Source organism: Arthrobacter silviterrae (genome assembly GCF_011045165.1).
Lineage (GTDB): Bacteria > Actinomycetota > Actinomycetes > Actinomycetales > Micrococcaceae > Specibacter > Specibacter silviterrae.
The window spans coordinates 57555-115225 of record NZ_JAAKZI010000009.1 but is presented as its reverse complement, the minus strand read 5'-3'; the positions used below and the strand labels follow the sequence as shown (position 1 = coordinate 115225).

Annotated in this window: 53 protein-coding genes, 1 tRNA gene and 1 riboswitch (2 of these 55 cut by a window edge); of the genes, 14 read left to right on the top strand and 40 right to left on the bottom strand. The window is 67.1% G+C overall.

Going from position 1 to position 57671, the window contains the following annotated elements:
* The 3 genes in view from G6N77_RS07480 to mca are tightly spaced (at most 58 nt apart) and all read right to left on the bottom strand, a layout consistent with a single transcriptional unit that may run on beyond the window.
* A protein-coding gene (locus tag G6N77_RS07480) for a thioredoxin domain-containing protein (protein WP_165181403.1) crosses the window boundary here: on the bottom strand, positions 1-1206 show its 5' portion. The gene continues 1062 nt to the left of window position 1, outside the view; only the first 1206 of its 2268 coding nucleotides appear in the window; it begins with the start codon at positions 1204-1206; its stop codon lies off the left edge, out of view.
* A 9-nt stretch (positions 1207-1215) separates the two neighbouring features.
* Positions 1216-1683, bottom strand: coding sequence for a hypothetical protein (locus G6N77_RS07475; RefSeq protein WP_165181402.1), 468 nt, complete (start codon positions 1681-1683; stop codon positions 1216-1218).
* 58 nt (positions 1684-1741) lie between these two features.
* Positions 1742-2650 carry a mycothiol conjugate amidase Mca gene (mca, locus tag G6N77_RS07470; protein ID WP_165181401.1) on the bottom strand — a complete coding sequence of 303 codons (909 nt, stop codon included), beginning with the start codon at positions 2648-2650 and terminating at the stop codon, positions 1742-1744.
* 69 nt (positions 2651-2719) lie between these two features.
* Here mca and G6N77_RS07465 point away from each other — a divergent pair, with 69 nt between their 5' ends.
* Entirely contained in the window at positions 2720-3259 is a 540-nt protein-coding gene (locus tag G6N77_RS07465) for a DUF4307 domain-containing protein (RefSeq protein WP_165181400.1), read from the top strand.
* Positions 3260-3452: 193 nt separating this feature from the next.
* On the top strand, positions 3453-3944 hold the full coding sequence (gene greA, locus G6N77_RS07460) for a transcription elongation factor GreA (protein WP_165181399.1): 492 nt from the start codon (positions 3453-3455) through the stop codon (positions 3942-3944).
* Positions 3945-4080: 136 nt separating this feature from the next.
* Here the strand turns inward: greA and G6N77_RS07455 are convergent, their stop codons facing one another.
* From G6N77_RS07455 to G6N77_RS07440, 4 genes are all read right to left on the bottom strand, one after another.
* Positions 4081-5499: an Ig-like domain-containing protein gene (locus G6N77_RS07455; protein WP_165181398.1), complete on the bottom strand. Its 1419-nt coding sequence runs from the start codon at positions 5497-5499 to the stop codon at positions 4081-4083.
* A gap of 458 nt (positions 5500-5957) precedes the next feature.
* Positions 5958-7196, bottom strand: coding sequence for a threonine ammonia-lyase (gene ilvA, locus G6N77_RS07450; RefSeq protein WP_165181397.1), 1239 nt, complete (start codon positions 7194-7196; stop codon positions 5958-5960).
* Between the two features lie 57 nt (positions 7197-7253).
* Positions 7254-8576, bottom strand: a complete 1323-nt coding sequence (locus G6N77_RS07445) for an AI-2E family transporter (RefSeq protein ID WP_240901760.1) — start codon at positions 8574-8576, stop codon at positions 7254-7256.
* 120 nt (positions 8577-8696) lie between these two features.
* Entirely contained in the window at positions 8697-9653 is a 957-nt protein-coding gene (locus tag G6N77_RS07440) for an aldose 1-epimerase family protein (RefSeq protein ID WP_165181396.1), read from the bottom strand.
* A gap of 158 nt (positions 9654-9811) precedes the next feature.
* Here G6N77_RS07440 and G6N77_RS07435 point away from each other — a divergent pair, with 158 nt between their 5' ends.
* From G6N77_RS07435 to galK, 3 genes are read left to right on the top strand one after another with little or no spacing between them, the layout of a single operon-like run.
* Positions 9812-10639 carry a DeoR/GlpR family DNA-binding transcription regulator gene (locus G6N77_RS07435; protein ID WP_165181395.1) on the top strand — a complete coding sequence of 276 codons (828 nt, stop codon included), beginning with the start codon at positions 9812-9814 and terminating at the stop codon, positions 10637-10639.
* Positions 10636-11814, top strand: a complete 1179-nt coding sequence (gene galT / locus G6N77_RS07430) for a galactose-1-phosphate uridylyltransferase (RefSeq protein ID WP_165181394.1) — start codon at positions 10636-10638, stop codon at positions 11812-11814. The genes G6N77_RS07435 and galT overlap by 4 nt, the downstream gene beginning before the upstream one ends.
* On the top strand, positions 11811-12971 hold the full coding sequence (gene galK / locus G6N77_RS07425) for a galactokinase (RefSeq protein ID WP_165181393.1): 1161 nt from the start codon (positions 11811-11813) through the stop codon (positions 12969-12971). The genes galT and galK overlap by 4 nt, the downstream gene beginning before the upstream one ends.
* 75 nt (positions 12972-13046) lie before the next feature.
* Here the strand turns inward: galK and G6N77_RS07420 are convergent, their stop codons facing one another.
* The 9 genes from G6N77_RS07420 to eno form a co-directional block, all read right to left on the bottom strand.
* A complete protein-coding gene (locus tag G6N77_RS07420) occupies positions 13047-13892 on the bottom strand; it encodes a Bax inhibitor-1/YccA family protein (RefSeq protein WP_165181392.1) in 846 nt (281 codons plus the stop codon).
* A 99-nt stretch (positions 13893-13991) separates the two neighbouring features.
* Positions 13992-14067 (bottom strand) — tRNA-Leu (locus tag G6N77_RS07415).
* 81 nt (positions 14068-14148) lie between these two features.
* A complete protein-coding gene (locus G6N77_RS07410) occupies positions 14149-14649 on the bottom strand; it encodes a GNAT family N-acetyltransferase (RefSeq protein WP_165181391.1) in 501 nt (166 codons plus the stop codon).
* A 126-nt stretch (positions 14650-14775) separates the two neighbouring features.
* Complete coding sequence (locus G6N77_RS07405) at positions 14776-16275, bottom strand: NAD(P)/FAD-dependent oxidoreductase (RefSeq protein WP_165181390.1); 1500 nt, start codon at positions 16273-16275, stop codon at positions 14776-14778.
* A gap of 76 nt (positions 16276-16351) precedes the next feature.
* On the bottom strand, positions 16352-17683 hold the full coding sequence (locus G6N77_RS07400) for a S8 family serine peptidase (protein ID WP_165181389.1): 1332 nt from the start codon (positions 17681-17683) through the stop codon (positions 16352-16354).
* Between the two features lie 47 nt (positions 17684-17730).
* The gene (locus G6N77_RS07395) at positions 17731-18687 is read right to left on the bottom strand and encodes a Ppx/GppA phosphatase family protein (protein ID WP_165181388.1); all 957 of its coding nucleotides are present in this window, start codon (positions 18685-18687) and stop codon (positions 17731-17733) included.
* Positions 18688-18733: 46 nt separating this feature from the next.
* Positions 18734-19369, bottom strand: a complete 636-nt coding sequence (locus G6N77_RS07390) for a DUF501 domain-containing protein (RefSeq protein ID WP_165181387.1) — start codon at positions 19367-19369, stop codon at positions 18734-18736.
* 241 nt (positions 19370-19610) lie between these two features.
* Positions 19611-20363 (bottom strand): septum formation initiator family protein, encoded by a 753-nt coding sequence (locus tag G6N77_RS07385; protein ID WP_165181386.1) that lies wholly within the window; start codon positions 20361-20363, stop codon positions 19611-19613.
* A 198-nt stretch (positions 20364-20561) separates the two neighbouring features.
* Entirely contained in the window at positions 20562-21842 is a 1281-nt protein-coding gene (eno, locus tag G6N77_RS07380) for a phosphopyruvate hydratase (RefSeq protein WP_165181385.1), read from the bottom strand.
* Positions 21843-22222: 380 nt separating this feature from the next.
* Between eno and G6N77_RS19800 the strand changes: the two genes are divergently transcribed.
* The gene (locus G6N77_RS19800) at positions 22223-23242 is read left to right on the top strand and encodes a PadR family transcriptional regulator (RefSeq protein WP_240901759.1); all 1020 of its coding nucleotides are present in this window, start codon (positions 22223-22225) and stop codon (positions 23240-23242) included.
* Positions 23243-23707: 465 nt separating this feature from the next.
* Here G6N77_RS19800 and G6N77_RS07370 read toward each other — a convergent pair whose 3' ends face one another.
* From G6N77_RS07370 to G6N77_RS07305, 14 genes are all read right to left on the bottom strand, one after another.
* Positions 23708-24412, bottom strand: a complete 705-nt coding sequence (locus G6N77_RS07370; protein ID WP_370875243.1) for a MazG nucleotide pyrophosphohydrolase domain-containing protein — start codon at positions 24410-24412, stop codon at positions 23708-23710.
* Complete coding sequence (locus G6N77_RS07365; RefSeq protein ID WP_165181383.1) at positions 24360-25580, bottom strand: adenosine deaminase; 1221 nt, start codon at positions 25578-25580, stop codon at positions 24360-24362. The genes G6N77_RS07370 and G6N77_RS07365 overlap by 53 nt, the downstream gene beginning before the upstream one ends.
* A gap of 34 nt (positions 25581-25614) precedes the next feature.
* Complete coding sequence (locus G6N77_RS07360) at positions 25615-26505, bottom strand: DedA family protein (protein WP_165181382.1); 891 nt, start codon at positions 26503-26505, stop codon at positions 25615-25617.
* A gap of 331 nt (positions 26506-26836) precedes the next feature.
* Positions 26837-28159, bottom strand: a complete 1323-nt coding sequence (locus tag G6N77_RS07355) for a thymidine phosphorylase (RefSeq protein ID WP_165181381.1) — start codon at positions 28157-28159, stop codon at positions 26837-26839.
* The gene (locus tag G6N77_RS07350) at positions 28159-28584 is read right to left on the bottom strand and encodes a cytidine deaminase (protein ID WP_165181380.1); all 426 of its coding nucleotides are present in this window, start codon (positions 28582-28584) and stop codon (positions 28159-28161) included. The genes G6N77_RS07355 and G6N77_RS07350 overlap by 1 nt, the downstream gene beginning before the upstream one ends.
* A gap of 4 nt (positions 28585-28588) precedes the next feature.
* Entirely contained in the window at positions 28589-29884 is a 1296-nt protein-coding gene (locus G6N77_RS07345; RefSeq protein ID WP_165181379.1) for an ABC transporter permease, read from the bottom strand.
* On the bottom strand, positions 29881-31089 hold the full coding sequence (locus G6N77_RS07340) for an ABC transporter permease (RefSeq protein ID WP_165181378.1): 1209 nt from the start codon (positions 31087-31089) through the stop codon (positions 29881-29883). The genes G6N77_RS07345 and G6N77_RS07340 overlap by 4 nt, the downstream gene beginning before the upstream one ends.
* On the bottom strand, positions 31086-32678 hold the full coding sequence (locus G6N77_RS07335; RefSeq protein ID WP_165181377.1) for an ABC transporter ATP-binding protein: 1593 nt from the start codon (positions 32676-32678) through the stop codon (positions 31086-31088). The genes G6N77_RS07340 and G6N77_RS07335 overlap by 4 nt, the downstream gene beginning before the upstream one ends.
* 116 nt (positions 32679-32794) lie before the next feature.
* Positions 32795-33913, bottom strand: coding sequence for a BMP family lipoprotein (locus G6N77_RS07330; RefSeq protein WP_370875242.1), 1119 nt, complete (start codon positions 33911-33913; stop codon positions 32795-32797).
* A gap of 150 nt (positions 33914-34063) precedes the next feature.
* A complete protein-coding gene (locus G6N77_RS07325) occupies positions 34064-35077 on the bottom strand; it encodes an NADP-dependent oxidoreductase (RefSeq protein ID WP_165181375.1) in 1014 nt (337 codons plus the stop codon).
* On the bottom strand, positions 35074-35508 hold the full coding sequence (locus G6N77_RS07320) for an organic hydroperoxide resistance protein (protein WP_165181374.1): 435 nt from the start codon (positions 35506-35508) through the stop codon (positions 35074-35076). Before G6N77_RS07320 ends, G6N77_RS07325 begins: the two co-directional genes overlap by 4 nt.
* Before the next feature lie 21 nt (positions 35509-35529).
* Complete coding sequence (locus G6N77_RS07315; protein ID WP_165181373.1) at positions 35530-35967, bottom strand: MarR family winged helix-turn-helix transcriptional regulator; 438 nt, start codon at positions 35965-35967, stop codon at positions 35530-35532.
* Between the two features lie 177 nt (positions 35968-36144).
* A complete protein-coding gene (locus G6N77_RS07310) occupies positions 36145-37350 on the bottom strand; it encodes an amidohydrolase (RefSeq protein ID WP_165181372.1) in 1206 nt (401 codons plus the stop codon).
* Between the two features lie 88 nt (positions 37351-37438).
* A complete protein-coding gene (locus G6N77_RS07305) occupies positions 37439-38584 on the bottom strand; it encodes a mannose-1-phosphate guanylyltransferase (RefSeq protein ID WP_165181371.1) in 1146 nt (381 codons plus the stop codon).
* 341 nt (positions 38585-38925) lie between these two features.
* Here G6N77_RS07305 and sdhC point away from each other — a divergent pair, with 341 nt between their 5' ends.
* The 4 genes from sdhC to G6N77_RS07285 all read left to right on the top strand — a co-directional run bounded on the left by sdhC (position 38926) and on the right by G6N77_RS07285 (position 42435).
* On the top strand, positions 38926-39306 hold the full coding sequence (gene sdhC, locus G6N77_RS07300; RefSeq protein ID WP_113728053.1) for a succinate dehydrogenase, cytochrome b556 subunit: 381 nt from the start codon (positions 38926-38928) through the stop codon (positions 39304-39306).
* Between the two features lies 1 nt (position 39307).
* Positions 39308-39775, top strand: coding sequence for a succinate dehydrogenase hydrophobic membrane anchor subunit (locus tag G6N77_RS07295; RefSeq protein WP_165181369.1), 468 nt, complete (start codon positions 39308-39310; stop codon positions 39773-39775).
* Positions 39776-39838: 63 nt separating this feature from the next.
* On the top strand, positions 39839-41638 hold the full coding sequence (gene sdhA / locus G6N77_RS07290) for a succinate dehydrogenase flavoprotein subunit (protein WP_165181368.1): 1800 nt from the start codon (positions 39839-39841) through the stop codon (positions 41636-41638).
* Positions 41638-42435: a succinate dehydrogenase iron-sulfur subunit gene (locus tag G6N77_RS07285; RefSeq protein ID WP_165181367.1), complete on the top strand. Its 798-nt coding sequence runs from the start codon at positions 41638-41640 to the stop codon at positions 42433-42435. Before sdhA ends, G6N77_RS07285 begins: the two co-directional genes overlap by 1 nt.
* A gap of 225 nt (positions 42436-42660) precedes the next feature.
* On the opposite strand, the gene G6N77_RS07280 is transcribed toward G6N77_RS07285, so the two are convergent.
* The 6 genes from G6N77_RS07280 to G6N77_RS07255 form a co-directional block, all read right to left on the bottom strand.
* A complete protein-coding gene (locus tag G6N77_RS07280) occupies positions 42661-44175 on the bottom strand; it encodes a S53 family peptidase (protein ID WP_165181366.1) in 1515 nt (504 codons plus the stop codon).
* Positions 44176-44367: 192 nt separating this feature from the next.
* Positions 44368-44922, bottom strand: a complete 555-nt coding sequence (locus tag G6N77_RS07275) for a 2'-5' RNA ligase family protein (protein ID WP_165181365.1) — start codon at positions 44920-44922, stop codon at positions 44368-44370.
* Positions 44923-44924: 2 nt separating this feature from the next.
* Positions 44925-45953, bottom strand: coding sequence for a tryptophan--tRNA ligase (gene trpS / locus G6N77_RS07270; RefSeq protein WP_165181364.1), 1029 nt, complete (start codon positions 45951-45953; stop codon positions 44925-44927).
* Positions 45954-45969: 16 nt separating this feature from the next.
* Complete coding sequence (locus G6N77_RS07265; RefSeq protein WP_165181363.1) at positions 45970-46812, bottom strand: exodeoxyribonuclease III; 843 nt, start codon at positions 46810-46812, stop codon at positions 45970-45972.
* An 80-nt stretch (positions 46813-46892) separates the two neighbouring features.
* Positions 46893-47504: a hypothetical protein gene (locus G6N77_RS07260; protein WP_165181362.1), complete on the bottom strand. Its 612-nt coding sequence runs from the start codon at positions 47502-47504 to the stop codon at positions 46893-46895.
* A 103-nt stretch (positions 47505-47607) separates the two neighbouring features.
* Positions 47608-47889, bottom strand: coding sequence for an SHOCT domain-containing protein (locus G6N77_RS07255; RefSeq protein ID WP_205678086.1), 282 nt, complete (start codon positions 47887-47889; stop codon positions 47608-47610).
* A 266-nt stretch (positions 47890-48155) separates the two neighbouring features.
* Between G6N77_RS07255 and G6N77_RS07250 the strand changes: the two genes are divergently transcribed.
* Positions 48156-49601, top strand: coding sequence for an APC family permease (locus G6N77_RS07250; RefSeq protein WP_165181361.1), 1446 nt, complete (start codon positions 48156-48158; stop codon positions 49599-49601).
* On the opposite strand, the gene G6N77_RS07245 is transcribed toward G6N77_RS07250, so the two are convergent.
* The 4 genes from G6N77_RS07245 to glyA all read right to left on the bottom strand — a co-directional run bounded on the left by G6N77_RS07245 (position 49598) and on the right by glyA (position 53803).
* Positions 49598-50275 carry a response regulator gene (locus G6N77_RS07245; protein ID WP_165181360.1) on the bottom strand — a complete coding sequence of 226 codons (678 nt, stop codon included), beginning with the start codon at positions 50273-50275 and terminating at the stop codon, positions 49598-49600. The genes G6N77_RS07250 and G6N77_RS07245 overlap by 4 nt on opposite strands.
* A complete protein-coding gene (locus G6N77_RS07240) occupies positions 50272-51474 on the bottom strand; it encodes a sensor histidine kinase (protein ID WP_165181359.1) in 1203 nt (400 codons plus the stop codon). Before G6N77_RS07240 ends, G6N77_RS07245 begins: the two co-directional genes overlap by 4 nt.
* A 153-nt stretch (positions 51475-51627) precedes the next feature.
* Positions 51628-52512 (bottom strand): bifunctional methylenetetrahydrofolate dehydrogenase/methenyltetrahydrofolate cyclohydrolase, encoded by an 885-nt coding sequence (locus G6N77_RS07235; protein WP_165181358.1) that lies wholly within the window; start codon positions 52510-52512, stop codon positions 51628-51630.
* 4 nt (positions 52513-52516) lie between these two features.
* A complete protein-coding gene (gene glyA / locus G6N77_RS07230; protein WP_165181357.1) occupies positions 52517-53803 on the bottom strand; it encodes a serine hydroxymethyltransferase in 1287 nt (428 codons plus the stop codon).
* A gap of 176 nt (positions 53804-53979) precedes the next feature.
* Positions 53980-54068, bottom strand: a riboswitch (ZMP/ZTP riboswitch).
* A gap of 48 nt (positions 54069-54116) precedes the next feature.
* Here glyA and purU point away from each other — a divergent pair.
* The 3 genes from purU to G6N77_RS07215 all read left to right on the top strand — a co-directional run.
* Positions 54117-54983 (top strand): formyltetrahydrofolate deformylase, encoded by an 867-nt coding sequence (gene purU, locus G6N77_RS07225; RefSeq protein ID WP_165181422.1) that lies wholly within the window; start codon positions 54117-54119, stop codon positions 54981-54983.
* Positions 54984-55445: 462 nt separating this feature from the next.
* On the top strand, positions 55446-56204 hold the full coding sequence (locus tag G6N77_RS07220) for a LamB/YcsF family protein (RefSeq protein WP_165181356.1): 759 nt from the start codon (positions 55446-55448) through the stop codon (positions 56202-56204).
* Positions 56201-57671: the 5' portion of a 5-oxoprolinase subunit B/C family protein gene (locus G6N77_RS07215; RefSeq protein ID WP_420867313.1), read on the top strand. Its footprint extends 287 nt past the window's final position; the window shows 1471 of its 1758 coding nt (coding positions 1-1471); the start codon lies at positions 56201-56203; its stop codon lies off the right edge, out of view. The genes G6N77_RS07220 and G6N77_RS07215 overlap by 4 nt, the downstream gene beginning before the upstream one ends.

Sequence of the window (57671 nt, the reverse complement as noted above, 5' to 3'; positions counted from 1 at the left end):
CCACTGGTAGCTGGCGCCCTCGTGGTGCACGCCGTCGATCACGGTGTCGGCATCCAGCGAGGAGGCGAAGGCGCCGCCGGGGAGGCGGAGCTCGGCCAGCAGCCAGCCGACGGTTTTATGGACAGCGCCCCGCGCCTCCGCGGCGGACAGCGGCAGGGGCAGTTCGGTGCTGTGGATGTGCTGAACCCCGGGCCCGGCGTCCGGGGCGGCGTCCGGCCCGGGCACTTCGGCGGGAATTTGTCCGGGCCGTGCCTCCGCCAGTCGGACCCAGTGCACCAGGGCGAGCAAGAGGCCGGCATTGTCGTACAGCATTTTCTCGTAGTGAGGCAAGGACCAGTCGGCCGTGACACTGTAGCGCGCAAAGCCGCCACCCACCTGGTCGAACAGGGCAGAGTTCACCATGGCGCCCAGCGTCCGCCCGGCCAGACCCGCAGCAACGTCCGGCGAACCGGCCGCTTCGCCACGAACCGTCCCGCCACCGCCGGACGCGGCGTGGCGGATCAGGAATTCCAGGGCGGGGGTGGGCGGAAATTTTGGGGCCGTGCCAAAGCCACCGTGCGTGGTGTCCTCGGCCCGCGCCATGGCCGCCACGGCAAGCGAGGCAGCCTCCCTGTGCACCGAAAATCCGTTCCGCGCACCATCCAAGCCCTGCACGGGAACTGGCGGCGCGGGACTGTCTGCAACGTCACTGTCCGTGCGGACCCGCCAGGCCGGATCGGCCAGCGCCGCCGCCAAGGCATCGGCGGTGGCCAGGACCTCGGTGCGGCGATCCGCCCACGCTTCAACCACGGCGGCCAGCACCTGTTTAAAGGACGGCCTCCCAGACACTGGCTGCGGCGGAAAGTAGGTGCCGGCAAAGAATGCCCGTCCGTCCGGGGTCAGGAACACGCTCATGGGCCAGCCGCCCTGGCCGGTCAGCGCCTGCGTTGCGGCCATGTAGGCGTCGTCCACGTCGGGGCGCTCCTCGCGGTCCACCTTGATGGCCACGAAATGCCGGCGCAGGTACTCCCCCACCTCCGGATCCTCGAACGATTCCCCGGCCATGACATGGCACCAGTGGCAGGCGGCGTAGCCCACGGACAGGAACACAGGCACCTGGCGTTCCCGGGCCTCGGCAAAGGCTGCGTCGTCAAACGGCTGCCAGTCCACTGGGTTGCCGGCGTGTTGGCGCAGGTAGGCACTCGGTTCGCCGGCAAGCCGATTCATGTTTGCCCCTTAGTTTTTGTCCACGTTCACGGGGGAAACGCCGCCGTCGAGCCCCTCGGCGCCTTCGGGACCCGGGTTCCCGGCACTCCCGGCACCCTCAGCGCCTCCCGGACCAAAGCCGGCGCCTTCAACACCTTCGGGACCAACGGCGGCACCCTCCGCCCGGGTGAGCGAAGTGTCGGCAAAGGCCGCACCTGCTTTCCTGGCGGCGTCGTCCGTCATGATGGGGATCACCTCATAGCCGGCCTTGGGGCCGTGGTCGCTCGGATCGCCGCCGGCAACCTGGGCGCGGTAGCGGACGCGGCGCACGCGCTTGACCATGTCGCGGATCAGGAAGAACATGATCGCCACGATGAATGCCATGGCCAAAAAGCCCAGAAAGCCGGGCCCCACCTGGTCGTCGGACAGGCCCGGGCGCAGGGTGGGGATTTGCGGGTCCGGGGTGGCGCTGGCGGCAAGGAACATCAGAGTGTGCACAATTTGTCTTTCATTTTATCCCCGGCGGTCTCGGTGCGATGAGGGAATCGTCCTGTTCCTATCGTAGGCCAGTAAACAGGTCGTTCTCCGGCGTGGTGGCGGGAACGCGGGACTCCACGAGCGAATAGTCCTCCCACGGCCACACCTTGCGCTGCATGTCCGGGCTGACGGCGAAAAAGAAGCCGTCCGGGTCCACCTGGGTGGCATGGGCGCGCAGGGCGTCGTCGCGCTTTTCAAAGAACTCGCCGCAGTCCACCTGCGTGGTGGTGGGGTGCTTGCTGACCGGCGGGGTGTGGCCTTCCGTGTCCGCCTCCAGCCAGGCCGCCAGGCGCTCCGCGTACGGGGAGGCCAGGCCGGCGTCCTGCAGCGCAAAGTGCAGTGCGCGGAAGCGCTGTGGGTTGAAGGCCAGGTCGTAATACAGCTTTTGCGGCTCCCAGGGCTCCCCCGCACCCTCATACAAGGCGGGGTCCCCGGCCGCGTGGAACGCCTCCACGGCAACCTTGTGGGCCATGATGTGGTCCGGGTGCGGATAGCCGCCGTTTTCGTCGTAGGACACAATCACGTGCGGGCGGAATCGGCGCACTAGGCGAACCAGCGGCGCGGCGGCGATCTCCAGCGGCTTGAGGGCAAAGCAGTTGGCCGGCAGGGGCGGGAGCGGGTCGCCTTCGGGCAGGCCGGAGTCGGTGAATCCCAGCCACTGGTGCTCGATGCCCAAAATGGCGGCGGCACGCGCCATTTCGAGCCGGCGGGCCCCGCCCATGTCGCGGCCCGAGTGGGCGTCGCCCTCCATGCGCGGGTTCTGGATCCCCCCGCGCTCCCCGCCGGTGCAGGTGGCCACCATGACGCGCACGCCCGACGCCGCGTAGGAGGCCATCATGGCTGCGCCCTTGCTGGCTTCGTCGTCCGGATGTGCGTGGACCGCCAGCAGGCGGAGCGGTTCGGCGGAGTGCCCCTCATTGGTGGTCACGTCGGCTACCTTCGATTCTTGGTCCTGTATGGGGTTCGTAAAAAAACTTGTGAAAAAACGCCTGCCGGAATGAACGCTAAACTTGTCATGTCCTCCCGCCCGGCCGCCGGTGCGGGCCGCCAGCGGAATGCCGCGGATCCAGCGGGGACACCGCGGATCAAGACAACAGTGGATGCAGTGACAAATTCTGATTCTCCAGCAGCTACCAGCGTAGCCAATCGTTACGGCACGCCCAAGCGGGCGATGTCCAAACGGGCCAAAATTATTGCCGTGGCCGTGGCGCTTGCCGTGGGCCTGACCTGGATTCTCTGGTCCGTGGTGGCGGGCAACACCGGCGTGGACCAGAAAGTGATCAGTTTCAAGGTGGTGGACCCCACACTTTCCACGGTGGACCTGACCATCACCAAGGACCCCGCCGCCACCGCCCAATGTGCCGTCCAGGCGCTCAATGAACAGTTCGCCGTGGTGGGCTGGAACATCCTCACGGTGGGCGCGAACGGGGCCGACGCCGGTATCAACAGCGGTCACACCACCTCAGTGACCGCCTCCGTGCGCACCACCTCCCTGGCCGTAACAGTGACGGTGGACAACTGCTGGATTGAGCACTGACGTCGCGATTCTTGGGAATATCCCGCTTATTGACTAAACTTGTAAATACTATCTTCACCCCGCTTGGCCAACCATGGAAAGTTCCGCGCAGGGACTGCGCACCTGATCCCCAGGTGCACACCGGCTCGGAACCGCCTCTGGCAGCGCCTACCGCGGGGTCTTTGCTTTTCTACGTTTATTCGAGGAGAACTACGTGCCTACAACCAACAGTGCGTCCGCTGCCTGGCTGACCCAGGAAGCCTTTGACCGTCTCCAGGCAGAGCTGACGCAACTTTCCGGCCCCGGCCGCGCCGAAATCGTCAGCAAGATTGAGCAGGCCCGCCAGGAAGGCGACCTGAAGGAAAACGGCGGCTACCACGCGGCCAAGGACGAGCAGGGCAAGATCGAGGCCCGCATCCGCCAGCTCAGCGAGCTCCTGCGCTACGCCCACGTGGGCGAGGCCCCGGCCGACGACGGCATTGTGGAACAGGGCATGCTGGTGGTGGCCACCATTGCCGGCGACGAGACCACCTTCCTGCTGGGCAGCCGCGAAGTGGGGACCGCCCAGGTTGAGGTGTTCAGCGAGCGCTCCCCCCTGGGTGCGGCCATCATGGGCCACAAGGTCGGCGACAAGATGAGCTACCTGGCCCCCAACGGCAAGACGATCGACGTGGAAATCCTCTCCGCCAAGCCGTACCAGAGCTAAGTTCCCCTTCCCCGGAACCAGGCCGCACGCAGTCCCCCCAACGGGCATTTAACGTGGATGTTTCAGCTGAACATCCACGTTAAGTGCCCGTTGGCGTGTGTGGAGGAGGTGACTGGCGTCGAGCGCCCAGGCTGGCTTAGTGCATTGAAGAACGACGGCGGCGCGCCAGTAGGAGGGAGGCGGTACCTCCCAGCAGCAACAGTCCGCCAACGGCAATGGCGGGGACAGCACCCTTGGCCCCGGTTGCGGCCAGCTGTTCCTGGTCCGCACCTTGGGGTGCCGCCCCGGGATCGGACACGGCATGGACAGCTGTCGGGGATGCCGCTGCCACGGTGGTTGGGGATGGTGCTGCGCCGTTGGCCGTGACGGTGACGGCCACGGCGGCGCCTGTGACCAGACTGCCATCCATATTGGTCTGAACGGGCGTCAGGTGGTGCAGCCCCAGGCCAAGGGCGGGACTCGCAGTGCAGGAAAACTGTCCGTCAGCGTTGGACTTGGCGGTGCACACGGGCGTGGTGCCGCCGTCGAGGATGGCAACTGTGGAGAAAATGCCGGCGGTGCCTTCGATCACGGCGCCACCGACACTGTAGCCGCCGTCGGCCGGCCTGGAAATGGCGGGCGTGACGGCCACGGTGATAGTGACGAAATCACCCGGCACTCCGTTCAAACCGCTACCGGTGGCGTACATGGCCGGAAAATAGTCCATTGTCCCGACCAGGAAGCGGTGCTGGGGCGTGCAGGTGTAGTTGCCGTCGGCCGCGACGGTGGTTGAACAGACGGCGTATCCGCTTCTCCCGTGAATAATGTCAAGGCTGGCGCCCGGCAGGCCGGTGCCGGTAAATACGGGGAGGTCGCCCACCACAGCGCCCGATCGCGGGCTGGTTATTGTTGGCGGACCGGAAATCACAGTGAAGCTGTAGGGGCCCGTCGCCTCAACTCCGCCGGATGCCTTGGTGAGCTCGGCGGTGACCGTGATGGGTCCGAGGGGCAGGGGTGCCGTTGGCACGCAGGAGAACGAGCCCGAAGAGTCGATAATGACTGAACAAATTGGCTGGTGGGCGGAGTCCAGTATGCGAAGCGTGTCGCCGGTAAATCCGCCGCCTTCAAAGGCCTGGGTCGGGGTAATCAATTCCCCGTTCATGGGAGACATGAACGGTGGCGCCGGCGCGTCAATCGTGACGGCGACTGTCCCACCCACCGTGGTGGAGGTGTCGGGGTTGGTGGCCGTGAGGCGCAAGACGTTGGGGCCCACGGGCAGGCTGGCCGACCCTGTGCAGGCAAACAGGCCCGCACCGTCAACGCTGGCGGTACACACCTGCTGGCCCGACTGCTCAGTCACTTCCACCAGCGAGCCCGGCTCGCCCGTGCCGCTGACCATGGGCGGCCCGGAAATGATGTCGCCTGCAGCTGGGGCGATGAACGCGGGCACTGCTGGCGCCACCGGTGCCATTGGCGCGGCCTGGGCCGGCAGGGCGGCAAATCCCATCATCGCAACGGCAAGCGCCGCCGTGGAAACAACCACCCCAAAGTGTTTCGGGCGCCAAAGAGTGCGCATTGAATACCCCATCCCTCATTCAATTGTGACAAAAATATGCGAGTGAAAAAGATTATCCACCTTAAGTGAACTAAGTCGCAGTTATTGCCGATTTTGCCACGACCTTCGCTGAACCCCGGCAACGCTCCCACGTTCCGACACCCACCCCGCACCCGCGCCCAACAAACCGACCGAGCGGGCACTTAACGTGGATGTTTCGGCGCAACATGCCCCTTAAGTGTCCGTTCGAGTGGATGGTCCAGGCCGTGGCTCAGGCTGCGGACATGGTACGGATCGGCGGTGCAGCTCCTGTCGCCTGAAGCCAGGCGAGCTCGCAGGTGCTGCACCATCGAATTTCAGAACTGGCACTCCACCCGGCAGCGCCACAACACCCCCACGAACCGGCACTTAACGGGCATGTTTCGGCGCAACACCCCCGTTAAATGCCCGTTCGCGCGGATTGGGGGTGGAACCGGAGGCTAGTGGACCACGATCGGCTGGAAGCCTTCTGCACGCAGGGCCGTCAGCACCAGTTCGCAGTGTTCGTGGCCCTTGGTTTCCAGGTTCACGGTGATGGAGACGTCGCCCATGGAGATGGAGCCGCCCACGCGGGTGTGGTCCACGCCGGTGACATTGGCGTCGTTCTCGGCAATGATGCGCGAGATGGTGGCCAGGGAGCCGGGGCGGTCGTTGAGCATCATACGCACCGTGAGGAAGCGCCCGGCCGCCGCAAGGCCGCGCTGAATGACCTTGAGCATCAGCATCGGATCGATGTTGCCGCCGGAAAGCACCACCACCGTGGTGCCCGGATTTTCAATCTTGCCCTCCATGAGCGCGGCCACGCCCACGGCACCGGCGGGCTCCACCACCATCTTGGAGCGCTCCAGCAGGAAGATCAGGGCCCGCGCCAGGGAGTCCTCGCTGACCGTGACGACGTCATCCACCAGTTCGCGGATGATCGAGAACGGCAGCTGGCCCGGCCGGCCCACGGCAATGCCGTCCGCCATGGTGGAGACCTTTTTCAGCGGCACCAGCGCGTCCGCGGCAAGGGAGGGAGGGTACGCCGCGGCGTTTTCCGCCTGGACGCCGATCACGCGGATCTCCCGGCCCAGCTCCTTTGCCCGCGCCTTGATCGCCACGGACACGCCGGCCAGCAGCCCGCCGCCGCCAACACCCATGATCACGGTGTCGACGTCCGGCACCTGCTCCAGGATTTCCAGCCCGATGGTGCCCTGCCCGGACACCACGTCCACGTTGTCGAACGGGTGGACAAACACGGCGCCGGTTTCCCGGGCGTAGCGTTCGGCCTCGGCGAGGGACTCGTCCACGTTGAAGCCGTGCAGCACCACCTCGGCACCGTGCCCGCGCGTGGCCGCCAGTTTCGGCAGGGCCACGCCCACAGGCATGTAGATGCGCGCCTTGATGCCCAGCGACTTCGCGGCCACTGCCACGCCCTGGGCATGGTTTCCGGCGGACGCCGCCACCACGCCGCGGGCCCGGTCCTCGGCCGACAGCCGCGCCATGCGGGTGTACGCGCCGCGCACCTTGAACGAGCCCGCGCGCTGCAGGTTCTCACACTTCAAAAACACCGGCGCGCCCGTAATCCGCCCCAGGGCCCGCGAACTCTCCACGGGAGTCTGGGCAATAATCTCCTGCAGCAGTTCCCGTGCGGCTTCAACATCGGCAAGGGTGACGGGGAGATCGCTGGTTGCGTTCACTGGGCTGTTCTCTTTCTGGTTATTTTTGGGGCGTTTGGGGGGCCGGGCACTGAGGCCTTACCCCGGGATGGGTGGTTCGGAGGGAATGGTCGACGCCGGTGCGCCCGTTTCGCCGCCGGGCGCGGCTGGCGCGGTGGCCGGGTCGGGCGCGGTGGCCGGGTCGGGCGAGGGGGCGGGTTCCGCCGGAACCAACGGTTCCGCCGGGGCGCCCGTTGAGGGGCCTTCCGGAGGTGCGGTGCTTGCGGGGGCGCCGCCGTCGGGCATTCCCCAAAGCCCGGCCAGGGCGGGATCGGCGGTCCAGCCGCGTTGGGCAATGTAGCGGATGAAGGAATTGGCGAAGGCCAGCACGGGCACGGCGAACAGGGCGCCGAGGATGCCCGCCACGCTGGAGCCGGCGGCCACGGCCAGGATCACGGCCACGGGGTGGAGGTTGACCGCCCGGCCCATGATGAACGGCTGCAGAAGGTGGCTTTCGGCCTGTTGGACCAGCAGCACAATGCCGAGCATGATCAGCGCGTTGACCCAGCCGTTGGCCACAAGGGCCAGCAGCACGGCCACGGCGCCCGTCACGAGCGCACCGACCACGGGGATGAACGACCCCACGAAGACCAGCACGCCCAGCGGCAGTGCCAGCGGGACCTGGATGATGGCGGCGCCGGCGCCAATGCCCACGGCGTCCACGGCGGCCACCAGGATCTGCACGCGCACGTAGTTGCCCAGTGACAGCCAGCCGCGCCGGCCGGCACCGTCCACGGCGGGGCGGGCACGGTGCGGGAAGAACCCGACAACAAAGGACCAGATCCGGTCGCCTTCGAGGAGGAAGAAGATGAGGATGAACAGGGTCAGCAGCAGGCCCGCGGCGAAGTGGCCGAAGCCGGTGCCGATGCCCAGTGCCTTGGAGAGGATGGCCGAGCTGTTGTTTTGGAGGGCGTCGAGCGCGTCCTTCAGGTACGTGTCAATTTGGTTGTCGCTCAGGCCCAGTGGGCCGGAGGTCAGCCAGGCCTGGATTTGGATCAGCCCGGTCACTGCCTGCTTGCTGAGGTCGGCGATGCCGGAAACCATTTGCCGGCCGGCCACGTACAGCCCGCCCAGCACCAGGGCCAGCAGCCCCAGTTCCGTGACGGCCACGGCCAGCCCGTTGGGCAGGCCGATCCTCCGCAGCCAGCGCACCACGGGACGCAGCAGCGCGGCAATGAGGGCGGCCACCATGAGCGGGATGACCAGGATGGTCACGTAGGACAGCAGCCACACGAGCATGCCCGCAACCACCAGGACCAGCCCCACGCGCCAGGCCCAGGCGCCTGCCGCGACCATGCCGAACGGGACAACGGGGGGCCTGGCGGGGAGCCGGCCCTCGGGTTCCTGCTGCAAAGGCATCATGGACCAATAATTCCCCATGTGGCAGCAATACTTAAACTCGCGTCCATTTCCCGGCGCGCGGCCGCTGGTGCACGGGCCGCGCAGCCCGGGCCCGCGGGCCCCGCAGCTCAGAGTCGGCTCCTAAAGCTCGGAGTCGATCCCCCACCGCATGGTGAACGATTCCCCGGGTTCAAGCCACCTGAGCCCGTTGCCGGAATTGAACGCGTTGGCCGGGCCGGTCATGGGTTCCATGGCCACGGCCAGCGAACGGCCCGGGAAGTCCGGGGTGATGAACACGTGGACGTAGGCCACGGAGGAATCGTGCCACAAACTTACGCTGCGCCCGTCCGGGGCCGACAGCGTGTGCCGGGCAACGCCGTCGTGCGGGGAAATTTGCGGGGAAACAGCTGTGAACGCGAGGTCCGTGAACGCAGTGTCCATGCGCAGTTCGCCCACGGGGCGGCCGCGGCGGAGGTCATGGGCATCGTCAACGGGAAGCGCCTGCGTGGGGATCATGCGGTGGTTGGCGGCGAGCCAGGTGGCGGCGTCGACGGTGATGGACAGCTGTTCCGTGGGGACATCCCCGAGCCGAAAATACGGGTGCGCTCCGAGCACAAAGGGCGCCCGCCCCGGGGAATCGTTGACCAGGGTCTGGGACACGCGCAGCGCCCCGGAGGGGGTGAGTTCATGGCGGACCTGGTGGCGGGCCAGGAACGGGTACCCGTGCTGGGGGTGGATGGCGGCCTCCTGCAGCACGTGGCCTTCGGACTGCTCCAGCACTGCATACCCCGTGTTGCGCAGGAGCCCGTGGATGGCGTTGTTGCGCGCCACCTCGGTGATGTCCAGCTGCTGCGCCTTGCCGCCGAGGTGCCACAGGCCCCCGTCCACGCGGTTGGCAAACGGCGCCAGGGTGATGCCGGCGGCGCCCGGTGCAATCACGGATTCGCCGTATGACTCCACCAGTTCCACGCCGCCGCGGTCATAGTGCCGCAGCCCGGCCGCCAGGGAAACGACGACGGCGGTGGCACCGGCACGGCGCAAGGTGTACTGGGGGCCCGTGGCAGCCCGCGGGCCGCTTTCCGCAAGGGGTGTGCTCATGGTGCAACGCTACCGCGCGGTGTGCGGAAACTTCGCCTATTTTTGCCCATGTTACTGCCGAAAAGTTGTAGTTAATGTAAGATTTTGTTTGAAAGTATGTGTTTTGAACATTTCAAGCACCATCCACTCCAACGGCATTCAACAAGACAGGGGCTAACATGCTGGCACCCGAACGCCAGGCACGCATCCTCAAGCAGCTTCAGGTCCACGAAGCCGTGCGCGTGGCAGACATCGCGGCAGCGCTGAACGTCAGCGAAATGACCATCCGCCGGGACATTGAATCCCTGGACGCGAACGGCCTGGCCCGCAAGATCCACGGCGGCGCCACGCGGCTGGCCCGGCTCAGTGCGCTGGAACCGGGCTTCCTGCTGAACGTGGACAAGGAGCTGGACGCCAAGCTCGCCATTGCCCGCGAGGCCCTGGAACTGGTCCGCCCCGGCATGACCCTGGCACTGACCGGCGGCACCACCACCTACCAGCTGGCCGTGCACCTGGCCGCGGCGCTGGAGGGCCTGGGCCACCTGACCGTGGTCACGAACTCGCTCAAGGTGGCCGAGCTCCTCTACCACCAGCAGGGACGCGCCGACTGCAAGGTCATTGTCACCGGCGGCGAGCGGACCCCCTCGGAAGCCCTGGTGGGACCCGTGGCCCGCGCGGCGCTGCACACCCTGAACACTGACATCTGCTTCATGGGCGTGCACGGGCTGGACGCGGACCGCGGCCTGACCACGCCCAACCTGCTGGAGTCGGAGACCAACGCCGCCTTCATCGAATCCACCCGCCGCCTGGTGGTCCTGGCGGACAGCTCCAAGTTCCACGTCCGCTCCCTGGCCACGATCGCCCCGCTTTCCGCCGTGGACACCATCATTACGGACGACGGCGCCGCCCCGGCCACGCGCGAGCTGTTTGCTTCCCGGGTCCCCACCTTCACAGCGGTGGCCGTTCCGGCCGATACCACCAAGAACCAAACCAGGAAGTCCTCATGACGATTGCCACCAGCACCCGCTTGGCCGACGGGCGCGAGCTCATCTACTTTGACGAGGGCTCCGCAGCGCACTCCCACACGGCCGTGGACACCCGTCCGCTGGACCCGCGCTCGGAGGAAAACACCGGCGAGCTGCGCTTTGACGCCCTGACCGGCGACTGGGTGGCCGTTGCGGCGCACCGCCAAACACGCACCTACCTGCCCCCGGCCGACCAGTGCCCGCTGTGCCCCACCACGGGCGCCAACCTTTCCGAGATCCCGGACTCCGCGTACGACGTGGCCGTGTTTGAAAACCGCTTCCCGTCACTGGGCCCGGCCGTGGGCACCATCCCGGAGCACCCTGGCTGGGGCACGCTGGGGCGCGCCTATGGCCGCTGCGAGGTGGTGGCCTTCACCTCCGAACACACCGGATCCTTCGGCGGGCTGTCCACAGAGCGCGCCCGCACCGTGATTGATGCCTGGGCCCACCGCACCGAGGCCCTGAGCGCACTACCCGGCGTCAAGCAGGTATTTCCGTTTGAAAACCGGGGCCAGGAAATCGGCGTCACGCTGCACCACCCGCACGGGCAGATCTATGCATATTCGTACGTGCCGCCGCGCAGCGCCGTCATGGCGGCGGCGGCCCTGGCGCACTTCCAGGCCTCGGACGGGCGTGAGACGCTGCTGGGCTCGATTGTGGAGCAGGAATCCGCCTCCGGGGAGCGGATGATCGCCCAGGGCCGGCACTTCAGCGCCTATGTGCCGTTTGCCGCCCACATGCCCCTGGAAATCCACCTCACCCCGCACCGCCACGTGCCGGACTTTGCCGCCCTGAACGATGCCGAGCGGGACGAGCTGGCCGTCATGTACCTGGACGTGCTGCGCCGCCTCGACAACCTCTACGACACGCCGACCCCGTACATCGCGGCCTGGCACCAGGCCCCCCTGGATTCCCTGCTGCGCCCGGCCGGCCGCTTCCACCTGGAGCTGACGTCCCCGCGCCGCGCGGCGGACAAGTTGAAGTTCCTGGCCGGCTCCGAGGCCGCCATGGGTGCATTCATCAACGACACCACCCCGGAGGACACCGCCGCCGTGCTGCGCCAGGTCTCCACCGCACCCGCCATTTCACCTGCCCCCTCCCAGGCTGCCGCCTTCGCGCCCGCGGCCGGCACCGAGCCGAAAGTCACCGTCAAATGAACCAGCCCCTGACCCCGGAAGCCATTTCCGAGGCCTTCACCACCGCGTTTGGACACGCCCCCGACGGCCTGTGGTCCGCGCCCGGCCGCGTCAACCTGATCGGCGAACACACGGACTACAACGAGGGCTTTGTGCTGCCGTTCGCGATCGACCGGGCCGCCTGCGTGGCTGTCCGCCTCCGCGGCGACAACACGGCACGGCTGCTCTCCAGCTACGGCGACGCCGGCATGGAAACGGTGGACCTGTCCACGCTTTCCCACGACACCATGGACGGCTGGACTGCCTATCCGCTGGGGGTGGTCTGGGTGCTGCGCCAGATGGGCGTGGGGATTGGCGGCTTTGACCTGTTCCTGCATTCCACGGTGCCGTCCGGGGCCGGGCTGTCCTCCTCCGCCGCGATCGAGTGCGCGGTGGCCTCCGCCTTCAACGAGCTGGCCGGGGCCGGGCTCTCCGCGAACGAACTGGTGCTGGTGGGCCAGCGGGCCGAGAACGAGGTGGTCGGGGCGCCCACGGGCATCCTGGACCAGTCGGCCTCGCTCCTGTCCACCGAGGGGCACGCCGTGTTCCTGGACTGCCGCACGCAGGAATCCCGGCTGGTCCCGCTGGACCTCGCCGCCAACGGCCTGCTCATCCTGGTGGTGGACACGAAGGTCACGCACGCCCACGCCACCGGCGGCTATGCGGCCCGCCGCGCCTCCTGCGAGCTGGGCGCGGAGGTGCTGGGCGTAAAGGCCCTGCGCGACGTCACCGCGGCGGAGCTGCCCGAGGCCGCCGGCCTGCTGGACCCGGAAACCTACCGCCGGGTGCGCCACATTGTCACCGAGGACCAGCGCGTGCTGGACACGGTTGCCGTGCTGGACGACGCCGGCCCGCGCGCCATTGGTGCCCTGCTCACCGCCAGCCACGCCTCCATGCGGGACGACTTCGAGATTTCCTGCGAGGAGCTTGACCTGGCCGTGGACACGGCGCTGGCCCACGGCGCGCTCGGGGCACGAATGACGGGCGGCGGCTTCGGCGGTTCGGCCATCGCGCTCATCCCGGCGGCCGAAGAGCCCGCGGTGCGCGCCGCCGTCGTCGGCGCCTTTGCTGCAGCCGGCTTCACGGCCCCGGACATCTTCGCCGTCTCCCCCGCCCAAGGCGCCCTCCGGGTGCTGTAGCTTAAGCGAAAAGACGGGCCTCGACAGGCTCGACCACCGGTGGTCGAGCCTGTCGAGGCCCGTTTTTTCTTGGAGTTAGTCGTTCCCTCGAAGGATGGCCAGCAGGCGCAGGATCTCCACGTACAGCCACACCAGGGTCACCGTCAGGCCAAAGGCGGCCGTCCAGGAGTACTTGGCGGGCAGGCCGTTCTGGACGCCGCGCTCAATGGAGGTGAAGTCCACGATCAGCGAGAACGCGGCCAGGCCGATGGCGAGCAGGCCCAGGACAAAGCCGAAGGGAATGGTGGTGCCGGGAATGTCCATGCCGCGCATGCCCCACGGGTTGCTGGTGGCGCCGAACATCATCATGCCCAGGTTGATCAGCGAGAACAGCGCGTAGCCGCCCAGCGCAATCATGAAGAAGCGGGTCATTTTCGGGGTGGCGCGGACCTTGGCGTTGCGGAACAGCACCAGCGTCACGGCGAACACGCTCAGCGTGCCGATCACGGCCTGGAGCACAATGCCGGGGTACATGTTCTCGAGGAAGCCTGACAGGCCGCCCAGGAACATGCCCTCAAAGGCGGCGTAGCACAGGATCAGTGCTGGCGAGGGCTGCTTCTTGAAGGAGTTGACCAGGCCCAGGACCAGGCCCACAATCATGCCCGGGAGCATGAGGATTGGCACGATCCAGCCCAGTGCGGCGCCCACGAGGACCAGGGCGAGGGTGCCCACGGTCTTCATGATGACGTCGTCGTAGGTCATGCGGCCGGTCTGCTGCGCATTCGCGGACGGCTGGTTGTACATGTCCTGCAGCTGCTGGGCGGAGAACTGGCCCTGGGCACCCATGGTGTCCGTGCCGCCGCTCAGGAAGCCGCGCCGTACGGCCGGCGAGTCCTTGAAATTCTTGTTGTTGGCAAAGACCGGGTTTCCACCAAGTGCCATGGTGCTGATTCCTCCGAAATAGGGGGTAAATAGTCTTTTCAGTCTACCCAGTACCACGTGTGGCCACTAATTTTGGTTCCCTGTACGGGATTAGTTGTCTGGTACCCCAGGTCGGACTCGAACCGACACTGAATGGATTTTAAGTCCACTGCCTCTGCCATTGGGCTACTGGGGCGCAGGGACGCACGCGTGCGGGCTGCTTGTTTAACATTACTGGATTCGGTGCGGGCGCCGGAACCGGTGCGGCTGCGCGCCGTCAGAGCCTGTTGAAGGGTTCGGCGTAGCGAAAACGCCCGCGGATGCCAGGGTGGAAGGCGGCCAGGGGGAGCGCCATGAAGTGGGAGCCCCAGGACGGGTCGGGCGAGGCGATGCCCACTGAATCCGCCGGGACGAAGCCAAAACGCGGGTAATATTCGGTGCTGCCCAGCAACACGATGGCCGGCTCCCCCAGCCCGTTCGCAGCCCCGATGGAGGCCTTGACCAGGGCCGAACCCACGCCCCGGCCCTGCCGCGCGGGAAGCACGCCGAGCGGACCCAGGCCCAGCGCGGGGTTGTCCCCAATCCAGGCGCGGGTGCTGATGACGTGCCCCAGGACGGCCCCGTCCGGGGATTCCGCCACGAGGGACAGCTCGGGGATGTATTCGCGGGCGGCAAACAATTCCCGGAGCAGGTGGGCCTCGACACCCTCCGGGAAGGCGGCCTCGATGAGTGCCAGGATTTCCGGCCGGTCGGGGGCCCGCTCTCGACGAATCATCATCGGGCCAGTCTATTCCGCCGCGCTGCGGCAGCTGCGCCAGGGAACCCGGCCACGTTCTGCCTTTTAACGGCCGACGGCGGCACTCCCGCAGGTGGGGAGGGCCGCCGTCGGGCGTGGAGACGGGGACTACTTGGAGGCAGTGGCCTCTTCCTTGGCCTCAGCCTCGGCCGGTGCAGCCTCGGCCGGAGCGGCCGGAGCTTCGGCCACCGGGGCAGCAGCCGGAGCGGCCTCAACAGCCGGGGCCGGGGCAGCGGCCGCAGGCTTGGGCTTCGGGGTGGCAGCGGCGGCAAAGGAGCCGCGCGGGTCGGCCAGGTTTTCCAGCTGGGTGAGGTCGCGGCCGGCGAACATGGCGACGAACCAGTCGGTCAGCACGCGGTACTTGCGTTCCACGGTGGGCATGGCCAGGCCGTGGTAGCCGCGGTGTGCCACCCAGGCCAGCGGGCCCTGGAGCTGAATGCCCATGATCTTGGCGACACCCTTCCACTGGCCGAAGCCGGCAACAGCACCAAGGTTCTTGTGCTTGTAGCCCTTGAGCGGCTTGTTGAAGCGGCTGGCCCACAGGTTGGCGGCGAGGCGCTTGGCCTGGCGCAGGGCGTGCTGCGCATTCGGCACGCAGGTGCCGTCCGGCAGGCCGCCGGTGACATCCGGGACGGCTGCAACGTCGCCGGCTGCCCAGGCGTTTTCAATGACGCCGAACTCGCCGGAAACCTGCAGGTTCACGTTCACGGAGACGCGGCCGCGCGGCTCGATCGGGAAGTCGGTGGAGCGGACCATGGGGTTGGCCATGACGCCGGCGCACCAGATGAGGGTGTCGACGTCGAACTCGCCGGCAGGGGACTTGTCAGCCATGTTGATGAGCTGGAGGTGGTTGTTCTCGGCATTGGCCAGTGAGGTGTTCAGCAGCACCTCCACGCCGCGGCTGCGCAGGTGCTCCACAACCCAGATGGCCTGGGCTTCGGTGACCTCGGGCATGATGCGGCCCATGGCCTCAACCAGCACGAAGCGCAGTTCGGACTGCTCCACGCGGTCGTTGAGCTTGACGGCGTCGCGGGCCATGTCCTCGAGCTCGGCGATGGTCTCGATGCCGGCAAAGCCGCCACCCACCACAACAAAGGTCAAGGCGCGCTGGCGCTTGGCCGGATCGGTCTCGGTGGAGGCCTTCTCAATGAGGGACAGGACCTGGTTGCGCAGGGCAACAGCTTCCTCGATGGACTTCAGGCCGATGCCGGACTCGGCCAGGCCCTTGATCGGGAAGGTGCGGGTGATGGCACCGGCAGCCACGACCACGTCGTGGTAGCCCAGCTCGAACGGTGCGCCGCCGTCGGCCGGGGCCACAACAGCCTTGCGGTTCTCATGGTCAATGGCGGTGACGGAACCCTGGATGAGCTCGGTCTGCTTGAGGTGCTTGCGGTGGGAAACCACGGCGTGGCGGGCCTCGATGTTGCCGCCGGCCACCTCGGGCAGGAACGGCTGGTACGTCATGTAGGGCAGGGGGTCGACCAGGGTGACGATGCCACCGGACTTTGCGATTTTCTTCTGCAGCTTGAATGCAGTGTAGAGGCCTACGTAGCCGCCGCCGACTACAAGGACGCGCGGGCGGTCTGAAAATGTGGGAGTGTGTGCCATGACTCCATCATACAACCTTTGTGAAAACATTCACTTATGAGTTACACGGGGACGTCATCGACGGCGTTCCGCGGTGTCAGTGCTTGCGCCGGGCCAGGAAAAGGTGGGTGGCCCCGCCTGCCAGGATGAGCACCAGCAGGCCGGAAAAACCCAGCACGATTGCCTGCGGCGCGGCACTGGTCAGCTTGGCCGCATCGAGGGCCTTGGGCACCGGCCTGTCGCTCAGGGTGGGCTCCGTGGCGGGGGCGGTGCTGACCGTGGCGCCCTTGGCCGGCGGCGCAACCTGGCCGCGGCGGTGGACGCGGATCCAGTCCGCAATGCTGCCCAGCGGATTGGCCTGCACCAGCGGCACGTTGGCCGTCAGGGCGGCTTCGGCGTCGAGGATGCCGTAGCCGTAAATCGCGTTGGGCGTGCCGCCTCCCTTGGGCTTGGCCGTGGAAATGATGCGGTTGATCACCTGGGCGGCGGACATCTGCGGATACTTGGAACGGATCAGGGCCGCCACCCCGGACACTATGGGTGCCGCGCCGCTGGTGCCGCTCCACCGGGCGTAGCCGCCACCGGGCAGCCCGCCGGCCAGGTCCTCGGCGGGGGCGCTGACGCCGATGCTGATGCCCTGCGAGGACGAATCGACACTGGCCGTGCCGTCCTTGTCCAGCCCGCCCACAGCCAGCACGCCGGGGATGGTGGCCGGTGCGCCCACCTGTTCGCTGCCCGACTTGCGGTTGCCGGCGGCCGCCACAATCACCACGTCCTTCGCCTCGGCATAGGCAAACGCCGAGTCCCAGCTCTCCGGCCAGGCGGTGGACGTGCTGCCCAGGGACATGTTGATGACCTTTGCGCCGTGATCCACGGCCCACCGCACCGCCGCCGGGATTTGGTCGTCAATGTTCTTCCCGGCAGGGTTCTCGCTGCCCAGCCACACGGAAATGCTCAGCAGCTCCGCCTTGGGCGCCACGCCGATGACGCCGTCGGGCCCGGCCCCCACCTGGCCCGAGGCGCCCGCGGCACCCGTGGCACCGCCGGTGGCCGACGGGCTGGGGTGGCCGCGGCCCGCCAGCATGGTGGCCACCAGGGTCCCGTGCTCGGGTTCGGCCCCCACGCCCTTGGTGCCCCCGGCCGCGCCGGAACCGGACATGTCGATGCCGCCGGCCACGGCACCTTTCAGGTCGGGGTGGCTGGAGTCAATGCCGCTGTCGATGACGGCCACCTTGACGCCTTCGCCCTGCGACACATTCCAGGCCTGCGTGATGCCGTACTGCCCCAGCCAGTATTCACGGCTGCGGATGTCGTCCGCGGACGCGGCGGCGGCCCCGGCGAAGACCATTGCGGCCGCGAGGGCCAGGGACAGCGACGCCGCCCTGAACCTGCGGGCGCGTCCGTGCGGCGGGCATGTCACTTCAGGCATGGACGCTCGTTTCCGTTGCTGGTTCCCGTGCGGGGATGTGCGGCCCGTCAGGGGAGGTCCCCGGCCGCTCCCAGGGCGATTCCGTCCAGAATATCGTGCTCGCTGGTGGTGGCGGACGCAATCCGCCCCGCGGTGAGGATGGCAAGCCTGCGCAGCACGGTGCGCCAAATGAGCGAGCCGGCGCCAATCACGTCCACCCGGCCGGGGTGCATGAACCCCAGCGCCGCCCGTTCTGCCCGCGTCATTCCCAGCAGCTCACTGGCCGCGAGGTCCACCCTGTCCAGAGGCACGACGGCGGCATGAATCGCCTCACGGTCATAGCTCGCCAACCCGAGGGCCTGGGCCGTGATGGTGGTGACCGTGCCGGCCACGCCGACCACCCTTGTCACGTCGGCCAGGGGCACCCCGGCCAGCACGTCCAGCAGTTTGGCTTCGACGGCGGCCTCCGCTGCCGCAACTTCCGTTTCCGTGGGCGGGTCGCTGCGCAGGTAGCGTTCGGTGAAGCGCACACAGCCCATGTCGGTGCTGGTTGCGGCCTGGACACCGCGCGAATTGCCCACCACAAACTCGGTGCTGCCGCCGCCCAGGTCAACCACCAGGACCAGCTCGTCATCCAGCGCAGGCAGCACGCTCACGGCCCCGGCGAAGGACAGCGCAGCTTCCTCCGCGCCGGAGACCACTTCCGGTTCCACGCCAACACGGGCCTTGATGCCGTCAACGAACACGTCCCGGTTGCCGGCGTCGCGCGTGGCACTCGTGGCCACAAACCGCACCCGCTCCACGTTGTTGGCCCGGATCAGTGCCGCGTAATCCTCCGCGGCGGCGAAGGTGCGCTCCAGTGCCTCGGGCGCCAGCATGCCGGTGGCGTCCACACCCTGGCCCAGCCGCACCACCCGCATTTCCCGGTGCACGTCAGTGAGCGTGGTGGCGCCGCTGGCCGTGGTGACATCGGCAATGAGGAGGCGGATGGAATTCGTTCCGCAGTCGATCGCGGCTACGCGCATGTCTGCAACCTTTGAGTTGGGGTGGATTTTCGGGACGGGCGGGCAGTCAGCCGGCCTGGGCGCCGCCGTCGTTCTTGGCATTGAGGTTCTTCACGTGGCGGCTGAGGTCCCTGCTGGGGACTGCGGCGGAATCGTCCCAGGCGCCGGCGCAGCGGCACTGGTCAGGGGTCCACCAGGGGGCCAGCGCGGCCACCGCCTCGTCGCCGAGGGGGTTGACGCCGGGACCGGCCGCCAGCGCGTGGCCCACCAGCACATGCAGGCACTTGACGCGGGTGGGCATGCCGCCGGCGGAAATGCCGTCGATTTCCGGAACGGGGCCGGTGCCTGCGCGTTCGCCGATTTCCTGGCGGGCGGCAATGTAGGCGTGGTGGGCGGCCAGGTAGGCGGCTGCCAGCTCGGGGTCGCTGTCCAGCCGTTCCGTCATCTCATTCATCAGCCCTGCCGCCTCCAGGCGCGACGCCGCCGCCGTCAGCACCGGATGCGTCAGGTAAAACGTGGTGGGAAACGGGATGCCGTTGCCGAGCCGGGGCGCCGTGGCGGCCACCAGCGGGTTGCCGCACACGCAGCGGGCCGGGATTTCCACCACGTCCCGGACCGGCCGGTTGAGCTGGCGGCTGAGGGTGTCGAGATCGTGTTGCGTGGGCGTGCGCCCGCTTGCGGCGGGGCTGGGCGTTGCGGGCACGGCGGCCTTTCCTTGGGGCTGTTCTGCTGCGGGGTCTCGGTTGGCTGTCCGGGGCCCCTGTGATGTCCGACGGCGGCCCCTTGGCGTCTGGGACTTTCGGGGCTTCCTTGGTTCCTTGGCTTCCGGGGTCACCCCGGGCAACCGGGGTTCACCCCGGGCAACCGGGGTTCACCCCGGGCAACCGGGGTCAAGCTGCCATTTTACCGTGGACGGCGGGCGTCGTGGTGCTATCCCGCGGGCGCTATCCCGTGGGCGCCGTTGCCGGCGCGGTGGCCTTGGGCGCCGGCGTTGCAGCCTTGGGCGTTGCAGCCTTGGGCGATGCAGCCGGGGTGGACACCTTGACCTCCGCCGACTTTTGGACCGAGGCCCACAGCCCGTCCACCCATGGCTGGGTGGTGACAACGGTGGCGTTTTTCGCGGAGGTGGCCGTCCCCGTCGTGGCCGCTGTCCCGTCCGCGCCGGCCAGGCCGTTGGCGCCGTAGACCCAGTAGCCCGTCTCCCCCGGCATCAGCATGCTGACCCTGTCGCGGGCCTGCTGCCGGACGTATTCGGGGTCGTCCCACCGGGCAAGCTCCTGCTGGAAGGCACCCTGCTGCGCCGTCTTGGTGGCGATGTCCTGCTTGAGGGCGGAGATTTCCGATCGCTGCTGCATGAAGGTGTGGATGTTCGGCGCCAGCAGCACTGTCAGGACGGCCATGACCAGACCCACCACCAGCAGCCGCCCGTTGAAGGACCTGGCCGGGACGGGCGTGGCAGCTGCCGCACGGGCGCCGTCGTCGTTCTTGGGGTTGGCGGTCCCGGAACCGGCGGGCACGTGCCCGGCCTTGGGGGCTGTGGGACCGTGGGCTGTGGGGCCGTGACCCGCATGGCCGGGGGCTGTGTGGCCCCTGTCCTTGGCGGCCCCGCCCTTGGCCGGCTTGCCCGCCTGCCCCGGCGCGCCGTTCACCCCGGCATGGAACTGTGCGCTGGGCACTTTGGGACGACGCGTGGCCATGGTTCTCCTGAAACTATCGCGGTTGCCCCGGGCGGGAGGGGCCGACCGGGCCGTTAAACCCGGACGGGCCGGCAACGTGGCTTAGGTGTGTATTCCACCTTAGCCAGTTGCCGGCCCGCCAGCCGCCATTGGCGCGGCCATGGCGCCCGGTGTGCCGGGATTTTGCGCCGTCGGCTGCTGTTTTGGGGCCTGGTGGGGCTATGCCTTGAAGCGCGGGAAGGCGCTGCAGCCGGCGTAGCGGGCAGCGTCCTCGAGGTCCTCTTCGATGCGAAGCAGCTGGTTGTACTTGGCCACGCGCTCGGAGCGGGCCGGCGCGCCGGTCTTGATCTGTCCGGCGTTCGTGGCGACGGCGATGTCCGCAATGGTGGTGTCCTCGGTTTCGCCGGAGCGGTGCGAGGTGATGGTGGTGTAGCCGGCGCGCTGGGCCATGGAAACGGCGTCGAGCGTCTCGGTCAGGGAGCCGATCTGGTTCACCTTCACCAGCAGCGAGTTGGCCGTCTTGGACTCGATGCCGCGGGCCAGGCGCTCCGGGTTGGTGACGAAGAGGTCATCGCCCACGATCTGGACCTTGTCGCCGATGGCGTCGGTCAGGGTCTTCCAGCCCTCCCAGTCGTCCTCATCCAGGGGATCCTCGATGGAGACCAGCGGGTAGTCGCGGACCAGCTCTTCATAGTAGGCGCTCATTTCGGCGGCCGTGAGGGACTTGCCCTCGAACTGGTAGGTGCCGTCCTTGAAGAACTCGGAGGAGGCAACGTCCAGGGCCAGGGCAACGTCCTTGCCTGCCTCGTAGCCGGCGCGCTTGATGGCTTCCAGGATCAGGTCCAGGGCAGCGCGGTTGGAGGGCAGGTTCGGGGCGAAGCCGCCCTCGTCGCCCAGGCCGGTGGAGAGGCCCTTTTCCTGCAGCACGGACTTGAGGTTGTGGTAGACCTCAACGCCCCAGCGCAGGCCTTCGCTGAAGGTGGCCGCGCCCAGCGGGACAACCATGAATTCCTGGATGTCGACGTCGGAATCGGCGTGGGAGCCGCCGTTGAGGATGTTCATCAGCGGCACGGGCAGGACGTGGGCGTTGGGGCCGCCCAGGTAGCGGTACAGCGGCAGGTCCGCGGAGACGGCGGCGGCGCTGGCCACGGCCAGGGAAACGCCCAGGATGGCGTTGGCGCCGAGCTTGCCCTTGTTGGGGGTGCCATCCAGTTCCAGCATCATGGAGTCGATGAGGCGCTGCTCGGTGGCGTCGATGCCCACCAGTTCCGGGGCGATTGCCTCCAGCACGGCCTCGACTGCCTGCAAAACACCCTTGCCCTGGTAGCGGGCCTTGTCGCCGTCGCGGCGCTCCACTGCCTCGAAGGCACCCGTGGATGCGCCGGAGGGGACGCCTGCGCGCCCCACTGAACCGTCAGCCAGGAGCACCTCGACCTCAACGGTCGGGTTTCCCCGGGAATCCAAAATTTCGCGTGCGTGAATGGCTTCAATGAGTGCCACGTATTGCTCCTTTTTTGAGCTTCGAGCGGATATAGGTCGACCTCGCTGTCGGGACAATCCTAACTGCTCGGCGTGATCCGGCCCTCTTTAATACGCCGGCGGCGTCCCTTCACGGGCAATGTTGCGGGGAACCTGCGGGAAGTTGCGGGGAACTTGCACCGATGCTGCAGGTGGAGGCCGCAATCCCTTGCCGGGCGCGTGACTGAATCCCTGTCAATTTGCTGGGAATTACGCTCCAACTCTTGTTCTTTATGAGAATAGCGATATATCGTTAACTATCGGTGAACGGGTTGCCATCACGACACCCGGGCAACCGACGGCCGAACCCCCTGAACGGCCCCATCCCCAAACCATTCCCAAAAAATCAAGGACTTTCCACCATGAATGACATCAACAACCAACAAGACAATGATCCCGCTGGCGGACTGCCGGAGGACGTCGGCGGGCCCGGCTTTGGCGGGCCCGGCTTTGGCGGGCCCGGCTTCGGCGGGCCCGGCTTTGGCGGGCCCGTCTTTGGCGGGCCCGACGCCGGCCACCACGGTCCGCACCACGGCCACCACGGCGATTTCGAGCACCACAGCGCCGAGCACCACGACGACTTCGAGCACCACAGTGCCGAGCACCACAGCGCGCACGATGACGACTGCCCAGACGACGATTCCGGCCACCACCATGGCCCGCATGGCGATTTCCGCCCAGGATTCGGACGGGGCTTCGGCCCGCGCGGCGGAGGTTTCGGCCCCGGCTTCCGGCCTGGTTTCGGCCCGGGCTTCGGCCCGCGCGGAGGCGGCTCCGCTCCCCAGGACGACGACGGCGACTTTGGCCCGCATGGCGACTTTGGCCCGCGCCGCGGTTTTGGCCCCGGTCCGGGCCGCGGATTCGGCCCTGGATTTGGTCCTGGATTCGGTCCCGGACTGGGCGGCTTCGGCCCGGGCTTCAAGGGCGGTTTCGGCCGTGGCGGGCGTGTCCGCAAGGGCAACGTGCGCAGCGCCATCCTTTCGCTGCTTAGCCAGCACAGCTACAACGGCTACAGCATGATCGGCGCCATCGCCACCCACACCGACGGCGCATGGCGTCCCAGCCCCGGATCCATCTATCCAGCCCTGGCCTCATTGCAGGCCGAAGGGCTCATCGAGTCCACCGGCAAGGGCAAGCGGACCGAATTTGAATTGACGGAGGCCGGGCGCACGTACGTGTCCGAGCACCCCGAGGAAATGGCCGCGGTCTGGGCCGACGTCAGCGAGGAAGCCGGTGCGGGCACCGAGTTGCGCCAAAGCATCAGCAAGCTGATGGGTGCAGTGCAGCAGATCGGCTTGGCCGGCACGGAGGAACAGGTGAAGGCCACCACCGAGGCCCTCGACGCCGCCCGCCGCACCATTTACAAGCTGCTCGCAGACTAACCCCGCCGCACGGGCTCCCTACCCCGTCACGTCCCACCGCCACACGGGCACCCCACCCCACCGCCGAACGGACACCCCACCCCACCGCCGAACGGACACTTAACGTGGATGTTTCCCGCAAACATCCACGTTAAGTGCCGGTTGGCGAAGAAATTCCGGGTTCCAAATCCGATTCGAATCGGCAGAGCAGCTCCTGCGAGCTGGACGACGGTTTGCCCGCAGGAGGTGCACCATCGATCCCCGACACCTCTCCATGCCCGCAGGAGCTGCACCATCGATCCCCGACACGGGCCCCTCGTCCGGCATTACCCCCTACGCCCCACGCCGAACGGACACTTAACGTGGATGTTTGCTGCAAACATCCACGTTAGGTGTCCGTTCGACAATGTGGCTTGCTTGGTCCGCCTCGCCGCAGCCTCGCCGCCGCCTCGCCGCCGTCGTGCTTCCCCCCGCTGACCGAGCGGGCTAGGGCTGCTGGAACCTGCGGACAGCCGTCCGCAGTGCCCGCTCCGCATCCAGGCCCTGCGCCCGGGCGGCCCTCACCACGTCGAACAGCAGCTCGCCGAGCTCATCTTCCGTTTGCGGCGGGTCCCCCTGGGCTCGACTGGCCCGGCCATCGGCGCGGCCCTCCACGCGGTCCAGGGTTTCGGCCGCGAGGGAAAGAGCCGGCAGGGACGCCGGGAGCGAGTCAAAAACCGTATGTCCCCGCGGCTTCTCAACCGCCTTGGCCGCCTCGTAGCTTCGTTCAATCTCCGCGATGCTTTCCGGAAAGTGGTCCTGCAGCGACCCGTCCGGGCGGAAAACGTGGCTGTTGCGCCGGACCAGCTTTGCCCGCAGGGTCTCCGCCACGTCGGCCAGGGTGAATCCGCCGGTCTCGGACTGCAGCAGGGAATGGAGCATGACCTGGTACAGCACGTCGCCGAGCTCGCCCTTCAGCGCGTCGGCGTCGAGGGGGCCCGGCGCCTCAACCACGTCCGCCAGCTCATAAGCTTCCTCGATGAGGTAGGCCATGAGAGATTCGTGTGTCAGCGCCGCCGTCCACCTGCAGTGCCGTCGCAGTTGCGCGATGACCTCCGCCAGGCGTTCGACGGCGGCGCCGCCTGCCCCAGTGTCCGTCTTAACCCTCGTCGCCGTCGGACCCGTCGGACCCGTTGCCCTCGGACTCGTCACCGTCGGACCCGGAGCCCTCGGAGCCCTCGTCATCAAACAGATCGTCGTAGCACTCGATGATGTAGTCGGCCAGCTGCTCGCGCGCCTCGATCGGCAGGAACGCGGCGTGCACGGCGTTCAGCGTCAGCTCCAGCATGGTGTCCAGGTCGTAGCCGAAGGTGTCGCGCAGCAGCTCAAACTCGCCCGTCAGCGTCACCCCGCTCATGAGGCGGTTGTCGGTGTTGACCGTGACGTTGAAGCCCAGTTGGTGCAGCAGGTCGATGGGGTGTTCGGAAATCGTGGTGCCAAAGGCGGCAATGGCCCCGGTCTGCAGGTTCGACGACGGGCACAGCTCCAGCGGGATCTGCCGGTCGCGCACCCACTGGGCCAAATCGCCCAAGGTGACCGTGCCGACGTCGTGCCCGTCTTCCTGAACCACGTCCAGGTGGATGTCCTCGGCAATGCGGACGCCGTGGCCCAGGCGCAGCGCGCGGCCGTGGACCAGCGCGTCCTGGATGCTGTCCAGCCCGGCGGCCTCGCCGGCGTGGACGGTGGCGGGGAAGTTGTTCTCGGCCAGGTAGGTGAACGCCTCGGTGAAGCGGGAGGGCAGGAAGCCGTCCTCGGCGCCGGCAATGTCAAAACCAACCACGCCGTTGTCGCGGTGGCGCACGGCCAGCTGCGCGATCTCGGAGCCGCGGTCCGCATGGCGCATGGCGGTGACCAGCTGGCCCACCTCGATGTAGCCGCCGGCCTCGTCGACGTTGTCCATGCCTTCCTCGAGGCCTTGCTGGACGGCCTCAACCACTTCGTCAAGCGTCAGCCCCTTGGTGAGGTGCTGCTCGGGTGCCCAACGCACTTCGCCGTACACCACGCCGTCGTCCGCCAGGTCCTCAACGAACTCGCGGGCCACGCGCACCAGGGCGTCATGGGTCTGCATGACGGCGATGGTGTGGTCAAAGGTCTCGAGGTAGCGCACCAGGGAGCCGGAATCGGCCGACTCCAGGAACCACTTGCGCAGCGCCTCGGGATCGGTTTCCGGCAAAGTGTGGCCCACCTCGGCGGCAAGTTCGATGATCGTGGCGGGCCGCAAGCCGCCGTCCAGGTGGTCATGGAGGGACACCTTGGGCAGGGATTTGATGTCCGCGGCGGGGGCGGAAACAGGGTGCTGGTGCTCAGTTAGGTTAGTCACAGTCACCACTTTAGGGAGGCGGGGCGCTGCGGCGCTACTTCTGGCTGGTTCCGTGCGCTAACGGCGTATCCGCCGCTCCGCCGCCGGGCACCGGTTCCGGCATTGCGCCGGGTATTTCTTCAGGTATTTCTTCAGGCTCTCCGCCATGCACGACGCCGGTCCCTCCCGTTGCGCCGCCGGCCGCCACCGCGCCGTCCCCGGCTTGGGCGGAGACATCGGCGGGTTGCCCCGCGCGTGGCCCGGTTTGGCCCGCGGCGGGTCCAGTTTGGGCGGCGGCGGGCCGGGTTTGGGCGGCGGGTGCCGCACGGCCCGCGGCCTGCACCTGAGCCACCATCTGAGCGGCCACGAGGCCGGGTTCCGCACGGGGGGCCAGCTTGCCGCGCTTTTCCAGCTGGTGGTGCAGGATTTTCATGGCGTGGTCCACGATGAACCCGATCACAATGGCAAAGGCGATGGCGATGCCCACACCCAGGAGCGGATTGTGGTGCACCCAGCGGCCGGCGAACGTCCCAACGGCCACGGAATATCCTGCCCACGTCACCACGGCAATGCCGTCAAGGACCACAAAGCGGCGCCACGGGAAGTGCGTGGCCCCGGCGGTAAAGTTCACGGCTATGCGTCCCACGGGAATGTAGCGGGCCGTGAAGATCAGGATGGCCCCGCGTTTTTCCAGTTCCCGGCCCGCCCACGAAAACGCCTGGGCCCCGCGGGGCCGGCGCATCCACTTGAACCGGGTGGTGCCGAGCTTGTTGCCCATGAAATAGGCAATGTTGTCGCCAATCATGGCGCCTATGGTGGCGCCAAGAATCAGCAGCCAAATGTTGGGGGAACCGGTTCGCAGCGAAATGGAAGCCAATGCCACAATGGCGGTCTCGCTGGGCAGGAAAAGGAAGAAGCCGTCGATCAGGCAAAACAGGCTAACCATGGGGATGACCCACCATTGCGCGGAAGAATGCGCAATGACAAAGTTAATCTGGTTGATGATGTGCAAAAAATCCACCGGGGATGGTTCCTCTCCTCTGGCGGGGTGTCACTCACTAGTTTCCCACGTCCGCACGGTTCCGGGCATCCATCTTCCGGCCTACCTTTTGCCCGCCCCCTCACACCACGGGATGACCCCTCCCCCTCGACGCTCGGTTGCAATCGGGGCACTTTCAGCCAACGCTCCCTCATCGGCTGAGGGAGGGTCGGGGTCAAACGCCCGAAAAGTGAGGGAGGGTCGGCGAAAACACCCCCGATTGCAACCGAGGGTCGGATTAGGCGATGCGGTCGAGGATGAGCTTCGACGCCGGGCGGGAACCCTCCGGGGCGATCGTCACCGCGCCCTCCAGCGCTTCCCGGGCCCGTGCGAACTTCTCCGGGGTGTCCGTCAACAGGGTCATGAGCGGCTCGCCGGCGCGGACCAGCGCACCGAGTTTGGCGTGCATGCGCACACCTGCCCCGGCCTGGACCACGTCCTCCTTGCGGGCGCGCCCGGCACCGAGGCGCCAGGCCGCCACGCCCACCGCCATGGCATCCAGGCCCACCAGGACGCCGTCGGCCGGGGCGTAGACCGTCTCCGACTCGCGGGCCACGGGCAGCGCTGCGTCAGGATCCCCGCCCTGGGCGGAGATCATGCGGCGCCACACATCCATGGCCCGCCCGTCCTTCAGCGCGGCGGCCGGGTCGGCCCCGTGCACGCCGGCGGCCTCCAGCATCGCCTCCGCCAGCTTCACCGTCAGCTCGACCACGTCCTGCGGTCCCCCGCCGGCCAGCACCTCCACGGATTCCTCCACCTCAATGGCGTTCCCGGCCGTCAGGCCCAGGGGCGTGGACATGTCCGTCAGCAGGGCCACCGTGTTCACGCCGGCATCCTTGCCCAGCGCCACCATGGTCCGGGCCAGTTCGCGGGCCATTTCAAGGTCCTTCATGAACGCCCCGGACCCCACCTTCACATCCAGCACCAGCGCACCGGTGCCTTCGGCGATCTTCTTGCTCATGATGGAGGAGGCGATCAGCGGGATGGCCTCCACCGTGCCGGTGACATCCCGGAGCGCATACAGCTTCTTGTCGGCGGGGGCCAGCCCGGCTCCGGCGGCACAGATCACGGCGCCGACCTCGGAGAGCTGGCGCATCATCTCCTCATTGCTGAGGTTGGCACGCCAGCCCGGAATGGATTCCAGCTTGTCCAGCGTGCCGCCCGTGTGGCCCAGCCCGCGGCCCGAGAGCTGCGGGACGGCCACGCCAAACACGGCCACCAGAGGGGCCAGGGGCAGGGTGATCTTGTCCCCCACCCCTCCCGTGGAGTGCTTGTCCGTGGTGGCCATGGCCGCACCGGCCGGGGTGCGCAGGCCGGAGAATTCCATCCGCTCCCCCGAGGCGATCATGGCAGCCGTCCACTGCGAAATCTCGGCCCGGTCCATGCCGTTGAGCAGGATGGCCATGTTCAGGGCCGCCATCTGTTCGTCGGCGATGGTGCCGCGCGTGTAGGCGTCGATGGTCCAGGCGATCTGGTCGGCGCTGAGCGTCCCGCGGTCCCGCTTGGTGCGGATGATGTCGACGGCGTCAAAGGACGGTCCGGCGTATGGTGTGGCACCCATCAGTGGTTCTCCAAGTTCTCCGGGCCGAAGGCGTCCGGCAAGATTTCGTCCATGGTCTTGATCCCGCGGCCTGTCATCAGGACCATGCCGGGGGAACGGAATTCATACAGGAGCTGGCGGCAGCGCCCGCAGGGCATGAGCACGGCGCCGGCCGCATCCACGCAATAAAATGCGCGGATCCGCCCGCCCCCGCCCATCTGCAGGGCGCCAACCATGGTGCATTCGGCGCACAGGGTCAGCCCGTAGCTGGCGTTCTCCACATTGCAGCCGGAGACAATCCGGCCGTCGTCGAGCAGTGCCGCCGCACCGACGGGATATTTTGAATACGGCGAGTAGGACCTGCCCATGGCGGCCGCAGCCGCCTGGCGCAGGGCCTCCCAATCAATGGTTTCCGGGGCGCCGGATGCCCGGCCAGTGGTGTCCATGCCGCTAGCCCTTGACGTACGGTTCGCCGTCGGCCGCGGGTGCGCGGGACTTGCCCACAAACCCGGACACGGCCAGGATGGTCAGCGCGTACGGCAGCATCGCCAGGAACTGTCCGTCAATGGGGGTGCCGGCCAGCGACAGGATGCTTTGCAGGTTGCCTGCCACGCCGAACAGCAGGGCTGCCAGCGCCGCGCCAATGGGGTTCCAGCGGCCGAAGATCAGCGCCGCCAGGGCAATGAAGCCGAGGCCGCCTGTCATGTCCTTGCTGAAGCTGCTCACGGCGACAAGGGTGAAGTAGGCCCCGCCAATGCCGGCCACGGCGCCGCCGGCCAGCACGTTCAGGAAGCGGGTGCGGTTGACGTTGATGCCCACCGTGTCCGCTGCCATGGGGTGTTCGCCCACGGCCCGGATGCGCAGGCCCCAGCGGGTGCGGAACAGCCCGAACCACAGGGCCGCCACCAGGATCAGCATGAAGTAGCCGATGATGGACTGGCGGAACAGGGTGGGCCCAATCACCGGAATCTCGGACAGGAACGGGATGGGCAGGTCGGGCAGCTGCGCGGGCTGGTTGTAGATGGTCACGCCATCCACCTTGATCTTCATGATCTTTTCAAACAGGAAGCCCGTCAGCCCGGACACCAGCACATTGAGCACCACGCCCACAATGATCTGGTTGACCACGTACTTGATGCTGAAGGCGGCCAGCAGGAAGGAGACAAACACGCCCGCCACGGCCGCGGCAAACAGCCCCGCGAACGCGTTGTGGGTGATGGATGAAACCAGCGACGCCGTGAATGCCCCGGCCAGCAGCTGGCCTTCAATGGCGATGTTGATGACCCCGGACCGCTCGCACAGCACGCCGGACAGCGAGCCGAACACCAGCGGGGTGGTGATGAGCATGGCACCGGTGAACAGGCCCACCAGGGTGATGTTCTGGGTCTTGGTGCCGCCGATGATCCACACCATCAGGCCGATGACAAACGCCACGGTGAACGTCATGGTCACCCACTTGGCAATGCGGCCGTCATTCTTCATCTGCCGGTAGGACTGGGCTGCCAGGAGCACGCAGACCACGGCCACGATGATGCCGAAAACCTTGGCCGGCAGCACCAGGTTGGGCACCTGCCAGGCGTCCCCTTCCTGCGAGAGGCGGAAGGTTGCGTGCCCTGACGGGCCCAAAAGGACAAAGACGACGACGGCGAACAGCGCCAGCGCGCCAAACAGGATGGGGGTCTTCCAGCTGCGCACGGCAACGCGATCCACCACCTTCGAGGGCAAGATGTTGGCGGTGACGCTCATGCGCTGGCTCCTTCACGGCGGGCGGCCTTGATCCGGAAGATGGACCGGATCAAGGGCGGGGCGGCGATGAACAGCACGATCAGTGACTGCACCACCGCAACAATGTCAATGGAAACGTCGGCGTTGACGGCCATGCTGGTGCCGCCGGCCTTGAACGCGCCAAACAGCAGGGCGGCGAAGAAGGTGCCCCACGGCTTGGAGCGGCCCAGCAGGGCCACGGTGATGGCGTCAAAGCCGATGCTGCCGGCAATTTCGGAGTCGAGGGACTTCTCCGTGCCGGCAATTTGGGCCACGCCGGCCAGTCCCGCGAGGGCCCCGGAGATCAGCATGACGGTGATGTAGCCGCGGGAGACCAGCATGCCGGCGGTCCGGGCGGCCTTAGGGTTGGCGCCGATGGCCCGGTATTCAAAGCCCAGCGTGGAGCGGTTCAGCAGCCAGCCCACACCAATGACGGCCAGGATGGCCACGATCAGCCCCGCATGGACGCGGAAGTTGGGGCCCAGCAGCAACGGGAACATGGCGTTCGCGTCCATCTGCGGGCTGATCGGGTTGGTGCTGGTGGGGTCCTTGAGCTGGTTTTTCAGCAGGTAGAGGACCAGGGAAATGGCAATGTAGTTGAGCATGATCGTCACGATCACCTCGTGTGCACCGGTCTTCGCCTTCAGGAACCCGGCAATGCCGCCCCAGATGGCGCCTCCAATGGCACCGGCCAGGATGACCGCCAGCAGGTGGATGACGGGGGGCAGGTGCATGCCGAAGCCCACGGCGCCGGCAAATGCGGCTCCGAGGATGATCTGGCCCTGCGCACCAATGTTGAACAGCCCGGCCCGGAATGCCAAAGTGACGGCGAGGCCGGAGAGGATGAGCGGGGTGGCGAAGGTCAGCGTCTCAAAAATGCCCAGCTGGCCCTGCCAGGTGCGGGCCGTGGGGTCGTAGGTGGCCCCGCGCCACAGGGCGCCGTAGGCCTCGGAGACCGAGGACCAGATGGCGGAGAACGTGGCGCCCGGGTCGGCAAAGAAATAGCCCGACGCCGTGCTGACGCGCGGATCCGTGACGGCGATCAGGATGCCGCCAATCACCAGTGCGACGACGACGGCCAGCACGGAGATGACGGCGTTGCCGCTCATGATTTCCCGCACCACCTGGGAGCCCTGGCTTTCCTTGACCGGGGGCGTGGGGTCCTTGACTTTCTGCGTCTCACTCATGAGCGCTCTCCTTCAGTGGTTCCGGCGGTGCCGGCGGGCGTGGTTCCGGCGGTGCCGGCGACGGTGCCGTCCAGCTGGGCCCGGGCCTCGTCGGCGGGCAGCCCGGCCATCATCAGGCCCAGCAGCTCGCGGCTGGATTTTCCGGGGACAATGCCCATGAGCTTGCCGGCAAACAGCACGGCAATGCGGTCCCCGAGTTCCAGGACCTCGTCCAGTTCGGTCGAGACGATGATCACCGGCGTGCCGGCGTCGCGCTCGGCAACGATCCGCTTGTGCAGGAACTCAATGGAGCCCACATCCACGCCGCGGGTGGGCTGGGAGGCGATGAACAGCTTCAGCGGCCTGGCCAGTTCGCGGGCCAGCACCACCTTTTGCTGGTTTCCGCCGGAAAGGGTGTCGGCGGCGTCCTGGGAGGACTGGGTGCGGACGTCGAATTCGGCCACCTTGGCCTCGGCGTTTTTGGCGATGACGGCACGGTTCATGGAGCCGAACTTCGAGTACGGCTCCTTCTTGTACAGGTCAAGGACCAGGTTTTCGGCAATGGAGAACTCCCCCACCAGGCCGTCGTCCTGCCTGTCCTCGGGGACGAATCCCACGCCGGCGTCAAGCACCTGCCGGACGCTGCGGCCCACCAGTTCATTCCCGTCCAGCACAATGGAGCCCTGGACGTGCTTGTGCAGGCCCAGCACGGCCTCGGTCAGTTCGGTCTGGCCGTTGCCCTGGACACCGGCGACGGCGAGAATCTCGCCGTCGGCGACGGAGAAGGTGACGTCGTCGAGAAGCCGCTGGCCGGCGTCGTTCATGACAGTGAGGTTGGTGACCTTGAAGGTGACCGGGCCCGGTTCGGCGTCGGCCTTGTCCAGGGTCAGGCTGACGGAGCGGCCCACCATCATGGAGGCCAGCTCGGTGGTGGCGGCGGAGGGGTCGGCGCTGCCCACCACCTTGCCGCGGCGGATCACCGTGATGGTGTCGGAGACGGCCTTGACCTCGCGCAGCTTGTGGGAGATGAACACGATGGACGTGCCGCCGGCCTTGAGCTGGCGCATGATGTCCATGAGTTCGTCGGTTTCCTGCGGGGTGAGCACGGCCGTGGGCTCGTCGAGGATGAGGATTTTGGCGTTGCGGACCAGCGCCTTGATGATTTCCACGCGCTGCTGGACGCCCACGGGGAGTTCCTCCACGAGCGCGTCGGGGTCCACATCGAAGCCGAAGCGGGCGGAGATCTCGCGGATCTTCCGGCGGGTCTCCTCCAGGTTGAGGATGCCGCCCGGGCCGGTGGATTCGGCACCCAGGGCCACATTTTCCGCCACCGTGAACACGGGGACCAGCATGAAGTGCTGGTGGACCATGCCGATGCCGGCGGCCATGGCGTCCGCCGGGCCGGAGAACTTCACTGTTTTGTCATCGACAAGGATTTCCCCTGCCGTGGGTTCATACAGGCCATACAGGACGTTCATGAGGGTGGATTTGCCGGCGCCGTTTTCGCCCAGGAGGCTGTGAATCTCACCCGATTCGACCACCAGGTCAATGTGGTCGTTCGCTATCAAGGCACCAAAGCTTTTGGTGATGCCCTTGAGTTCAAGTTTCAAGGTTGTTGCCTTATCTTGTGTGAAAGTTGTGCAGAAGTTTGCGCCCAAGTGACTGTGCGCCGCACCGACAGCCAAAGCTGTCGGTACGGCGCAACAGTGCAGGGAGTGTGCGTGTCCTACTTGGGGCTGGACTTCGACTCCACCTTGATGGAGCCGTCGATGATGCCCTTCTTGATGGTGTCGAGCTGGGTCTTGGTGGCCGCGCTGACGGCCGAATCCAGGTCGTGGAACGGGGCCATGGCCACGCCGCCGTTGTCCAGGGTGCCGATGTACGGGGTGGCCGAGTACTTGCCGGCGAGGTCGTCCTTGACGATGGTCTCCACGGCGTCGCCCATGGTCTTAATGACGGAGGTCAGCAGGATGGACTTGTACGTGGGGGCGGTCAGGTAGCCGTCGGAGTCAACCCAGACCAGCTTGACGTCCTTGCCGGTCTTGTTGGCGGCCAGGATGGCATCGCCGGCACCCTTGCCGAGCGGGCCGGCAACAGGCATGACCACGTCGGCGCCGTCGCCGATCAGGTTGTTGGTGGCCTTGGTGCCTTCCTGGATGATGTCGAAGGTGTTGGCGAACAGGCCCTGCTGGGTGGCCACGTTCCAGCCCAGCACCTGGACGTTCTTGGACTGCTGCTTGTTGTAGTACGCCACGCCTTCGGCGAAGCCGTCCATGAAGATGGTGACCGTGGGGATGTTGATGCCGCCGAAGGTGCCAACCTTGCCGGTCTTGGAGACCGAGGCGGCCGTGTAGCCGGCCAGGAAGGCGGCCTGCGCCGTGTCGTAGACGACCGGCTTGACGTTGGGCAGCTTGATGGAGTTGTCATCGATGATGGCAAAGTGCAGCTTGGGGTCGGCCGTGGCCACCTTCTTGGTGGCATCCGCGAGCAGGAAGCCGACGGTGAACGTCAGGTTGCAGCCTGCGTTGGCCATCTGGTTCAGGTTCGGCTCGAAGTCCGCCTTGGTGGTGGACTGGGCTTCCTTCATCTTGATGCCCGTGTCCGTGACGGTCTTCTTCAGGCCCTCGTAGGAGGACTGGTTGAAGGACTGGTCGTCGAATCCGCCGGAGTCGGAAACGATGCAGCCCAGGTAGTTGGCTGCTGCGGCGTTGCCGCTGGTGCTTCCACCGCCGCCGGCGGGTGCCGGGGCCTGTCCGCAACCGGTGAGCAGGAGCGCCATTGCTCCCAGGGCCACAGTCCCGACGGTGGCCCCGCGCTTAAACGTGCCCGTAATAATTGTTTTCAAAATTCCTCCATAAGGTGTTAAATTGCGCGCGGACACCCCCGTTCCGAATGCGCAGTGTTAGACAACACACTAATGGCAGTTGCTACCAGCCGGTAGCCCCGGTGCGGATGCACCGGGGCATCGTTGGGGAACCGTTATCAAGCTGTGCCCTTAGGGCAGCGTCACGACCATCTTTCCGGTGTTTGCCCCGCGCATCAGTTCGATGAATGCCTGCGGTGCATTTTCCAGCCCTTCGACCACGGTTTCATCCGCCTGGACGGTTCCGTCGGCCAGCCAGCCGGCCATTTTTTGGGCGAATTCCCCGGCCAGGTCCTGGTGGGCGCCCACCAGGAAGCCGCGCAGTGTGAGCTGTTTGCCAATGGCCGTGGCCAGGTTCCGCGGCGCGGAAGGGGCCTCCGTGCTGTTGTAGACGGAGATGGCCCCGCACATGGCGATCCGGCCGAAGGGGTTCATCACGGCGATCGCCGCCTCCAGCTGCTCGCCGCCCACGTTGTCGAAGTAGACGTCAATCCCAGAGCCTTCCCCCAGGATCCCGCGGAGCTTCTGCTTGGCCGGGCCGTCGTGGTAGTTGAATGCCGCGTCAAAGCCGAGCTCCAGCAGGTGCGCCACCTTCTCCGCCGAGCCGGCGCTGCCGATCACGCGGGCAGCGCCCAGCGCCTTCGCCACCTGGCCCACCATGGACCCCACGGCCCCCGCCGCGCCGGACACAAACACCGTGTCCCCGGGTTTGAAGGCGGCCACCCGCGTCAGGCCGGCGTAAGCCGTCAGCCCCGTCATGCCCAGCGCGCCCAGGTAGGCCGAGGGCGCGGCCAGCGAAGGATCCACCTTCTTGCTGGACGTGGCAGGCAGCACGGCATAGTCCCTCCAGCCCAGGCCATGGACGACGACGTCGCCCTCCTTGCGCTCAGCGCTCCTGGACGCGACCACCTCACCCACGGCGCCGCCGTCGAGCGCGGCATCAAGGGCGAAGGGGGCGCGGTAGGACTTGACGTCATTCATGCGCCCGCGCATGTACGGATCCACGCTCATGGCCAGGTTGCGGACCAGAATTTCCCCGTCGGCCAGTTCGGGCAGCTGCACCTCGGTGAGGCGGAAATTTTCGGGGACGGGCCAGCCCACGGGCCGTGATGCGAGCTGGATTTCGCGGGAGGTCAGGGCGCTCATGCGGCGGCTTCTTCCGTGGCCAGGGACAGCTGGACGTCAACGTTGCCGCGCGTGGCGTTGGAGTAGGGGCACACCTGGTGGGCCTTCTCAATCAGTTCTTCAGCCTCCGCGGCACCGAGTTCGGGCAGCGAAACCTCCAGGCGCACGGCGATGCCGAAGGCACCGTTGCCGATGGCACCGAGGTCCACCTCGGCACGGACGGAGGAGCCGGTCACGTCGGCCTTGGTGCGGCGGGCCACCAGGCGCAGGGCGGAGTGGAAGCAGGCGGCGTAGCCGGCCGCAAAGAGCTGCTCGGGGTTGGTGCCGTTGCCTGCGCCGCCCATTTCGGCGGGCGAGGCGAGATCCACGGCGAGCTTGCCGTCGTCGGTGCGGGCCTGGCCGTCGCGGCCGTCCCCGGTGGCAAGTGCGCGGGCTGTGTAAAGGGTTTTCATGAAGGGTCCTTTGGGGTTGGCTTATTGGGCGTTTGCGTGCAGGGCACCGGTGACCTTGGCCAGGGTGAGGTTCAGCTGCTCGAGCTCGTCGGGGCTCAGGCCTGCCGCTGCGGCGATCCGGGCGGGGACGGCTGCGGCCTGCTCCCTCAGCCCGGCACCGCGGGGGGTGAGGTGGACGGCCACCTTCCGTTCGTCGTCGGGCTGGCGGCGGCGCTCCACGAACCCGGAGGCCTCCATCCGTTTCAGCAGCGGGGACAGGGTGCCTGAATCCAGGTCCAGCTCCTCCCCCAGCTCGCGGACGGAGGCGCCGTCGCGTTCCCAGAGCAACAGCATGACCAGGTACTGCGGGTAGGTCAGGCCCATCGATTCGAGCATGGGCCGGTACACGGCAGTGGCGGCGCGGGAGGCTGCATAGAGCGAAAAGCAGACCTGGTGCTTAAGAGTGGATCGTTCGGGCATGAAACGAGCGTAACTCAATTTTAGGTTGTGCACAACTTAATTGCCCACACCTTATCTGCTTCCACCTCCGTTGAGGTTGGAGATAACCACCGACCGGGGTTGGTGGTTATCTCCAACCTCAACGAATTGACCCGTGGTTATCTCCAACCTCAACGAGGGGGTGGGTGGGGGCGGGCTTCAGGTGTTGGCGGTGCGGAGAGTGCGCAGGGCCGCCGCGCACAGGACCCGGATGCCTACCGACAGGGCCCTCTCGTCCACGATGTAGTCGCCGCGGTGGAGGTCGAACTCCTCGCCGCCGGGAACGTGGGTGCCCAGGCGCATGAGGGAGCCGGGCACGCCCTGCAGGAACCAGGCAAAGTCCTCCCCGCCCATGGACTGCGGCGCCAGGACCACGGAATCCTCGCCCAATTCGGCCCGGGCGGACGCTTCAATGAGTGCCGTTTCGTGCTCCGAGTTCACCACGGGCGGCACCCCGCGGGTGTGCTCCAGGTGAACCTCGACGCCGTACGGGGCCGCCACCTGCTGCACCACCTCATCCAGCAGTTCGCCCGCGGCGTGCCAGGCTTCGCGGTCGAGGCAGCGCATGGTCCCGCTCATGACGCCGTGGCCCGGGATGGCGTTGGGCGCCGAGCCGGCGTTGATCTGGCCCCACACCATGGACACGCCGCTGCGCACGTCCACGCGGCGGGAGAGCACGGCCGGGACGTTGATGGCGATCTGCGCCAGGGCAAACACCAGGTCCTCGGTCAGGTGCGGGCGGGAGCTGTGTCCCCCGCGCCCGGTCAGCTCAATCTTGATGGTGTCCGAGGCGCTTGTGATGGGGCCGATGCGGGTGCCGATCTTGCCCACCTCGATGCGGGGGTCGCAGTGCAGCGCCATGATGCGTGGGACGCCGTCGAGCGCGCCCTGGTCGATGCAGGCCAGCGCGCCGCCGGGCAGGGTCTCCTCGGCAGGCTGGAAAATGATGCGGACGGTGCCGCCCAGCGGGCTGGACTGGTGCATCTTGGCCAGGACCAGGGCAATGCCCAACATGGTGGCGGTGTGAAAGTCGTGGCCGCAGCCGTGGGTCACGCCGTGGTTGCGGGAGGCGTACGGGAGCCCGGTCTCCTCCACAATGGCGAGGGCGTCAATGTCCCCGCGCAACGCCGTCGTAATGGGGCCCTCCCCCACATCGACGATGACGCCGGTGCCGTCCAGCCTGCGCGGGGAAAGCCCGGCGGCCAGGAGGCGGTCGTAAATCCTGGCGGTGGTCCGGTGCTCCTGGAAGGACAATTCCGGGTGGGCGTGCAGGTCGCGCCGAAACTCGATGACCTCATCGATCAGGGGCTCCACCCAAGGGCCCACCAGCTCAGTTGGTTCTGTTTCCAGCGAGTAATTGCGCACAGTCAAACTCTAACCACCCCGCCGCGCAGGGGCGGCATTGCGCACGCCGCATTACCGCGGGTTGCGTGCCCGGGTCCGGCGGGGAGGGCTAGAGGACGTCGGTGTCGCCGTTGAGCTTGAGCCCGTCCACGGCCTTTTTCACCAGCTGGGCGTGGGCGCGGGTGGTGACCAGCAGGGCGTCGGGGGTGTCCACCACCACCACGTCCTGGATGCCGATGAGGGCAATGACGCGCTTGGTGTCGGTGACCACGATGCCGGTGCTGTCCTCCGTGAAGACGCGAGGGGATTCGCCAATTACCTTCACGTCCTTGACTTCCTTGGCGCTGCTCAGGCGCGCGATAGCGGCAAAGTCGCCGACGTCGTCCCAGCTGAAGTCGGCAGGTATGACGGCGACGTCCCCGGCATCCGCTGCGGGCTCGGCCACGGCGTAGTCGATGGCGATCTTGGGAAGGGTGGGCCAGATGCGGTTTTTCACCGCGATCCGCTCGGGGGTGTCCCAGGCCAGGGCAATTTCCATCAGCCCGTCATACAGCTTGGGCTCGTTGGCCTTGAGGTGGCGCAGCATCAGTTCCACGGGGGCCACGAACATGCCGGCGTTCCAGCTGTAGTCGCCGCTGGCCAGGTACTGCTCGGCCACTTCCTCGCTGGGCTTCTCCACAAACTTGGCCACCTGATGGGCGTGGGGCGCGCCGGCAATCTCCAGTGCCTTGCCCATCTGGATGTAGCCAAAACCGGTGGAGGGGTGGGTGGGGTTGATCCCGATGGTGACAATCTTGCCGGTGGCCGCCGTGTAAATGGCCTCCCGGACGGTGTCCTGAAACTCGCTGTCCGGGCTGATGACGTGGTCCGCGGCAAAGGAACCCATGATGGTTTCCGGGTCGCGGGTGAACAGGATGGCCGCGGCCAGGCCGATGGCGGCGGCGGAATCCTTGGGCTCGGTCTCCAGGACCAGGTCGTCGTCGGCCAGTTCGGGCAGCTGGCGGCAGACGGCCTCCCGGTGCGCGTCGCCGGTGACCAACAGGATCCTGTTGCCGCTGATCGGCTGCAGCCTGTCGTACGTGGCGCGGATCAGCGTGCTGCCGGTGCCCGTCAGGTCATGGAGGAACTTCGGGGCCGCAGCACGTGAGAGTGGCCACAACCGGGTGCCGACACCCCCGGCGGGGATAACGGCAAAGAACTTGTCCAAGGGGTCGGGGCCGGTGCGCACGGACGGGGCCGAATTATCAGTATTCATCACGGCAAGCCTAAACGATGGCGGCGTCCATGCCGGGATTCTGCGGCGGAAGGCGCCAAAGATCACCCGCAAGGATGAGGGGGCAACGGCGTCGTGCTTGGAAATGTGTTTGGAAAAGTGCAGGGAAAAGGGTGGGCAATACAGCGGCAAAGCTGCCCCGGACGCCACCAATTCACCGCTTTGTGACTCGGCCGTGATTTGTCGCATGGGGCAAGGAGCGCCTAAGTTGAATATGCTGTGAGCGAAGCCTAAATTTAGGCAAAGTTATGAGTGCTCACGCCGTGTGCGTTTCCCCGCGTGGAACCACGCCAGCGTCACGGTGTTGCAGGAAGGTTTATTCAGTGCCGACAAAACCAGCTGGCACTCTGTACCGCGGCCGAGAAGGCATGTGGTCCTGGGTGGGACACCGCATTACCGGTGTAGTTATTTTCGTATTCCTGTTGGTGCACGTCCTGGACACCTCCTTGGTGCGGGTGTCCCCGGAAGCGTACACAGCAGTCATTGGGGCATACAAGAACCCCATCATGGGCCTGGGCGAGGCAGCCCTGGTCGCCGCAATCGTGTTCCACGCCTTCAACGGCCTGCGCATCATTGCCATTGATTTCTGGAAAAAAGGCCCCAAGTACCAGCGCCAGATGCTCTGGACTGTGCTGATCGCCTGGGTTGTGGTCATGGTTCCGTTCCTGATCCGCCACCTCTCCATCGTCTTCGGGGGGCACTAAAATGAGTTCCAACGTTATTGCATCGCCGCGCTCCAACAGTGCACAGTCGCCCTGGTACAAGCGCAACAAGGCATCGCACTCCAGCTTTGAAATGTTCGCCTGGCTGTTCATGCGCCTTTCCGGCGTGGTGCTGATCGTGCTGATCTTCGGCCACCTTTTCGTGAACCTCATGCTGGGACAGGGCATCCACGCCATCGACTTCGGCTTTGTGGCCGGCAAGTGGTCCAGCCCGTTCTGGCAGGTCTGGGACCTCGCCATGCTGTGGCTCGCCATGCTGCACGGCACCAACGGCGTGCGCACCATCATCAACGACTATGCTGACCGCAATGGCACCCGCATGACGTTGAAGACGATCCTCTACATTGCCGCGGGCGTCATCATCGTCCTGGGCACCCTGGTGATCTTCACCTTTGACCCGTGCCCGGCCGGCGCCGTTACCGACCTACCGTCCTTCTGCCCCGTACCGTAACCGGTCCGCGCTAGAAGTGAACACCAGCATTTTGTAGCAGCAAAGAGAGAAAGAGCATCCAGTATGCAGGTCCACAAATACGACGTCATCATCGTCGGGGCCGGTGGAGCAGGCATGCGTGCCGCCATCGAATCCGGTCAGCGCGCCCGCACGGCCGTACTGACCAAGCTCTACCCCACCCGCTCCCACACGGGTGCCGCCCAGGGCGGCATGTGCGCCGCCCTGGCGAACGTGGAGGAAGACAACTGGGAATGGCACACCTTTGACACCGTCAAGGGCGGCGACTACCTGGTGGACCAGGACGCCGCCGAGGTCATGGCCAAGGAGGCCATCGACGCCGTCATCGACCTGGAAAAGATGGGCCTGCCGTTCAACCGCACGCCCGAGGGCCGCATCGACCAGCGCCGCTTCGGCGGGCACACCCGCGACCACGGCAAGGCACCCGTGCGCCGTTCCTGTTACGCCGCCGACCGCACCGGCCACATGATCCTGCAGACGCTGTACCAAAACTGCGTCAAGCACAACGTTGAGTTCTACAACGAGTACTACGTCCTGGACCTGCTGACGGTTGAAGAGGATGCCACCCGCGAGGACGGCACGCCCTACAAGCAGAAGCGGATTGCCGGCGTGGTCTCCTATGACCTGGCCACCGGCGAACTGCACGTCTTCCAGGCCAAGTCCGTGATCCTGGCCACCGGCGGCGCGGGCAAGGTCTTCAAGACCACCTCCAACGCCCACACCCTCACCGGCGACGGCATGGGCATCGCTTTCCGCAAGGGCATCCCGCTGGAGGACATGGAGTTCTTCCAGTTCCACCCGACAGGCCTTGCCGGGCTGGGCATCCTGCTTTCCGAGGCCGCCCGCGGCGAAGGCGCGATCCTGCGCAACTCGGAAGGTGAGCGCTTCATGGAGCGCTACGCCCCCACCATCAAGGACCTGGCCCCGCGCGACATCGTGGCCCGCTCCATGGCCAACGAAGTCCGGGAAGGCCGCGGCTGTGGCCCCAACAAGGACTACGTGCTGCTGGACCTGACGCACCTGGAGCCGGCGCACATTGACGCCAAGCTCCCGGACATCACCGAGTTCGCCCGCACCTACCTCGGCGTGGAACCGTACACGGAACCCGTCCCGGTGTTTCCCACGGCCCACTACGCCATGGGCGGCGTTCCCACGAACATTGCCACCGAAGTCCTGCAGGACAACGACACCATCATCCCCGGCCTGTACGCTGCCGGTGAAGTGGCCTGCGTGTCCGTGCACGGCTCCAACCGCCTGGGCACCAACTCGCTGCTGGACATCAACGTCTTCGGCAAGCGTGCCGGCGTGGCTGCCGCCGAATACGCCAAGGGCGCCGAGTTCATCGATCTTCCGGCCAACCCGGAGGCCGACACGCAGGCCCTGCTGGACCACGTCCGCACGTCCGACGGCGGCGAAAAGGTGGCTGCCATCCGCAAGGACCTGCAGAACACCATGGACGCCAACATGCAGGTGTTCCGCACGGCCGAGTCCATTGACCGCGTGCTGGCGGACATCGCCACGTTCGAGGAGCGGTACTCCCGCATCACCGTCCAGGACAAGGGCAAGCGCTTCAACCTTGACCTGCTCGAGGCCGTGGAACTGGGCTTCCTGCTGGAACTGGCCAAGGTCATGACAGTTGCCGCCCTCCACCGCCAGGAATCCCGTGGCGGACACTACCGTGAAGACTTCCCGGACCGTGATGACGAGAAGTTCATGAAGCACTCAATGGCGTACAAGGATGCGGCCGTGACGTCGGAGAGCTCCGAGGAGCACATTGCCGGCATCCGGTTGGGCACCAAGCCAGTTGTCGTCACGCGTTACCAGCCGATGGTGAGGAAGTACTAATGAGCCCCGTGGAAACTGCAGAAACTGCTCCCGAGCCGCTGTCCAAGATCGAACTGCCCGCACACCTCGGTGGCGGCGGGGAAATCCCCACCTTCGACATCACCCTGCGCGTGCGCCGTTACGACCCCGAGTTCTCGGAGGAGTCGAAGTGGGAAGACTTCACCATGACGATGTACGGCACCGACCGCGTGCTGGACGCACTGCACAAGGTCAAGTGGGAGCAGGACGGCTCGCTGTCGTTCCGCCGCTCCTGCGCGCACGGTGTGTGCGGCTCCGATGCCATGCGCATCAACGGCCGCAACCGCCTGGCCTGCAAGACGCTCCTGAAGGACTTGGACACCACCAAGCCCATCACCGTCGAGGCACTCAAGGGCCTGCCGGTTGAGAAGGACCTCATTGTGGACATGGAGCCCTTCTTCCAGTCCTACCGCGAGATCATGCCCTTCCTGATCAACCGCAGCCATGAGCCGTCCAAGGAGCGCCTGCAGTCCGCCGAGGAGCGCGCCCGCTTCGACGACACCACCAAGTGCATCCTGTGCGCTGCGTGCACGTCCTCCTGCCCCGTGTTCTGGACGGACGGCCAGTACTTCGGCCCGGCCGCCATTGTCAACGCGCACCGCTTTATCTTTGATTCGCGCGACGACGCCGGCGACATGCGCCTGGAAATCCTCAACGACAAGGAAGGCGTGTGGCGCTGCCGCACCACCTTCAACTGCACCGAGGCATGCCCGCGCGGCATCCAGGTCACGCAGGCCATCGCCGAGGTCAAGCAGGCCATCCTGGCCCGCCAGGTCTAGTTCCACCGCTTGCAAAAAGGCGCCGCTCCCGTGTGGGGCGGCGCCTTTTTTGCTGCGGGGCCAAGATTCCAGTTGCGTGACTTCACCGTGGGGCAAAACTCGCTTCCAGTTTTGCCCCGGGTGCACCGGGGGCCAAACCCGCACCGAGTTTTGCCCCGGACGACGGCGGGAGGCGGGGTTCCGCTAGAACGTGACCTGCCGCCGTCGTACTTCAGGCGCGGCCGGTCACCCGGCGCGCACGGCCGCCACCAGGTCCGGCAGCAGGGCCGCCGCATTCGGGGTGCCCAGCCCGGTCACGGGATCCCAGCCTGTGGTTGCCGGGTAGCCCGGAACCGATGGATCGGTCTGGTTGTTGCCCGTGGTCACGTCAAAGAAGTCATTGGCGTAGGCCGCGGGGTTGGCGCCCAGCTTGTACAGCGCCGGATTGATCAGTCCCAGCCCGCCGCCGTTCATCTGGGCCGCGATGGCCACCAGCCCGGCCCACTGCGGGCAGGACAGCGAGGTGCCGCCAATGTCGTACCAGCCGGTGCTGCACGGCGTGGCGCCGCACATCAGCCCGCCCAGTCCGTCCGGCGGGAGCGACAGGTAGACCAGGGCGCCTGTCCCGGCGCTGGCCTGCAGCGCAATGTCAGGGACGCCGCGCATGCTGCCAATGGCCGTGCTACCGGCCGGCAGTGCCGACTGGTAGTCCGGGCGGGCAAACACGTGGCTGAAGCCGCCGCCTGCACCAATCCAGCCAACTTCGGCCTGGCCGGGATTCCGCTGGCATGATGCCGGCGGGCTGGCGCTGTCCACCGTCCGCCCCGACACAGCCGTCGGGTCGGTGCACAGGTAGGTGCCGCCGACGCCTGTCACCAGCGGATCAGAGGCCGGCCACTGGACTGTCGGGTAGGGGAAGGTTGGCAGCGAGTTCGGGCCGCCGACGGGTGCCTTGTTCGGGTTCGCCGTGCCGCCGTCGCCCGAGGAGCCCAGCACGGTGACGCCGTTCTGGGACGCGGAAATGAACGCGTGGCGAAGGTTCAGCAGCGATTGCGGGCTGCCAAAGGCCTCCTCCGTGGTGGCAAAGCTCTGCGAGATGACCTGGGCCAGGTGGTGGTCCACCACGTACTGCTCTGCGGCCATCATCTGCGGCAGGCCGTTGACGCCAAGGGTCTCGGCGGTGGGGGTGGCCACGAGCAGGATGTTGGCCCCCGGCGCCATGGCGTGGGCTGTTTCGACGTCGAGCGCCACTTCCAGCGCCCACGCGGCCTTGTCCTTCTGGGCCGTGCCCCTGCTTTGCGACGGCGGCGCCTTGGTGGCGGGCGAGCCTTGCAGATGCAGCACGCTGAACGTGGGCATGCCCGCCGTGCAGGTGACTGCTTCCTCGCCGCACATGGCGGGCAGGTTGAATGCCTGGTCGTAGACGTGCAGGTCGTGGGCCATGGTGTCACTGCCATAGGAGTCCACAACTGCGATGGTGATGCCCGTTCCGTCGTTGCCCGCCGCATACAGCGGGCCCACATTGTAGGCCGCCCGGGTGGACTGCGGTGTAAAGCAGCGCCGCCCGACGGAATTGCACTGGGCTTCCGTGGGCGGGGTGGCGGAGCTGTTGATCTGGACAAAGTCGCTGACCGCGGGGTGGACGTCGGGAACGGCGCCCCCGGGCGGCGACGCCGTGGGGACGCCGGCCATGCAGGCCGCAGCAACAAGTGCTGCACCCCCGGCCAGGGACAGGAATGATTTTCCGGTACGAGATCTCATGTTAACCTCCGTACAGCTTGCGAAAGGCCTTCACGGGCAGCATCGTTGCCGTCCTGGCACGGTCCCCCAAACGGGCCGAAAGCCATCACAGGTTTACTACCGAAAAGGGCCCCGCGTCAACATTTATTTGGCCCGCCCCACTGTGAAGTGGCGCGCCGCCGGGTCACCACGGTGCTCCACTTCAAGGCTCCGTCAGGACAGTCCGCCGCCGAGGGGCAGTTCCTCGCGCAGGGCCCAGCCGCCGTGTGAGTAGTCGTACAAGCCGATGCTGGAGACTTCCAGCTCGGCGCCGAAGTCCGCCAGCGCCGTCTCCGCCCGCTCCATGGCCGGCTGGTCAAGGTCATGGGCGATGGTCAGGTGCGGGTGGAAGCCGAATTCGACCAGGTGTTCCAGCGGCCCGTCCAGCAGCCTGGCGTGCAGGTCCACGCACTCTTCCACGCCGGCGTCGAGCTTGAGGAAAACGACGTCGGAGACGGGGGCAAAGGTGCCCGTGCCGCGCAGGGAGATAGTGAACGGGCTGGCTTCCCGGGCAATGGTACGCACATGTTCGGCGGCTTCCGCCCAGGACCCCTTGGCGCGCCCCGAGACCAGCGTAATGTGGGCGGGAACTGCGCTGGCGCCGGACCCGGCAAATGTTTCGCGCCACTGCCCCAATTCCTCGGCAAGGGCCGGGGGCATGGAGATGATGACCCCCAGGCTTTCGGGGCTGGGCGCCGGACTTGCCCCGCTTTGGCCGATGCCGGGCATGGTTAGGCCGCCGTTCCCACGGGCGGCAGGAAGCCCACCTTGGCGTAGACGTCCGCCAGGGTGACGGCGGCAATTTCGCGGGCCTTTGCGGCGCCGTGGGCCAGCAGCGCGTCCAGCTCGGCCGGATCATCCAGCAGTTCCAGCGTCCGCTTCCGGATGGGTTCGATCCGGGACACGACGGCGTCCGCCACGTCCACCTTCAGGTGTCCGTACATTTTTCCTTCGTACTCCTCCACCAGCGTGGGCACAGCCTTGCCGGTCAGGGTGGACAGGATTTCCAGCAGGTTGCTCACGCCCGGCTTGTTTTCGCGGTCGTGGGCAATGACGGTGCCCGTGTCGGTGACGGCCGACTTGATCCGCTTCGCCGTGACCTTGGGGTCGTCCAGCAGGTTGATGAGACCGTTGGGGCCGGACGCGGACTTGGACATTTTCGCCGTCGGATTTTGCAGGTCATAAATGCGGGCGCCCTCCTTCTGGATGAACGCCTCCGGCACGGTGAAGGTGTCGCCAAAGCGGTGGTTGAAGCGCTTGGCCAGGTCGCGGGCCAGTTCCACGTGCTGGCGCTGGTCGTCGCCCACGGGCACACCCTGCGGCCGGTACAGCAGAATGTCCGCAGCCATGAGCACAGGGTAGGTGAACAGTCCCACGCTGGCCATGTCCTGCCCGCCCTTGGCGCTCTTGTCCTTGAACTGGGTCATCCTTGATGCCTCGCCAAAACCGGTGATGCAATTGAGCACCCAGGCCAGCTGCGCGTGTTCGGGCACGTGCGACTGCACAAACAGCGTTGACTTCTCCACGTCGATGCCGCCGGCAATGTACTGGGCCGCCGTTTTGCGCGTGCGCCGGCGCAGTTCCTCGGGATCCTGTGTGACGGTGATGGCGTGCATGTCCGGGATGAAGAAGAGGGCCTGGTAGTCGTCCTGGGTCTTGACCCAGTTGACCAGGGCCCCCAGGTAGTTGCCCAGGTGCAGGGAATCGCCGGAGGGCTGCATGCCGGAAAGGACGCGGGGGCGCAGGGTGGTCTCACTCATGGAGGGCAAAAAATCCTTAGAACGTGTAGTCGACAACCAGGGGGGCGTGGTCGGAGAAGCGTGACTCGTAGGAGTCGGCACGGTCCACCACGGCCTGCGTGGCGCGTGCCGCCAGGGCCGGGGTGGCCATGTGGTAGTCGATGCGCCAGCCGGTGTCGTTGGTGAAGGCCTGTCCGCGGTTGGACCACCAGGTGTACGGGCCCTCCACTTCGCCGGCCAGTTCCCGGGCTACGTCCTTCCAGCCGATTTCCGTGCCGAAGAACCTGTCAAAGTAGGCGCGTTCCTCGGGCAGGAAGCCGGCGCGCTTCACGTTGCCCTTCCAGTTCTTGATGTCCAGGGTGGTGTGGCCCACGTTGAGGTCGCCCACCACCAGGGCGTGGTCGCTCGCTGCGGCCAGCTGCGGCAGCCGGGCGATCATCGTGTCCAGGAAGCGGTACTTGTCGTCCTGCTTCGGCGTGCCGGCCTCGCCCGAATGCACGTAGGCGCTGACCACCGTCAGGGTGGTGTCCGTGCCGTCGGAGCCCTTGAGTGCATAGTCGGCCTCGACCCAGCGGCCCGTGGTGGCGAAGTATTCCTCGCCAATGCCCACGCGGGTGGCTGCCGGTTCCAGGTGGTCCTTGCGGGTGGCGATGAGCACGCCGGCGCGACCCTTGGCCTCGGCTTCGGCGTGCACCAGGTGCCAGTCCGTGGCGAGGAAGCCCTCCACGATGGCGTCGGGCGCGCGAACTTCCTGCAGGCACAGGATGTCCACATCGCGGGCTGCCAGCCAGTCCGCCATGCCGTTCTTGTAGGCGGCACGTATGCCATTGACATTGACGCTGGCAATCCTCAGACGGCCATTTTCAGTAGCGTTGCTCACTTGTTCAACCTTACCCGTTTCCGGTGGTCCGCAGGGTTCATGGTGCCCGGTGCCGGGCTTTGGCTTTTGGCCGGCGGCCGCTAGTCAAGCACGACGCCGGACACGGCCTCGCCATCGTCGGGTTCCGTTGCGCTTGGCTTGGGCTGGGCGGCCCGGTCAGCGTCCTTGCGGGCCATGGCGGCGTCCATCTTCGCTTCCTGGGCCTCCCAGTTCGGGTTGATCATGCCCCGGCCGTTGCGGGCCGTGATGTCAATGGTTTCCAGGGCCCGCTCCACCATGCCCTGGTCCTTGCCCTGGTATTCGTTGACCACGCCCACCTGGACGCTGATGATCTTGAAGGAATGGTCCAGCTTCAGCTCCCGGGCCTTGGCCGCCTGACGCGTGCCGCCGTCGTCGGACACCAGCGTGGTGCCGCCGCCGGCCGGGCCGCCGGCACTGTTGCGCTGGGCCATCTCGGCCTGGACCAGCTTCACCTGGCGGGCGCCAAACGCTGCGGCCCTGTGCACGCCGATGTAGACCAGCGTGGACAGGACCAGCCAGCCAAACGCGATCACGGCAATGACCCAGCCCAGGACGGTGCTGTTGTTCGCCGCGAACACCATGGCCACCAGAAAGACGATGGCCAGCACCACAGTGCCCAGGCCGGTGAACTTGCCGGGTTTGCCCGTTTTGCCGGTTCCAAGAGAAGTCATGCCCCCATTCTCTCAAACGCCGGGCAGTCCGCGGGCTCCTTCCACCAGCGGCGAACGGCCCGGGCCGGAAAAATGCCGGGCCGCCGACCGCCGGGCCGCCGCGCTACTTGCCCAGCTGGCTGCGGAGCACTTCGAGGCGTTGGCGGTATTCGGTCTCATCCACCTCCCCGCGCGCATAGCGTTCGCGGAGCACGGATTCGGCACCCTGGCTCTGGTGCCATTCGCGGCTGCGGCGCAGGCGGCGCGGGACAAAGAAGATGAACAGCCCAATCACCACGAGCCAAAAGAGCGGGAAAATCAGGAACCAAGGGCCTCCGCCCCAGCCCCATCCATGGTCCATGGCCTGGGCTGCGAGCGCGGCCGGCGTGCTCAGTGCTGCAATCATGATGCGTCCTTACGGTTGGTGCCAGCCGTCCTTCGGCTGTGTTTCAACTCTTCCGTCATGGACGCTCTACTGCGTCTGCCGCAGGGAGGCTCTTTGGCCGGCCGGGGTACTCCCCCGGGAGGCGGTGCGGGGCCACCCGGAAAAGAAAACTGAAATTATTTTCCCGCGGCTATTGTCTGGGGGTGGCTCAGGTCACATACTAAATGAATCAAGTTCATTTAGTGACGTGGAGCTCCCCTCCGCAAAGCCCCAAAGGAAACGCCCCCATGAGCAACTCCACCGCAACACCCCAACTGCCGGGACCGGTTTCAAACCCCGACGGCGAACACAAGCTCCAGTCGGGCGCCATCTCCGCCGCCGGTTCCGTGGTGATGGCAGTGGCCGGCAGCGCCCCGGCCTACTCCATCGCCGCGACGACGGCGGCCCTCATCGCCGCTGCCGGCCTCGCCAGCCCGGCGGCCCTGCTGTGGTGCGGCATTCCCATGGTCGGCATCGCCGTCGCCTTTGCCTACCTGGGCAAGGCGGAAGTCAACGCCGGAGCAGCCTATTCCTGGGTGGGACGGGCCCTCCACCCTGCGCTCGGATTCCTGTGCGGCTGGGCCCTGGTCATCTCCGCCACCATCTTCATGGTGGCCGGCTCCCTGCCGGCAGGCTCCATGACGCTGGCATTGTTCAGCCCGGAAAACGCCAACAACGTGCCGCTGTCCACGGGCATCGGTGCCATCTGGTTCCTTGTCATGGTGGTGTGTGTGATGCTTGGGGCCACCCTCACCGCCCGGGCGCAGTGGATCATGTCCTCCATCGAGGTGGTCATCCTGGTGGTCTTTGCCCTCGTGGCCATCATCAAGGCCGCCACGGGCGCACATGCCGGCCCGTCCTTCTCCTGGGACTGGTTCGGCTTCGGCCACTTCCAGGGCACCGGCGGGTTTGTGGCCGCGGCGTTGATCGCAGCCTTCTACTACTGGGGCTGGGATGTCAGCGCCAACCTGAATGAGGAAACCGAAAACGGCCACAAGAATTCCGGCCTGGGCGGCATCATCGGCGTGGTCATTGTCTTCCTGCTCTTCGAGGTCTTCACGATCGGCATCAACGTCATGCTGCCGGCAGCTGACATTGAGGCGAACAGCGGCAACGTGCTCGGCGCACTCGGCGAAGTCATCTGGCCGGGCATTGGCGGCAAGATCCTGATCGTCGCCGTCATGCTTTCCACCATTGCCACCCTGGAGACAACGCTGATCCAGGTCACCCGCTCGCTGTTTGCCATGGGCCGCGACAAGACGCTTCCGGCGGCCTTCGGCAAGTCCCACGCCAAGTGGCGCACCCCGGCGTTTGCCACCGTGGTGGTGGCCTGCGTTTCGCTGGTCCTGTTCATCGGCTCCAACTTCATCGGAAGCATCGGGGACATCCTGTCCGCCGCCATCAGCTCCATTGGCCTGCAGATCGCGTTTTACTACTGCCTGGCCGCCCTGGCCGTGGTGGTGGCCTACCGCAAGCTGATCTTCAAGTCCTGGAAGAACTTCATCTTCATCGGGCTGTGGCCAGGGGTCGGCGCCATCTTCATGGGCTGGATCTTCGTGGTCTCCATCCCCACCCTGGGCGGCGTGGTGGTGGCCATTGGCCTCGGGACCCTGGCCTTGGGCCTGATCCCCATGGCGTACTACTGGCGCAAGGGCAGCAGCTACTTCACCCGGCGCCCGCTCAACGTCTCCTAGGGCGCAGGCGGGACGTTCCAACCCGGGCGCACCAGCCCGGACTCATAGGCAATGACAACAAGCTGGACGCGGTCGCGCGCGTCCAGCTTTGTCATGATCCGGGACACGTGCGTCTTGGCGGTCAGCGGGGTGATGAACAGCCGGGCCGCAATCTCGGCATTGTTCAGGCCCTCCCCCACCAGGGCCAGCACCTCGCGTTCCCTCCCGGTGATCAACCCCAGTTCAGGCACTGGCACCGGTTCCCTGGACACCCTGGCCATGGCCGCCATGAGGCGGCGGGTGACCGACGGCGACAGGAGGGCGTCGCCGTCGTGCACTACACGGACCGCACGGATCAGCTCCTCCGGCTCGGTGTCCTTGACCAGGAACCCGGCCGCGCCAACGCGGACGGCCTCCGCTATGTAGTCATCCAGCTCAAAGGTGGTCAGGATGATGATGTGGGTGCCGGCAAGCATGGGGTCGGCCAGGATGGCGGCACTCGCGGCCAGGCCGTCGCCGCCGGGCATGCGGATGTCCATGAGAATGACGTCGGGCCTGAGCTGCCGGGCCAGCCGGACGGTCTCTTCCCCAGTGCCGGCCTCCCCCGTGATCTCCATGTCCGGTTCGGCGTTGAGGAGGGCTCGGAAGCCGGCACGGATGAGCGTTTGGTCGTCCGCGATGAGAATGCGGATCATGGCGTGTCCTCCCGGGTGGATTCTGCGGCGGTGCCGGTCTCCGCGGGGCCGCGCACAGCACTGCCAGTCTCAGCACTGCCGGGCGCGGCGTCCAGCGGGATTGTCGCGTGCACGCCCAGCCCCGGATGCAGCTCCACGAGGTCCACGGATCCGCCGATCCCCGCGAGGCGTTCGTGCATTCCGCGCAGCCCGTTGCCCTCGGGCGCGCCCTGCCGGCCGGTCCCGTCGTCGTCAATGGCAACCGCCAGCACCCCGCCCGCGGCGGGGCCGATCCGCACCGCCACCGCCGCGGCCCCGGAATGCCGGACAGCATTCACCACCGCCTCCTGGACCACCCGGTACAGCACGGCCTCCCGCTCGGGGCCGAGGCCGGCGCGCAGGGCGGAGGGGTCGCCGTCGTACTTCAGCGTGGCGTCAAGGCCGCCCTGGCGGGCGTCCTCCACCAGGGCGGGCAGCGAGTCCAGCGTGAGGCCGGGCTGGCGGGGGGCGTCCTGGCGCAGCACGCCAAGCAGCTCGCGGACCTGCTCCAGGGACTCCTTGCTGGCCGACTTGATCGCCTCGAGGGCCGGGCGGAGCTCCCCGGGATCGCGGTCGGCCAGGTGCAGTGCCACGGAAGCGCGCACATTGATCATGGACAGCGAGTGCGCCACCACGTCATGGATGTCCCGGGCCAGCGCAAGGCGGTATTCGTCCTCCGCGCGCTGCCTGGCGGCCTGCGCGCGGGCCCGGCGTTCGGCGCTGCGCTCCCACCGCAGCCGCAGGCCCTCGCCCAGCAGCACCATGATCACCAGCCAGGCGGATACGGCCGCGGCCCTGACCAGGTCCAGTTCGCCGCCGTGGACCGCAGCCCAGGCAAATGCCGCCACGACCAGGGCCCCCGCCACGGACCAGCTGAAGACGCGCCGCCGCCGGGCCGTTGCCAGCACCAGGGCCAGCGCCATGGACAGCGGCACGGGCCCCCACGGGTAGCCCAGTGCCAGGTAGCCGGCGGCCACTGCCACGGCACCGGCCAGCATCACCTCGGGTGCGCGCCGCCACAGCAGCAGCAGCGCCGGGCCGGCCAGCAGCAACAGGTAGCCCAGCCAGTCCAGGTGGGAACCCGGCTGGCGCGACGCCGCGAAATGCGTGCCCGCCAGCTGGATCACGGCTGCCAGCACGGCCACTGCCGCCATGGGCCGTCTGCGGCGCGCTCCTGTCATGGCTTGAGCGTATCCCGGCACCCCGCCGGCGCACATCACCCCGGGCGCGCACGGGCCCGTACTCCGCTGGGAGTACGGGCCCTTGCACACAAAACAGAGGACGACGGCGGAACCTTGCGTTCCGCCGTCGTCATCCCACTGCCTTGGCGTGCGTCAGGCTCGCTCGGCGGCCTCCACCACATTGGCCAGCAGCATGGCGCGGGTCATGGGGCCCACGCCGCCCGGGTTCGGGGAAATCCAGCTCGCCACGGAAGCGGCGGCGGGCTCCACGTCACCGGTGACAACAGCCTTGCCGCTGCCGTCATCCACGCGGGACACGCCGACGTCGAGCACTATGGCGCCCGGCTTCAAGTCCGCAGCCTTGACCATGTGCGGCTGGCCGGCGGCGGCAATAACGACGTCGGCCTGCCGCAGTTCCGCGGCCAGGTCCCGTGTGCCGGTGTGGGCCAGCGTGACTGTCGCATTGATGTCGCGGCGGGTGAGCAGCAGGCCCACGGGCCGGCCGATCGTCACGCCGCGGCCCACCACCAGGACCTTCTTGCCGTTGAGGTCGATCCCGTGGCGCAGCAGCAGCTCCACGCAGCCCTTGGGCGTGCACGGCAGGGGGGAAACCATGGGCCGGTTGACGTTGGCCACCAGGCGGCCCAGGTTCATCGGGTGCAGGCCGTCGGCGTCCTTGGCGGGGTCAATGGCTTCCAGCACCACGTCCTGGTCCACGTGCGCAGGCAGGGGCAGCTGGACAATGTAGCCGGTGCAGGCGGGATCGGCGTTGAGCCGGCGGACGGCGTCGAGCACCTCCTCCTGGGTGGCAGTTTCCGGCAGGTCAATGCGGATGGAGTTGATGCCCACCTCAGCACAGTCCTTGTGCTTGCCGGCCACGTACCACTGCGAGCCCGGGTCCGAACCCACCAGAATGGTGCCCAGGCCGGGCGTGATGCCGCGGGCGGCCAAGGCGGAGACGCGTTCCTTCAACTCTGCCTTGATCGCTGCAGCCGTGGCCTTGCCGTCCAGGATTTGTGCGGTTTGTACCTCGGTCATGCGGTTACCACTGCTCCTGGCCGGGGTACAGCGGGAAGTCGGCGGCGAGCTTCTTCACGCGGGCGGCGAGGGCTTCGACGTCGGCGTTGCCCTTCAGCGCGGAGGCGATGATCTCGGCCACCTCGGTGAATTCCGTTGCGCCGAAGCCGCGGGTGGCCAGTGCGGGGGTGCCGATGCGCAGGCCGGAGGTGACCATCGGGGGGCGGGGGTCGAACGGGACGGCGTTGCGGTTGACCGTGATGCCCACGGAGTGCAGGAGGTCCTCGGCCTGCTGGCCGTCCAGCAGCGAGTTGCGCAGGTCCACCAGCACCAGGTGGACGTCGGTGCCGCCGGTCAGCACGGACACGCCGGCCTCGGAGACGTCAGCCGCGTTGAGGCGCTCGGCGATGATCTTGGCGCCTTCCAGGACGCGAGCCTGGCGCTCCTTGAATTCCTGGCCCGCGGCCACCTTGAACGCCACGGCCTTGGCTGCGATGACGTGCATGAGCGGGCCGCCCTGCTGTCCGGGGAACACGGCGGAGTTGAGCTTCTTGGCCCATTCCTGCTTGGCCAGGATTACGCCGGAGCGCGGTCCGGAGAGGGTCTTGTGGACCGTGGAAGTCACGACGTCGGAGTACGGCACCGGGCTCGGGTGCAGGCCGGCGGCCACCAGCCCGGCGAAGTGCGCCATGTCCGTCCAGAGCAGCGCGCCAACCTCGTCGGCGATGGAGCGGAACGCCTCAAAGTCGAGGTGCCGGGGGTAGGCGGACCAGCCGGCAATGATGACCTGCGGCTTTTCGGCGATGGCCTGCTCGCGCAGCTTGTCCATGTCGATGCGGAAGGTGTCGGCCTCCACCTGGTAGGCGGCGACGTCGTACAGCTTTCCGGAGAAGTTCAGCTTCATGCCGTGGGTCAGGTGCCCGCCGTGGGCCAGTGACAGGCCGAGGATCTTTTCGCCGGGCTTGATCATGGCGGCAAGGGCGGCGGCGTTGGCCTGGGCGCCGGAGTGCGGCTGGACGTTGGCGTATTCGGCGCCGAACAGGTCCTTCACGCGCTGGATGGCCAGGTTTTCGGCCACGTCCACATACTCGCAGCCGCCGTAGTAGCGGCGTCCCGGGTAGCCTTCGGCGTACTTGTTGGTCAGCACGGAGCCCTGGGCTTCCAGGACGGCGCGGGGGGCGAAGTTTTCGCTGGCGATCATTTCCAGCGTGTCACGCTGGCGGCCCAACTCGTCCTTGAGGACGGCGGCAATCTCAGGGTCCAGCTCGGAGAGCGGGGCATTGGTCACGGACTGGGTGGGGGTAAAAGACACGTCAAGGCTCCTGGATGGACAACACGAAAAATCTTTATCTAGGCCAGATTATCCGGTGTACGCGTCCCAGGCGCAGGCCGCTTCGCAGTGTGAAGTGCAGCGACGTCAAGCACATGTGTGTTAAGTGGCACAGGCAAGGACATGTACACCGCCAATCTTTCAATCGGCGTTCATGACCCCGCGTCCCAGGCGTACGATCCGCAGGTCCAACCACAGTGCTGCTCCCCGGTGGTGTCCCACCTCATCGCCAGTCGCAACGCCTTAATTGTAGTACAGGCCCCCCGGTGCCGGTAACGTTGAACGGGTGACTGAACTGAACTCCCGCACCCAGCATGCCTCCAACGGATTTGTCCTCACGCTGTCCTGCGCCGACCGGCCCGGCATTGTCCATGCCGTGGCGGGCGCACTGTTGGAGGCCGGCTGCAACATCACCGACTCCCAGCAGTACGGCAATCCGGACACCGGCACCTTCTTCATGCGGGTGGCTGTGGAAACCACGACGACGTTCACCCGCCTCCGCGAGCACCTGGACTCTGTGGCGGGCCAGTTTGCGCTCAATTGGCAGCTGCACCGGGCCGGGGCGCCGGTGCGCACACTGATCCTGGCCTCCAAGGCCGCGCACTGCATCAATGACCTGCTGTTCCTCCAGCGCTCCGGCACCCTGCCCATTGAGATTCCGGCCATCGTCTCCAACCACCGGGACCTGGAACCGTTGGCGGACTTCTACGGCATCCCGTTTTACTACATCCCGGTCACCCCGGAAACGAAGGCCCACGCGGAGGACCAGCTGCTGGAGCTGGTGACGCGCCTTGACGTGGAGCTGGTGGTCCTGGCCCGCTACATGCAGGTCCTTTCCGACACGCTGTGCCGCCACCTCGAGGGCCGGGCGATCAACATCCACCATTCGTTCCTGCCGTCCTTCAAGGGTGCCAAGCCGTACCACCAGGCCCACGCGCGTGGCGTGAAGATCATCGGCGCCACCGCCCACTACGTGACGGCCGCACTGGATGAGGGCCCCATCATTGAGCAGGAAGTGATCCGCGTGGACCACGGTCACTCCGTGGAAAAGTTCGTCTCCATGGGCCGCGCAGTGGAGGCCCGCACGCTGGCCCAGGCCGTGCAATGGCACGCCGAGCACCGCGTCCTCCTCGACGGCCACCGCACGGTCGTCTTCGACTAACACCTGTCACCCTCCCTCCGGCAACTGTGTGTCAGAAACTGCATGGAATTCACCCAAAAACGGGGAATTCCATGCAGTTTCTGACACACAGTTTGGAACGGCACTGCGTCGGTGCGCCCCCGGCTTCACCTGCCGTCTGGCCGCACGCCGAGCACCGCGTGCTCCTCGACGGCCACCGCACGGTGGTTTTCGACTAAAACGAGTTGCCCGGGAGTTTCCGCTGGGGCAAAACCCGCCACGAGTTTGGCCCCCAGTGCACCCGGGGCAAAACCCGCCACGAGTTTGGCCCCCGCGAGAAGTGCCGCCGTCGGGCTGGGCACCAGGCATTGGTGACGGGCGCCGTGACGGCTGCTGAACGTTGGCGCGCGCCGGCACCCCGCCAAATTCGCCGGCCAAGATTGTTGAACAATCTACAGAAGTAGGGCATGCTTGGAGAACCACATCACGAGACGGGGATCACACATGCCTTACATTGACCTCAATTCCGACGTCGGCGAATCGTTCGGGAACTGGACCATGGGCGACGACGCCGCCATCTTCACCTCCGTCTCCAGCGCCAACGTAGCCTGCGGATTCCATGCCGGGGACCCGAGCACCATTGCCCAAACGTGCCGCGACGCCGTGGCCGCCGGCGTCACCATCGGGGCACACGTGGGATACCGGGACCTGGCCGGATTTGGCCGCCGCTTCCTGGACTGCTCCCCCACCGAACTCGCCGACGACGTCCTGTACCAGCTCGGCGCCCTGTCCGCCCTGGCAGGGGCCGCCGGGGCCACCATCAAGTACGTCAAGCCCCACGGCGCGCTCTACAACACGATCGTCCACCACGAAGGGCACGCCCAGGCCGTGGTCGACGCTGTCAAGGCGTTCGGAACGGACCTTCCCCTCCTGCTCCTGCCCGGATCGGTGGCCCTGGCCAAGGCGGGGGCGCAGGGGCTGCGCGCCGTGGCGGAGGCCTTCGCGGACCGCAACTACACGCCGGAGGGAACGCTGGTCTCCCGCCGCGAGGCCAATGCCGTGCTGCACGATCCCGCGCAGGTCGCCGCCAACATGGTCCGCCTGGCCACCGAGGGCACCGTCACGGCAATCGACGGCAGCGTCATCCCCATGCCGGCCGAGAGCATCTGCGTCCACGGCGACACCGCCGGCGCCGTGGCCATGGCCGCAGCTGTCCGCGCCGCACTGGAAAATGCCGGCGTGCAGATCAAGAGCTTTGCGTGAACGCCAGCATGCCCGCCAGCGTGAGCGCGGCAAATGCCCCCGCCATGGCCGCACCGATCCGGGAAACCGGCACCATCACGGCCATCCGCCCCGCCGGCACGCGCGCCCTCCTGGTGGAGCTCTCCACGCTTGAAGCCGTGCTGGCCCTGGCGGCCCGGCTGGCGGAATCCCCCCTGCCCGGCCAGCTGGATGCCCTGTCCGCGGCGGCCACGGTGCTGGTCAAGTTTGACTCCCCCAATGCGGCCCGCAAGGCCGCCGCCGCCATCCGGGCACTGGACCTCGGCACGGCCCCCACAGGGACAGGCCGGCTGGTGGAGGTCGAGGTGAACTACGACGGCGCCGACCTCGCCGAAGTTGCCGCACTGACGGGCCTGAGCCCGGAAGGCGTCATCGCCGCGCACACAGGCCAGACCTGGCGGGCGGCATTTGGCGGATTCGCCCCGGGCTTCGCGTACCTGCTGGGCGAAAACACGGCCCTGCACGTCCCCCGCCGCAGCACCCCGCGCACCGCCGTGCCCGCCGGCGCCGTGGCACTCGCCGGCGACTATTCCGCCGTGTACCCGCGCCAGTCCCCCGGCGGCTGGCAGCTGATAGGCCACACCGACGCCCTCCTCTGGTCGCTGGAGCGCGAAAGCCCGGCCCTCATCCGCCCCCAGGACCGCGTCCGCTTCATCCCGGCCCGCCCCGCCCTGCGCCTCCACGCCGGAACAACCCCAAGCAAGCACGACGCCGGCACCTCCCCGGCCGGCACCGCGGAAGCAATGGTCGGCACCGCGGAAGCCACAGCCGAAGCCACAGGCCAGCAAGCGGGCAGCCTGCTGGTGGTCTGCGCCGGCCTGCAGTCGCTCATCCAGGATCTGGGCAGGCCGGGCCTGGGCGATCTGGGAGTGTCTGCGGCAGGCGCCGCGGACCCTTCGGCGGCCCGGCAGGCCAACCGGCTGGTGGGCAACCAGGCAGGGGACGCCGTCGTCGAAAATCTGCTGGGTTCCCTGGTCCTGCGGGCCGAATCCGACCAGGTCCTGGCCGTGACCGGCGCCCGGACCGCGCTCCGCATCACCCCGGCGGACCCCAGCCGGAGCGAACGCCATCCCGCACAGGATGCCCCGTTCGCGCTGCTGGACGGCGAGACGCTCACGCTGGATCCCGCCACGGAGGGGCTGCGCTGCTACCTCGGCGTGCGCGGCGGTGCGGCGGTGGCCAAGGTGATGGGCAGCCGGTCCACTGACCTGATGTCGGGGATCGGCCCGGCCCCCCTGGCCCCCGGCAGCCGCATTCCCGTGGGGCCCGTCCGCGGCGCCCATGTGGTGGGTTCACCGGAGCCGTCCACCCTGCGCCCGCTGCCCGCCTCCGGCACCGCCACGCTCCGCATCACGCCCGGCCCGCGGGACGACTGGTTCGGCGGGGCGGGCATGGCGGCGCTGGCCGGGCAGGACTGGCTGGTGGGCGCCGCCTCGAACCGGATTGGCA

Bases quoted from the DNA above. Each gene is read 5' to 3' on its own strand.
- G6N77_RS07405 (WP_165181390.1), bottom strand. From the start codon at position 16,275: ATGGCACACACTCCCACATTTTCAGACCGCCCGCGCGTCCTTGTAGTC.
- G6N77_RS07420 (WP_165181392.1), bottom strand. From the start codon at position 13,892: ATGGCACTTGGTGGAAACCCGGTCTTTGCCAACAACAAGAATTTCAAG.
- G6N77_RS07315 (WP_165181373.1), bottom strand. From the start codon at position 35,967: ATGCCCGAACGATCCACTCTTAAGCACCAGGTCTGCTTTTCGCTCTAT.
- G6N77_RS07350 (WP_165181380.1), bottom strand. From the start codon at position 28,584: ATGGACACCACTGGCCGGGCATCCGGCGCCCCGGAAACCATTGATTGG.
- G6N77_RS07355 (WP_165181381.1), bottom strand. From the start codon at position 28,159: ATGGGTGCCACACCATACGCCGGACCGTCCTTTGACGCCGTCGACATC.
- G6N77_RS07250 (WP_165181361.1), top strand. From the start codon at position 48,156: ATGAGCAACTCCACCGCAACACCCCAACTGCCGGGACCGGTTTCAAAC.
- G6N77_RS07445 (WP_240901760.1), bottom strand. From the start codon at position 8,576: ATGATGCCTTTGCAGCAGGAACCCGAGGGCCGGCTCCCCGCCAGGCCC.
- G6N77_RS07285 (WP_165181367.1), top strand. From the start codon at position 41,638: ATGAGCCCCGTGGAAACTGCAGAAACTGCTCCCGAGCCGCTGTCCAAG.
- G6N77_RS07245 (WP_165181360.1), bottom strand. From the start codon at position 50,275: ATGATCCGCATTCTCATCGCGGACGACCAAACGCTCATCCGTGCCGGC.
- G6N77_RS07255 (WP_205678086.1), bottom strand. From the start codon at position 47,889: ATGATTGCAGCACTGAGCACGCCGGCCGCGCTCGCAGCCCAGGCCATG.
- trpS (WP_165181364.1), bottom strand. From the start codon at position 45,953: ATGAGTGAGACCACCCTGCGCCCCCGCGTCCTTTCCGGCATGCAGCCC.
- G6N77_RS07295 (WP_165181369.1), top strand. From the start codon at position 39,308: ATGAGTTCCAACGTTATTGCATCGCCGCGCTCCAACAGTGCACAGTCG.
- G6N77_RS07220 (WP_165181356.1), top strand. From the start codon at position 55,446: ATGCCTTACATTGACCTCAATTCCGACGTCGGCGAATCGTTCGGGAAC.
- G6N77_RS07345 (WP_165181379.1), bottom strand. From the start codon at position 29,884: ATGAGCGTCACCGCCAACATCTTGCCCTCGAAGGTGGTGGATCGCGTT.
- G6N77_RS07455 (WP_165181398.1), bottom strand. From the start codon at position 5,499: ATGCGCACTCTTTGGCGCCCGAAACACTTTGGGGTGGTTGTTTCCACG.
- G6N77_RS07280 (WP_165181366.1), bottom strand. From the start codon at position 44,175: ATGAGATCTCGTACCGGAAAATCATTCCTGTCCCTGGCCGGGGGTGCA.
- galK (WP_165181393.1), top strand. From the start codon at position 11,811: ATGAACCAGCCCCTGACCCCGGAAGCCATTTCCGAGGCCTTCACCACC.
- galT (WP_165181394.1), top strand. From the start codon at position 10,636: ATGACGATTGCCACCAGCACCCGCTTGGCCGACGGGCGCGAGCTCATC.
- G6N77_RS07340 (WP_165181378.1), bottom strand. From the start codon at position 31,089: ATGAGTGAGACGCAGAAAGTCAAGGACCCCACGCCCCCGGTCAAGGAA.
- G6N77_RS07435 (WP_165181395.1), top strand. From the start codon at position 9,812: ATGCTGGCACCCGAACGCCAGGCACGCATCCTCAAGCAGCTTCAGGTC.
- G6N77_RS07360 (WP_165181382.1), bottom strand. From the start codon at position 26,505: ATGGTTAGCCTGTTTTGCCTGATCGACGGCTTCTTCCTTTTCCTGCCC.
- G6N77_RS07440 (WP_165181396.1), bottom strand. From the start codon at position 9,653: ATGAGCACACCCCTTGCGGAAAGCGGCCCGCGGGCTGCCACGGGCCCC.
- G6N77_RS07385 (WP_165181386.1), bottom strand. From the start codon at position 20,363: ATGGCCACGCGTCGTCCCAAAGTGCCCAGCGCACAGTTCCATGCCGGG.
- sdhA (WP_165181368.1), top strand. From the start codon at position 39,839: ATGCAGGTCCACAAATACGACGTCATCATCGTCGGGGCCGGTGGAGCA.
- G6N77_RS07395 (WP_165181388.1), bottom strand. From the start codon at position 18,687: ATGCGCGTAGCCGCGATCGACTGCGGAACGAATTCCATCCGCCTCCTC.
- G6N77_RS07410 (WP_165181391.1), bottom strand. From the start codon at position 14,649: ATGATGATTCGTCGAGAGCGGGCCCCCGACCGGCCGGAAATCCTGGCA.
- G6N77_RS07240 (WP_165181359.1), bottom strand. From the start codon at position 51,474: ATGACAGGAGCGCGCCGCAGACGGCCCATGGCGGCAGTGGCCGTGCTG.
- G6N77_RS07400 (WP_165181389.1), bottom strand. From the start codon at position 17,683: ATGCCTGAAGTGACATGCCCGCCGCACGGACGCGCCCGCAGGTTCAGG.
- G6N77_RS07305 (WP_165181371.1), bottom strand. From the start codon at position 38,584: ATGAATACTGATAATTCGGCCCCGTCCGTGCGCACCGGCCCCGACCCC.
- G6N77_RS07320 (WP_165181374.1), bottom strand. From the start codon at position 35,508: ATGAAAACCCTTTACACAGCCCGCGCACTTGCCACCGGGGACGGCCGC.
- G6N77_RS07275 (WP_165181365.1), bottom strand. From the start codon at position 44,922: ATGCCCGGCATCGGCCAAAGCGGGGCAAGTCCGGCGCCCAGCCCCGAA.
- G6N77_RS07465 (WP_165181400.1), top strand. From the start codon at position 2,720: ATGAACGCTAAACTTGTCATGTCCTCCCGCCCGGCCGCCGGTGCGGGC.
- G6N77_RS07260 (WP_165181362.1), bottom strand. From the start codon at position 47,504: ATGACTTCTCTTGGAACCGGCAAAACGGGCAAACCCGGCAAGTTCACC.
- G6N77_RS07235 (WP_165181358.1), bottom strand. From the start codon at position 52,512: ATGACCGAGGTACAAACCGCACAAATCCTGGACGGCAAGGCCACGGCT.
- G6N77_RS19800 (WP_240901759.1), top strand. From the start codon at position 22,223: ATGAATGACATCAACAACCAACAAGACAATGATCCCGCTGGCGGACTG.
- G6N77_RS07325 (WP_165181375.1), bottom strand. From the start codon at position 35,077: ATGAGCGCCCTGACCTCCCGCGAAATCCAGCTCGCATCACGGCCCGTG.